38 protein-coding genes and 2 pseudogenes (1 of these 40 running past the window's edge) are annotated in these 57,671 nt (G+C 72.0%); 8 read left to right on the top strand and 32 right to left on the bottom strand.

Translation table 11 applies throughout. The features are described from left to right. Window positions 1-1,021: polyketide synthase dehydratase domain-containing protein (locus PV721_RS05650; RefSeq protein WP_319721707.1), on the bottom strand; the 1,021-nt coding region annotated here is incomplete at its 3' end. 57 nt (window positions 1,022-1,078) lie between these two features. Then, entirely contained in the window at window positions 1,079-7,153 is a 6,075-nt protein-coding gene (locus tag PV721_RS05655) for a beta-ketoacyl synthase N-terminal-like domain-containing protein (protein WP_319721708.1), read from the bottom strand. Between the two features lie 436 nt (window positions 7,154-7,589). Between PV721_RS05655 and PV721_RS05660 the strand changes: the two genes are divergently transcribed. The 8 genes and pseudogenes from PV721_RS05660 (at window position 7,590) to PV721_RS05695 (ending at window position 13,529) form a co-directional block, all read left to right on the top strand. Then, a complete protein-coding gene (locus PV721_RS05660) occupies window positions 7,590-8,258 on the top strand; it encodes a 4'-phosphopantetheinyl transferase family protein (protein WP_319721709.1) in 669 nt (222 codons plus the stop codon). Between the two features lie 201 nt (window positions 8,259-8,459). Continuing rightward, window positions 8,460-9,239: a HipA family kinase gene (locus PV721_RS05665; protein ID WP_319721710.1), complete on the top strand. Its 780-nt coding sequence runs from the start codon at window positions 8,460-8,462 to the stop codon at window positions 9,237-9,239. Continuing rightward, window positions 9,236-9,631, top strand: a complete 396-nt coding sequence (locus PV721_RS05670; protein ID WP_319721711.1) for a DUF3037 domain-containing protein — start codon at window positions 9,236-9,238, stop codon at window positions 9,629-9,631. The genes PV721_RS05665 and PV721_RS05670 overlap by 4 nt, the downstream gene beginning before the upstream one ends. A 48-nt stretch (window positions 9,632-9,679) precedes the next feature. Continuing rightward, window positions 9,680-9,949, top strand: a pseudogene (locus PV721_RS05675) (crotonyl-CoA carboxylase/reductase); the annotation flags it as partial. A 136-nt stretch (window positions 9,950-10,085) separates the two neighbouring features. Next, complete coding sequence (locus tag PV721_RS05680; RefSeq protein ID WP_319721712.1) at window positions 10,086-10,835, top strand: TetR/AcrR family transcriptional regulator; 750 nt, start codon at window positions 10,086-10,088, stop codon at window positions 10,833-10,835. Further along, a complete protein-coding gene (gene facT, locus PV721_RS05685) occupies window positions 10,832-12,508 on the top strand; it encodes a factumycin efflux MFS transporter FacT (RefSeq protein ID WP_319721713.1) in 1,677 nt (558 codons plus the stop codon). The genes PV721_RS05680 and facT overlap by 4 nt, the downstream gene beginning before the upstream one ends. 58 nt (window positions 12,509-12,566) lie before the next feature. Continuing rightward, window positions 12,567-12,902: a DUF6204 family protein gene (locus PV721_RS05690; protein WP_073920094.1), complete on the top strand. Its 336-nt coding sequence runs from the start codon at window positions 12,567-12,569 to the stop codon at window positions 12,900-12,902. Window positions 12,903-12,974: 72 nt separating this feature from the next. After that, the gene (locus tag PV721_RS05695; protein WP_319721714.1) at window positions 12,975-13,529 is read left to right on the top strand and encodes a DUF2087 domain-containing protein; all 555 of its coding nucleotides are present in this window, start codon (window positions 12,975-12,977) and stop codon (window positions 13,527-13,529) included. A 63-nt stretch (window positions 13,530-13,592) separates the two neighbouring features. Here the strand turns inward: PV721_RS05695 and PV721_RS05700 are convergent, their stop codons facing one another. The 30 genes and pseudogenes from PV721_RS05700 to PV721_RS05845 all read right to left on the bottom strand — a co-directional run. Beyond that, window positions 13,593-14,942 carry an acyltransferase domain-containing protein gene (locus PV721_RS05700; protein ID WP_319721715.1) on the bottom strand — a complete coding sequence of 450 codons (1,350 nt, stop codon included), beginning with the start codon at window positions 14,940-14,942 and terminating at the stop codon, window positions 13,593-13,595. A gap of 35 nt (window positions 14,943-14,977) precedes the next feature. Further along, on the bottom strand, window positions 14,978-15,937 hold the full coding sequence (locus PV721_RS05705; protein WP_319721716.1) for a class I SAM-dependent methyltransferase: 960 nt from the start codon (window positions 15,935-15,937) through the stop codon (window positions 14,978-14,980). Between the two features lie 28 nt (window positions 15,938-15,965). Beyond that, entirely contained in the window at window positions 15,966-16,382 is a 417-nt protein-coding gene (panD, locus tag PV721_RS05710) for an aspartate 1-decarboxylase (protein ID WP_319721749.1), read from the bottom strand. Window positions 16,383-16,396: 14 nt separating this feature from the next. After that, complete coding sequence (locus tag PV721_RS05715) at window positions 16,397-17,602, bottom strand: cytochrome P450 (protein WP_319721717.1); 1,206 nt, start codon at window positions 17,600-17,602, stop codon at window positions 16,397-16,399. Continuing rightward, window positions 17,599-18,861 (bottom strand): cytochrome P450, encoded by a 1,263-nt coding sequence (locus tag PV721_RS05720; RefSeq protein WP_319721718.1) that lies wholly within the window; start codon window positions 18,859-18,861, stop codon window positions 17,599-17,601. The genes PV721_RS05715 and PV721_RS05720 overlap by 4 nt, the downstream gene beginning before the upstream one ends. Before the next feature lie 79 nt (window positions 18,862-18,940). Continuing rightward, the gene (fabD, locus tag PV721_RS05725) at window positions 18,941-22,279 is read right to left on the bottom strand and encodes an ACP S-malonyltransferase (RefSeq protein ID WP_319721719.1); all 3,339 of its coding nucleotides are present in this window, start codon (window positions 22,277-22,279) and stop codon (window positions 18,941-18,943) included. Next, window positions 22,279-23,280, bottom strand: coding sequence for a methyltransferase (locus PV721_RS05730; RefSeq protein ID WP_319721720.1), 1,002 nt, complete (start codon window positions 23,278-23,280; stop codon window positions 22,279-22,281). Before PV721_RS05730 ends, fabD begins: the two co-directional genes overlap by 1 nt. A 22-nt stretch (window positions 23,281-23,302) precedes the next feature. Next, window positions 23,303-26,428, bottom strand: a complete 3,126-nt coding sequence (locus tag PV721_RS05735; protein WP_319721721.1) for an amino acid adenylation domain-containing protein — start codon at window positions 26,426-26,428, stop codon at window positions 23,303-23,305. Beyond that, entirely contained in the window at window positions 26,425-27,291 is an 867-nt protein-coding gene (locus tag PV721_RS05740; protein ID WP_319721722.1) for a hypothetical protein, read from the bottom strand. The genes PV721_RS05735 and PV721_RS05740 overlap by 4 nt, the downstream gene beginning before the upstream one ends. 441 nt (window positions 27,292-27,732) lie before the next feature. Further along, window positions 27,733-28,042 (bottom strand): annotated as a pseudogene (locus PV721_RS05745) (flavoprotein); the annotation flags it as partial. A gap of 185 nt (window positions 28,043-28,227) precedes the next feature. Continuing rightward, window positions 28,228-28,605 carry a hypothetical protein gene (locus PV721_RS05750; protein WP_319721750.1) on the bottom strand — a complete coding sequence of 126 codons (378 nt, stop codon included), beginning with the start codon at window positions 28,603-28,605 and terminating at the stop codon, window positions 28,228-28,230. Window positions 28,606-28,960: 355 nt separating this feature from the next. Then, window positions 28,961-29,749, bottom strand: a complete 789-nt coding sequence (locus PV721_RS05755; RefSeq protein WP_319721723.1) for a sulfite exporter TauE/SafE family protein — start codon at window positions 29,747-29,749, stop codon at window positions 28,961-28,963. Between the two features lie 3 nt (window positions 29,750-29,752). Continuing rightward, a complete protein-coding gene (locus tag PV721_RS05760) occupies window positions 29,753-30,145 on the bottom strand; it encodes a TOBE domain-containing protein (protein ID WP_319721724.1) in 393 nt (130 codons plus the stop codon). A gap of 168 nt (window positions 30,146-30,313) precedes the next feature. Further along, window positions 30,314-31,951, bottom strand: coding sequence for a flavin monoamine oxidase family protein (locus PV721_RS05765; RefSeq protein ID WP_319721725.1), 1,638 nt, complete (start codon window positions 31,949-31,951; stop codon window positions 30,314-30,316). A 20-nt stretch (window positions 31,952-31,971) separates the two neighbouring features. Next, on the bottom strand, window positions 31,972-33,489 hold the full coding sequence (locus PV721_RS05770) for an APC family permease (protein ID WP_319721726.1): 1,518 nt from the start codon (window positions 33,487-33,489) through the stop codon (window positions 31,972-31,974). A gap of 226 nt (window positions 33,490-33,715) precedes the next feature. Continuing rightward, on the bottom strand, window positions 33,716-34,471 hold the full coding sequence (locus PV721_RS05775; RefSeq protein ID WP_319721727.1) for a thioesterase II family protein: 756 nt from the start codon (window positions 34,469-34,471) through the stop codon (window positions 33,716-33,718). Between the two features lie 231 nt (window positions 34,472-34,702). Further along, the gene (locus tag PV721_RS05780) at window positions 34,703-35,161 is read right to left on the bottom strand and encodes a hypothetical protein (RefSeq protein ID WP_319721728.1); all 459 of its coding nucleotides are present in this window, start codon (window positions 35,159-35,161) and stop codon (window positions 34,703-34,705) included. Then, window positions 35,161-35,940: a thioesterase II family protein gene (locus PV721_RS05785; protein ID WP_319721729.1), complete on the bottom strand. Its 780-nt coding sequence runs from the start codon at window positions 35,938-35,940 to the stop codon at window positions 35,161-35,163. The genes PV721_RS05780 and PV721_RS05785 overlap by 1 nt, the downstream gene beginning before the upstream one ends. A 12-nt stretch (window positions 35,941-35,952) precedes the next feature. Next, entirely contained in the window at window positions 35,953-36,219 is a 267-nt protein-coding gene (locus PV721_RS05790) for a phosphopantetheine-binding protein (protein WP_319721730.1), read from the bottom strand. Then, on the bottom strand, window positions 36,213-36,980 hold the full coding sequence (locus tag PV721_RS05795; protein ID WP_319721731.1) for an SDR family NAD(P)-dependent oxidoreductase: 768 nt from the start codon (window positions 36,978-36,980) through the stop codon (window positions 36,213-36,215). The genes PV721_RS05790 and PV721_RS05795 overlap by 7 nt, the downstream gene beginning before the upstream one ends. Continuing rightward, complete coding sequence (locus tag PV721_RS05800; RefSeq protein WP_319721732.1) at window positions 36,977-38,320, bottom strand: class I adenylate-forming enzyme family protein; 1,344 nt, start codon at window positions 38,318-38,320, stop codon at window positions 36,977-36,979. The genes PV721_RS05795 and PV721_RS05800 overlap by 4 nt, the downstream gene beginning before the upstream one ends. Before the next feature lie 196 nt (window positions 38,321-38,516). After that, window positions 38,517-39,833 carry an MFS transporter gene (locus PV721_RS05805; protein WP_319721733.1) on the bottom strand — a complete coding sequence of 439 codons (1,317 nt, stop codon included), beginning with the start codon at window positions 39,831-39,833 and terminating at the stop codon, window positions 38,517-38,519. A gap of 56 nt (window positions 39,834-39,889) precedes the next feature. Continuing rightward, on the bottom strand, window positions 39,890-41,470 hold the full coding sequence (locus tag PV721_RS05810) for a GNAT family N-acetyltransferase (protein ID WP_319721734.1): 1,581 nt from the start codon (window positions 41,468-41,470) through the stop codon (window positions 39,890-39,892). Further along, on the bottom strand, window positions 41,467-46,116 hold the full coding sequence (locus PV721_RS05815; RefSeq protein ID WP_416371032.1) for a condensation domain-containing protein: 4,650 nt from the start codon (window positions 46,114-46,116) through the stop codon (window positions 41,467-41,469). The genes PV721_RS05810 and PV721_RS05815 overlap by 4 nt, the downstream gene beginning before the upstream one ends. After that, on the bottom strand, window positions 45,999-50,423 hold the full coding sequence (locus PV721_RS05820) for an amino acid adenylation domain-containing protein (protein WP_319721736.1): 4,425 nt from the start codon (window positions 50,421-50,423) through the stop codon (window positions 45,999-46,001). The genes PV721_RS05815 and PV721_RS05820 overlap by 118 nt, the downstream gene beginning before the upstream one ends. Beyond that, window positions 50,420-51,277: a hypothetical protein gene (locus tag PV721_RS05825; protein WP_319721737.1), complete on the bottom strand. Its 858-nt coding sequence runs from the start codon at window positions 51,275-51,277 to the stop codon at window positions 50,420-50,422. Before PV721_RS05825 ends, PV721_RS05820 begins: the two co-directional genes overlap by 4 nt. After that, window positions 51,277-52,524, bottom strand: coding sequence for a tryptophan 2,3-dioxygenase (locus PV721_RS05830; protein ID WP_319721738.1), 1,248 nt, complete (start codon window positions 52,522-52,524; stop codon window positions 51,277-51,279). The genes PV721_RS05825 and PV721_RS05830 overlap by 1 nt, the downstream gene beginning before the upstream one ends. A 226-nt stretch (window positions 52,525-52,750) precedes the next feature. Beyond that, entirely contained in the window at window positions 52,751-53,470 is a 720-nt protein-coding gene (locus tag PV721_RS05835) for a 4'-phosphopantetheinyl transferase family protein (protein ID WP_319721739.1), read from the bottom strand. Further along, a complete protein-coding gene (locus PV721_RS05840) occupies window positions 53,467-55,878 on the bottom strand; it encodes an amino acid adenylation domain-containing protein (RefSeq protein WP_319721740.1) in 2,412 nt (803 codons plus the stop codon). The genes PV721_RS05835 and PV721_RS05840 overlap by 4 nt, the downstream gene beginning before the upstream one ends. Continuing rightward, window positions 55,875-57,671: the 3' portion of an AMP-binding protein gene (locus PV721_RS05845; RefSeq protein ID WP_319721741.1), read on the bottom strand. The gene runs 1,482 nt beyond the window's last position; 1,797 of the gene's 3,279 nt are visible here — the last part of the coding sequence; its start codon lies off the right edge, out of view; it ends in the stop codon at window positions 55,875-55,877. Before PV721_RS05845 ends, PV721_RS05840 begins: the two co-directional genes overlap by 4 nt.

The following is a 57,671-nucleotide window of genomic DNA, read 5'->3' on the forward strand; positions in this document are numbered from 1 at the left end:
CGCGGTCGCCCTCCACCGCCAGTGCGGGGTCGCCGACCGCCCGGCGGACCAGCTCGACCACCTCGGCGCGGATGTCCACCGGTCCGCCGTCGGCGCGGACCGGGTCCGCGGGGCCTTCGGGTTGCGCGGCTACGGCGAGGGCCGCGGCCCGCGGGGCCGGTTCCGTCCGCTCGGCGGCGAGCCGGGTGATCGCCGCGGCGGAGCGGACGCGCTTGAAGGTCAGGTCCGTGAACCGGGCGGCCAACGCGCCCGACCCGTCGCGCAGTTCGATGTCGGCCTTCACCACGTCGTCCCCGGCACCCGCCCCGGCCGGGTGCATGCGCAGGTCGACGGTGCAGGCGTCCCCGAGGGTGCGGGCGGCACGGAAGGAGCCGATGTGCAGGGGTATGAGGGGGCGGCCGTCCGCGTCCGCCCCGTCGAAGGCGAGCGCGTACGACTGCATGGTCGAGCCGTCGAGCAGGGCGGGGTGCAGCAGGAAGTCACCCACCGTGCTCCGCGCCTCCTCGCCGAGCGCGATCTCGGCGCGCACCCGGTCCGCCGTGGCCCGCAGGGTTCCCGCGCAGCGCATGAACGCCCGGTGCTCGATGCCTGCCGACCGTCCGGTGGCGTACACCTCGCCGACGTCGCGCGGGGTGCCGGACGGCTGGAGTCCGGGGGCGCCGGTGAGCGGGGGCAGGCCGGTGCGCAGGGTGGCCCGGAGGTGGGTGGTCACGTGGTCGTCGACGGGCAGTCCGTCGCGGATCCGGCGGCTGGTCGCCGTCACCCGGAAGACGGCGCCGTCGGGTGCGAGGTCGACGGTCAGCTCGCGGTCGAACGAGTCCGTGGTGACCACCGGCTCGACGAACAGCACGTCGCTCAACTCGGTGCGGTCCAGGGGGACGTCGCGGGCGGCGAGCAGCCGGTAGACGATGTCGAGGAAGGTGACGCCCGGCAGGGTTCGCACCCCGTGCACCCGGTGGTCGTCGACGATCGGGTTGTCCCGCTTCAGGTGCAGGGCACAGCGAACGGACCTTCGGTCCACGTGTTCTCTCCTGGTGGTCGGCGATGCGGGGGCGTGTTCGGGCCCGGCCGCGCCGGGTTACGGGAAGGTCAGGTCGAGCCGGGCCGAGCGGACCGGCGCGGGGGCCGGTCCGGGCGCGGCGGGCCGGCGCCAGAATCTGCTGCGCCGGTAGGCGGGCTTGGGCAGGGCCGGCCTCCCGGGTTCCCCGGGGGTTCCGGGGCCCAGCAGGACGTGGGCGTTGGTGCCTCCGAAGCCGAAGGCGCTGACGCCCACCCGGCTCCCGGGCGGCAGGTCCGCGACCCGGGTGACGGGGAAGAAGGGCGAGTCGGCGAACGCGAAGCGCGGGTTCGGCCGGTCGCAGTGCAGCGTGGGCACGAGCCGGCCGTGCCGCAGGATCTGCACCGCCTTGATGAATCCGGCGACGCCCGCGGCGCTGAGCAGGTGCCCCATCGAGCTCTTGACGCTGCCGATGCCGCAGTAGCCGCGGTCCTCGGTGTACGTCCGGTGCACGGCGGTCAGGGCCTGGAGCTCGATCGGGTCGCCGATCATCGTGCCGGTGCCGTGGGCCTCGACGTAGCCGACGGTGCGGGCGTCGGCCCCGGCGCGCGTCAGCACGTCGGAGACCAGCGCGCGTTGGGCGCGGCCGCTCGGCGTGGTGTGCCCCATGGTCCGGCCGTCGTTGTTGACGCCCGAGGACTCGATCACGGCCAGCACCCGGTCCCCGTCGCGCAGGGCGTCGTCGAGGCGCTTGAGCAGCACCATCCCGGCGCCCTCCCCCGGCACGAGGCCGTCGGCGGACTCGTCGAAGGTACGGCAGCGGCCGGTCGGCGACAGCGCCTTGCCGGCGCTGAGCATGAGGTAGGGCTCCTCGTCGAACAGCAGGTCCACGCCTCCGGCCAGGGCCATCGACGACTCCCCCGACGCCAGGCTCCGGGCGGCCAGGTGGATGGTCACCAGCGACGAGGAACACGCGCTGTCGACCACGAGGTTGGGCCCCGTCAGGTCCAGGAAGTGCGAGATGTGGGCGGCGACGAAGTTCTGGTTGACGCCGGCGATGTAGGGCCGCTCGGGGGGCTGCAGGTGCGCGCGGTGGTTGCCCGTGCGCGTGCCGACGAAGACGCCGACCGCCCCTCCCCGTACCTCGTCCTCGCGGTACCCGGCATCCCGCAGGCACTCCACGGACACCTCCAGCGCCTTGCGCGCCAGCGGGTCCAGGTGGCGTGCCGCCTCGGCGTCGAATCCGAAGAACTCCGGGTCGAACAGGGCGGCATCGTCCAGGAATCCGCCCCATTTGCTCTGGCTGCGTCCCGGTCCGCCGTCCGGGCTGTAGAGGGAGGCCACGTCCCAGCGGTCGGCCGGCACCTCGGTGACGAGGTCGCGGCCCGCCAGCAGCGCCTCCCAGAGCTGTGCCGGGTCGGCTGCCCCCGGGAGCCGGCAGCCCATGCCGATCACGGCGATGGGCGTCGGCCGCCCGTCCGGGGACGGGGTCGGGAGCTGTGCCTGCACCCGGGGTTCGCCCTGGGCCGGGGACGGCTGCATGTGCGCCACGGGGGCGGACGGGCCGGCGGGCTCGGGTACGAGGTCGGCAGGGGGTGCGCCGAGCGCGGCGGCGAGGCCGCCGAGCGTCGGGTGCTCCTGGAGGAGGCTCGGATCCACCGGGTGGCCGAGGATCTCCTCCAGGTCGCGCACCAGTTCGGCCATCAGCAGCGAGTCCACGCCGATGTCGCCGAGCAGGGTGTCGGCGTCCAGCAGGCCGGGGTCGACCTTGGTGGTGCGGGCCACGACGGCGTACACCCAGTCCGGCGCCGCCGCCGTGGCGGACCCGCCGTACGGCGCGGTCGCGGCCGGCGCGGCCACGGCCGGTACGGTCGCTGCCGGTACGGTCGCTGCCGGTGCGGTCGCTGCCGGTGTGCTTTCGGCCTGTGCGGTTTCGGCCGACACCGCCGGGCGGGGCTCCGCGGCGCGCCGCGGTGCCAGGAACAGCTCGTCTGCGGCCACGGCGGCGCGCTCCACCCGGCAGGGCAGGGTCACGGGGTCGCCGGGCACCCGCAGGGCGAGGTCGAGCAGTTCCAGGGCGTCGTCGGCGGCGAGGTCGGGGATGCCGAGCGCGCCGCTCGCACTCGTACGCTCCTGCCCCATGCCCACGCCCCGCCACAGGGGCCAGCGCAGGGAGCGCACCACGCACCCGGAGGCACCGCTGTCGTGGGCGGCGGCGAAGTCGTCGAGCACGCCGTTCGCCGCCGCGTAGTCCAGGTGGCCCGCGGCGAGGGGCGGCAACGCTCCGGCCACGGAGGAGAACAGCACCATGAGCCGGGGCGGTGTGGCTCCGAAGGCCGCCCACAGCACCTGCAGCCCGTCGGTCTTGGGCCGCAGCACCCGGGAGATCTCCTCGGGCGTACGGGACAGGAAGGACGTGGGCGGGTCCATCACGCCCGCGCAGTGGAAGACGGCGTCGATCCCGCCGGCCTGCTTCCTGACCCGGCCGATCAGCCGGCGCAGGGAGGCGACGTCCTCCAGGGCGTCGGTCCGTACGGTCAGCGTCACCCCTCGCTCGACGAGGGCGAGCAGCGCGGTGAGGCGGGCGCGCAGCGCCGGGTCGGTGGCGGGCGCGGCGACGAGGGCGGCCCACTGGTTGCGGACCGGGACCCGGGAACGGCCGACGAGCACGATGTGGCGGGCTCCCCGGTCGGCCAGGTGGGCCGCGAGGCGCAGGCCGATGCCGCCGAGGCCGCCGGTGATGAGCACCGCGCTGCGGTCGATGCCCGCGAGCAGGTCCTCGGCGGCCCGCGCCGGGGCGAAGGCGGCCACGGGCCGGCGGCGGCGCGTGCCCTCGTACCGGATCTCCGTCTCCCGGTCGACGGCAGCAATCTCGGCCCGGACGGCGGCGGCGAGTTCGGCGGCGCCGCCGTCGACGCGGACGGTGCGGCCGTGGAGGGCCTGGAACTCGCCGGACAGGGAGCGGTAGAAGCCCGCGAGCGCGGAGCGTTCGGCGCCGCTGACGTGGACGCAGCGCAGCCCGACCCGGGGGTTCGAGGTGAGCGTCCGCTGCAGCAGGGCGATGCGCTCGGTGACGAGGGTGCCGGGGGCGGACCAGTCGACGAGGTCGACGATCCCGCCGAGGCCGGCCAGATCGGGTACGGGGTCCCCGGGGACGTGCGCGACGGCGCGTTCCCCGAGCACCGTACGGGCCAGTTCCGGGTCGGTGGTGACCACGAGCAGCCGGCCGGTGTCGCCGGTGTCCGGCGCGGGTGCGTCCGCCCACTCTGTGGTGAGGAGTTCCGCGCCCGCGACGGGTGCCACCCAGTGCTGGTCGCGGCCGAAGGGGTAGGTCGGCAGCGACGCGGGCGGTGCGTCCGGGGCGGTCCGGTCCGGTACCGCCCCTTCGGACTGCCCGTTCACGGGCGCGTCCGGCGGGGTGTCGAGTACCGAGGCGAGCCGCTCGGCGAGTTCGCCGAGGTCCGACGCCTCGACGGCGACGCGGTACGGCAGTGCCGCGCGCCCGGTGCGCAGGGTCCGCGCGATCGACGCGAGCGGCGGGGCGTCCGGTGAGCGGACCGCGTGCAGCAGACGGGCCACGGCCTCCCGCAGGGCCTGCGGGGTCCGGGCGGAGACCGGCACGACCACCGGAGCGGCCGTGGCGGGGGCCGCCGCCGCGCGGGGGCCTTCCTCCAGGACCACGTGTGCGTTGGTGCCGCCCATCCCGAAGGAGCTGACCCCGGCCCGCAGCGGGCCGCCGCCCACGGGCGACTCCCATGCGCTGCGCTCGCGTTGGAGCCGCAGCGGCGTACCGTCGATCTTGATCATCCGGTTCGGGCGGTTCAGGTTGCGCGCGGCCGGCAGCGTACGGTGCCTCATGGCCAGGATGACCTTGACCATGCCGGCGATTCCGGCGGCCGCCTCCAGGTGGCCGATGCTCGTCTTGACCGAGCCGACCGCACAGTGCGGCTCGGCGGGCCGGGCGTGGCCCCACTGGGCGTAGAGCCGCTCGAACGCGGCGACCATGCCGGAGACTTCGATCGGGTCCCCCAGGCGCGTGCCGGTGCCGTGCGCCTCGATGTAGCCGACGGTGCGCGGGTCGACGCCCGCCTCGTTGTAGGCGGCGACGAGCAGGTCGGCCTGCGCCTCCGGGTTGGGGGCGGTGAAGGACTGGGCCTGACCGCCGTGATTGACGGCCACGCCGCGGATCACCGCGTGCACGCGGTCGCCGTCGGCCAGCGCCCGGTCCAGCGGCTTGAGCAGCAGGGCGGCGACGCCCTCGCCCCGGACGTATCCGTCCGCGTCCTCGTCGAAGGTGTGGCAGCGGCCGCGCGGGCTCAGTACGCCGGTGCGCTGGTAGGCGTGCTGGCGGGCCGGGTCGCACAGGACGTTGACGCCGCCCGCGAACGCCTGGTCGCATTCACCGGCGCGCAGCGCGGCGACGGCCTGTGCGACGGCGACCAGGGACGAGGAGCAGAGGGTGTCCACGGCGACGCTGGGCCCGCGCAGGCCGAGGGCGTACGAGACGCGGTTGGCCACCAGGGAGGGGGAGACCGCGACGCTCAGGTGCGGCTCGTCCCGGCCGGCGTGCCGGGCGATCAGCGCGGCGTAGTCGGAGTGGCACACGCCCGCGTAGACGCCGGTGCGGCTGCCGGTGAGCGAGGACGGATCGCATCCGGCGTCCTCGGCCGTCGCCCACACGGTCTCCAGCAGAAGCCGCTGCTGAGGGTCCATCAGGGCGGCTTCACGGGGGCTGATGGAGAAGAACTCGTGGTCGAAGCCCCGTATGTCGTCGAGCAGGGCCGCCTTGCCGATCAGGCCGGGATGGTCGGCCGCGTTCCAGCGGTCGGCGGGAACGTCGCGGACGGCGTCCTCGTCGCGGCCCAGGAGGTCCCACAGTTCGGGCACGCTCGGCGCGCCGGGGAACCGGCCGGCCATGCCGATCACGGCGATCGGCATGGCGGCGCGATCCGCGGCCGGCGGTTCGGCCGCCGGCGCTGCCGACGGTAAGGCCGCGGCCGGAGCCGGGCGTTCGCCGCGCAGGACGCGAGCCATGGCGGTGACCGTGAACGCCTGGAAGAGGGTGCTGGGGTCGATCTCGCAGCCGATCTCGTCCTCGGCCCGTACGGCGGCCTCCGACAGGGCCAGGCTGTCCAGTCCGCGCGGGCGCAGGTCGTCGTCGGCGGTCAGCGAGCCGGCGGGCTCCCCGAGCACGGTCTCCAGCAGGGCCAGGAGCCGGCTTTCGAGGTCGTCGGGCAGGGAAGCGTGCGGCGGCTCGGAGGAAGCGGCGGGAGAAGGAGGGGCGGAGCCGACCACGACCGGGGCCGCGCCGTCGGCCGGGAGGGCCGCGAAGGCCTCGGGCCGGACGAGCCGCTTGACGGTCTCCAGGCGGGCGAGCGTCCGGCCGTCGCGCTCGCGCAGGAGGGAGGAGGTGAGGACCACCCGGTCCTCCGACTCCCGCCGGCACCCGTCCAGGCGGTAGCGCACGGCGTCGGACAGGCCGCAGTTGCCGAGGTAGACGATGTCCCGGCTGAGGGTGACGGCGTCGACGGCCCACTCGCCGCCGGGCACCACCGACCGTACGTACTTGCGCTCGCCGCGGTCGTTGATGTGCGGGTACGAGGCGAAGTAGAGCAGTCCCGCGGCGTTCACGTCCGCGAAGGGGTTCAGTTCGTACGTGTCGGTGTAGAGGCCGGTGGCGCCGTCGGGCTCCAGCAGGGTCAGGGCTCGGAACTCGTCCTGGAAACCCCGGTGTTCCGTGCTCGCGTCCGCCACGGGACCGAGGCCTTCGATGCGCGGGGTGCCGGGGACGAGCCAGTTGCCGGGGCCCCGGCGGACGAAGGAGGTGAGGAGCCGGACGTCGACCGACGTGGTGGGCGTGGCGAAGCGGATGTCGCTGACGAAGGCATGCTCGTCGAGTCGGGCGAGGGTGCCGGTCAGTTCTCCCTCGTCGTGCTCGGTGAAGAAGCGGAGGGAGTCGGCCGCGGTGAGCCGGGCGCGGGTGAAGGCGGGCAGCAGCCGTTCGCCGTCGGCGTCGGCGAGTTCGGCGACCGGGAGGCCGAAGTGCTCGCCGATCAGAGACCAGTGGAGGTCACCGGCTTCGCGTAACAGCCAGTTCTCGGAGAGGCCCCCGACGGAGAGTGCGGGAAGGCCGAGGACGATCCGGCGGGTCAGCATATGGGCACCCGTCCGGCCGCCGTACGCTCGGCGGCCGCTGCGGGCCGGCGTGCGCCCCGACCCGGATGCGGCCACGACTGATGACGGCGCTGAATCATCCACATCCCCCGATGCATTTGCCTGAAGACCCTGTCTAGCACACCGGCCGCCGAAGTAGTTGACCATTGAAACTACCCTCGGCCAGACCCCCGGATCCGTCACCGGAATTCGGAGGCCGACGAGAATGCATCGTGGATGATCATGCCTGGTTACGCAAGTTGAGGGGGCGCTCGTGTCAGGAATTCCAGAGCCGGATCTCGGCATCCACCATCCGGTACGGAAACCCGTGCCGACCTGGCCGGACAGCACGGACCCCGGGCCCTGCACGGGGTCGGGGCCAGGGCCGTACCCCGTCGCCGCCGCGGCCGGCCTACTCGTCGGTACGCTGCCGGACGTCGTGATCGTGGAGCTGTTCGCCGATCCGCCGGACATCCACCTCTACCCGGAGGAAGCGGACAGGGTGAAGCGCGCGGTCGACAAGCGCCGACGAGAATTCGCCACCGTCCGACTGTGCGCCCGCAGGGCCCTGGCCCGGCTGGGAATGCCGCCCGGGCCGATCCTTCCCGGCCCCGCAGGGGCGCCGGCCTGGCCCGAGGGCGTGGCGGGAAGCATGACCCACTGCCCGGGTTACCGGGCGGCCGCGGTAGCCAGGACCAGGGAGGTCGCCGCGGTCGGGATCGACGCGGAACCGAACTCCGCGCTGCCCAGGGGCGTCGAGAGGATGGTGGCCTCGCCCGAGGAGCGGCGCACGCTGGACCGCCTCACCCTGTCCCACCCCGCCGTGGCCTGGGACCGGCTGCTGTTCAGCGCGAAGGAGAGCACGTACAAGACCTGCTTCCCGCTGATGGGCCAGCTGCTGGACTTCAGCGACTGCACCATCACGCCGGATCCGGAGCGCGGCACCTTCAGCAGCTCGCTGCACGTCCCGGGCCCGGTGGTCGGCGGGCGCCGGGTGGACACCTTCACCGGGCAGTGGCGAACCGCCGTCCGGGAGGGCGTCGAGTACGTGGCGACGGGGATCGTCGTACCGGCCGCTCCCGCACCCGCAGCGTCCGGTAACCGGTGACTGCAAGCCGGATTCCGGCCACGTTCGATGGGTGGCCGAAATTCACGGGATACAGCGCATTCCCTCCGGGGGCTCCGCAGCAAATCAGCCAATTACCCCGCCGAGTCCCCGCGTGGCCGTCCCGCACAGACCCGCCGGAGCAATGGCCGGAACTCGATCAGAGCCTTGGAGGGCCCATCTTGCGCCAGTAGGGTGATCGACATGCTGCAAGAAGTAAAAGGAACGCAATATTTGACGGCCCTGCGCGAGGGCGGTTCGCTTCCCGGTATCGTCGAGGCCGACAATGACGGCACTTATGTCGTCAAGTTCCGGGGAGCCGGCCAGGGAAGCGCGGCCCTCGTCGCCGAGATCGTGGTCGGCGAGCTCGGCCGGCACCTCGGCATCCGGGTCCCCGACCTGGTCCTCCTCGACGTGGACGCCGAACTGGCCCGCCGCGAGCCGGACCAGGAGGTGCAACAGCTCCTCCAGGCCAGCACCGGCCCCAATCTGGCCATGGACTTCCTGCCCGGCTCGGTCGGCTACGACGGCATCGCCTGGCGGGCGCCGGCGGAGGAGGCCGCCCGCATCTACTGGCTGGACGCCCTGACGGCCAACGTGGACCGCACCTGGTCCAACCCCAACCTCCTCATCTGGCACCGCCAGTTGTGGGCGATCGACCACGGTGCGGCGCTGATCTTCCAGCACTCGTGGCCGTCGGTGGACGGCTGGGCGAACCGGGACTACGGACTGGGCTCGCACGTCCTGTCCGAGCGGGTTTCCACGCTGGCGCCCCCGGTCCTCGACGCCCTGGACGCCGAGCTGGCCGCCCTCGTGACGCCGGAGGCGCTGGAGCGGATCCTCGGACTCGTGCCCGACGATTTCCTGGTCGCCATGAACTCGGCGAACGGCGCGGACCCGCAAACCCTGCGCGAACGCTACTGCGAATACCTGCTGGCCCGTCTCGCGGGTGAGCGCACCTGGTGGCCGGAGGCGGCGGCATGAGCACTCGCGTCTCTCCTTCCCTCGGTTTCGACTACGCGCTGCTGCAGGCCGTTCCCCGCGTGGACCGCGGCGAGCGGATCAACGTCGGCGCGCTGCTCTACTGCAAGCAGGCCGACTTCCTCGCGGCCGAGATCCACATCGACGCCGCACGCCTGCGCGCCCTGGATCCCGACGTCGACCTGACCGGTGTCACCGACGCCCTCGAAGCGATCCGCGCCATCTGCGCGGGCGACCCGAAGGCCGGCCAGGCCGGCGCCGGCACGCTGCGCTCGCGTTTCGGCTGGCTGACGGCCCCGCGCAGCGCGGTCGTCCAGACCGGACCGGTGCACGGCGGCCTCACGGCCGACCCGACGGCCGAACTGGCCCGGCTGATGAACCGTCTGGTGCGCTGAGCCGCCGTCCTCCCGCACCACCGCCCGTCCCCGTACCGAGGACACCACATGCAGGACATCATCGATGCCGTCGTGAGCGGGGAAGGGGTGCGGGAGGACTTCGCCGCGCTCGCCCTCCCCGACGCGTACCGGGCCGTCACCCTGCACAAGGACGAGACGGACCTCTTCGCGGGACTCGCCACCCGCGACAAGGACCCGCGCAAGTCGGTGCACCTGGACGAGGTTGCGGTGCCCGAACTAGGTCCGGGTGAGGCCCTGGTGGCCGTCATGGCCTCCTCGGTGAACTACAACACCGTCATCAACCGCTTCCGGGAGCCGGCACCGGCGTCCGACTGACCCTGCGGCTCGGCCACGGGCTGCCACCACGCCTTCGGGCACCGGTGGCAGCCCGTTCGCATGTGCGCCCCGCGGCGCGGGCCGCCCTTCCTGAATGCGTTTCAGATACAGCTCCGTATTGGGATACAGTCTCGTATCTGGGAAGCGCGTCAAGGAGGCGATCACCATCACCAAGCGACTCACCCGGCAGCAGAGCCGGCAGGTCACCCGCGAGCAGATCCTTCAATCGGCGGCCGCACTGTTCGCCGGCCAAGGGGTCAGCGGAACCTCGGTGGAGCAGATCGTCGAGGCCGCCGGCTACACCCGCGGCGCCTTCTACGGCAACTTCGAGGGCAAGCACGAGCTCGTCCTCGCCCTGCTCGAACAGCGGACCCAGCACGAGCTGGAAGAGATCCAGGAGATGAGCCGCGCAGCGGCCACCTTCGAGGAGATGCTCGACCACCTCCGCTCCTGGCACCGCCGGCGCGACGAGAACCTCGCGAGCTGGCTCGCCCTGCGCACCGAACTCTGGCTCTACGGACTGCGCGACCCGGAGCTGCTGCCCGTACTGGCGGACCGCGAGCGCCGCTCCCGGGAAGTGATCGCCCAGTCGCTGGAGCAGGGCTTCGCCGCGCGCGGCGTGACCACGCCGGCTCCCGTGGAACTGCTGGCCCTGATCGTGCACGCGCTGAACGACGGACTGTCCATCCAGCGCGTGCTCTCCCCCGCCGACAGCGGCATGGACTCCGTCGTGGACGTGGTGGAGCTCCTGATGAAGTCCTGGACCGCACTCGCCCGCAGCACCGCAACCGCTGCCGAACCGACCGCGGCACCCGCCGCGGAACCCACCGCCGAACCCCCGATCGAGAACCTGGAGAAGAACCCATGAACAAGGCAGGGCAGGCAGAAAAGCCGGCGAACGCCGGCCCACCTGCCACCCCCGACGCGCCCGAGCCCGACCCGAAGCGGTGGCTCGCGCTGACCGTCCTGCTGGTCGCCACCTTCATGGACCTGCTCGACGCCAACATCATCACCGTGGCGATCCCGAGCATCCAACGCGACCTCGGCGCCTCGACCGTCGCCATCCAGGCGATGACGGCCGGATACACCCTGAGCTTCGCGGTCCTGCTGATCACCGGCGGCCGGCTCGGTGACATCTTCGGCCGCAAGCGGATGTTCCTCATCGGCGTCAGCGGCTTCGTCCTCGCGTCCGCCATGTGCGCCGCCGCGCCCAGCACCGAATTACTCGTCGTCGCCCGCGCGCTCCAGGGGCTCACCGCCGCGATCATGGTGCCCCAGGTACTCGCGCTCATCCACGTCTCCTTCGCCCCCCAGGAGATCGGCCGCGTCGTCAGCCTCTACGCGAGCATGGTCGGCCTGGCCATCGTCTCCGGTCCCCTCATCGGCGGCGCCCTGATCAGCTGGAGCCCGCTGGACCTCGGCTGGCGCAGCATCTTCGTGGTGAACCTGCCCGTCGGCGTGGTGGCCCTGATCGGCGCCGCGAAGTGGATGCGGGAATCGAGCTCCCCCCATGCGAAGCGCCTGGACATCGTCGGCATGCTGCTGGTGATCCTCGGGCTGCTGCTGCTCATGGTGCCGCTGACCCTCGGCCGCGAGCTCGACTGGCCGCTCTGGAGCGTCGTCTCGCTTGTCGCCGCCGCCCCCGTCCTCGTGCTGTTCGTGGTCTACGAGCGCCACAAGACCCGCAAGGACGGCTCGCCCCTCGTGACGCTGTCCCTGTTCAAGGTCCGCGCGTTCGGCGCCGGCATCGGCGTGCAGCTCCTCTTCAGCGCCATTCCCGCCGGCTTCTTCCTCAGCTGGACCCTCTACCTCCAGGCCGGCCTGGGCTGGTCGGCCCTGCACACGGGTCTGACAGCGATCCCGTTCTCCCTGTGCGTGCCGGTCGTCGGCGGTCTCGCCGTCCGCAAGTTCTCCCCGCTCTACGGCCGATACTGCCTGCTCGCGGGGGCCGTCCTGATGTTCGCGGGCATCGTCTCCTACGCCTGGGCGGCCGACCACTTCGGTACGGACATCACCTCCTGGCACGCGATCCCGTCCATGCTCCTGATCGGCTCCGGCATGGGTCTGCTCATGCCCCCGCTGACGGCGCTCGTCCTCAGGGAGGTCCAGCCGCAGGAGGCCGGCGCCGCCTCCGGCATCATCAACGCCACCGGCCAGCTCGGCGCCGCGCTCGGCGTGGCGGTCATCGGCAGCCTCTTCTTCGCGGCGCTCGCGGGCAACGCCGGGCCGCAGGCCGAACGGGTCGCCCCCACCGTGCAGTCGGTTTCGCCCCAGCAGGCCTCGGACCTCCAGGACTGTGCGACCGAGGCACTCGGCCAGGACGACCTGGCCAAGGTTCCGGCCACGTGCTCCAACCTGGTGCAGGGCGCCGACGGCGGCACCCGGGATACGATCAACGGCGCGCTCGGCGAGATCCGCGCGAAGACGTTCGTGTCCACCTACAGCGAGACGCTGTACTGGGCGGCCGGTGGCCTCGTCCCGGTCACCGCCCTCGTGCTGCTCCTGCCGCACCACCGGGTCCGGCGGGAGGAAATGGCCTAGTGCGCCGCGCCTCTGACGACCAGTCGAACCCGAGAACCACATCTGGAGACCTCTCATCATGAGCAGCAGTACGACCTACCAGGTCCTCACCCGGGGCAAGTTCGCGCCCCTCGACGAGGAGCAGCGCGCGTCGCTGCTCGCCCAGGTCGACGACCACGGCGTGCTCAGCGCCCGGTTCACCGAAGAGGGCACGGTGCACTACGAGCGCGGACTGCACGGGTTCACCTTCCGTGTGCTGATCCCGGCGACCGACGACGACACCGAGGAGCTCGTCCTGTCGCAGGCCGAGGAGCTCGCCGTGGCGGCCGTCGCCAAGCTCGGCGCCGGATGCCTCGACCTCAAGTCGGTGTCCACCGACCTGGCCAGCATCAAGATCAAGCGGAAGGGGCGCTGACCCGAAGGTCCCGGCCGGCGCGGCGCCCGGGCGCCGCGCCGGCTCGCACCGGCGGGAACGCGGAACACTCTGATGACACCTGACGAATTCACCCTCGTGCTGTCCGACCCGACCCTGCGCCGCGTCTTCTCCGCGGTCGCGCTCGGCTCGTCCACCTCGTCCGAGATCCTCACGGCCGCGGGGCTCGACACCCCGGTGGCGGCCAAGGCCATCGGGCAGCTGACCCGGACGGGCCTGCTCGTGCCCGAGGGGCGCGGCCGGCTCGTCGTCAACGAAGGCGCCCTGGAAGAGGCGGCGCGGACCGCCGCCCGCCGCCGGGAGGAGGAGGCCGCCGCCGAGCAGCCCGACGCCCGGCTGCGCGGCTTCGTACGCGACCGGGTGCTGGTGGGTCTGCCCGAGGAGGCCGACCACGAGGCGCGGCGCACGGTGCTGCGGCACGTGGGGGAGGCCACCTTCACCCCGGGCGACGAGTACGACGAGCGCACGGTGACGGAACGTCTGGAGCCGTGGTGCGAGAGCGGCGTCCTCGACGCCGTGTCCCTGCGCCGGGCCCTCGTCGACCTCGGGGTGCTGCGCCGGGAGTCGGGGCTGTACGGCCTCACCGCCGCTCCGGTCGGCGCCGCCTGACACCGATGGCCCCCGTCCGGCAGGACGGGGGCCATCGGCCTTAGCCCGTCTTCCGGGCGTCCTCTAGGCGGGCCCGGCCGGGCCCGCCGCCACGGGTACCGGCCGGGGCCGGCGAACCGCGTCCAGTACGGCGGCCTGGTACGGGGTGAGGGAGCTCGCCCGCTCGTGCGGGAACAGCGCGGCCCAGTCGGGCTCCCGCCCGCAGGCGTACAGGGTCCCGAGCGAGGCGAGCATGGAGCGGGCCTCGGCCCGCCGCCTGCCGGACGGCACCAACCACCCCTGCCGTTCCCCGTGTTCGAGGGTCTGGCGCACCGGGCTCAGCAGTACCGGATGGGCGCTGACCTCGAGGAACACCTCGTGTCCCGCGGCGCCCAGATGTTCCACCGCGGCTGCGAACCGTACCGGTTCCCGCAGGTTGCGCATCCAGTACGCGGCCCCGAGCCCGGCGCCCCGCACCGGCTCGGCCGTCACGGTCGAGTACATCGGCAGGCGGGTGGGGGCCGGCTCCAGGGTGCGCAGGGCGGCGTGCAGGTCCTCGCGCAGCTCGTCCACGTAGTGGCTGTGCGAGGCAACCGTCCCCTTGATCACCCGGCAGTAGACGTCCCGCGCCTCCAGCTCGCCGACGAGCGCGGCGAGGGAGTCCGAGTCCCCCGCCAGGACGGTGGAGCGGGGGCTGTTCTCCCCCGCCACGCTGATCCCGCCGCCGCTCGCCTCGGCCACCGCGCGCGCCTCGGCGGGTGAGAGTTCCGTCGTGGCCAGTGCTCCCTTGCCGGAGATCCGGCGCAGCAGCGCGCTCCGCCGGCAGGCGACCATCAGGGCCTCCCGCAGGGTCAGTCCGCCGGCCGTGTGGGCGGCCGCGATCTCCCCCATGCTGTGCCCGACGACCGCGTCGGGCGTGATACCCCAGCTGCGCCAGAGCGCCGTCAGGGCGATCTGCAAGGAGACCATCGTGGGCTGGAGGACGTCCAGTTCGTCCAGCCGCGCCTCCTCGGCCGGCAGCTTCAGCTGCTCGACGATTGAGAAGTCGGCGAACTCGCGCACGAGCCGGTCGCAGTGGTGCATGGCCTCGCGGAACACCGGCTGCTGCCGGAGGAGTTCGCGGCCCATTCCGTACCACTGGGCGCCCTGCCCGGCGAAGACGAACACCAGCCCGGGGCGCCGGGCCGTGACCTCTGCCGGCACCCGCTCCGCCTCGCCCGCGCAGGCCTCTTCGAGCTGGGTGCGCAGGTCCTCGTACGAGTCGACGGCGAAGGCGATCCGGTGGGCGCCGGCCGTGCCCGTCGCCGCTTCGTGGCAGTACCGGGCGAGTGAGGGCAGTCCGCGTCCGGCACGGATCCTGTCGATGTGGGCGTACAGCTGGACCCGGAGCAGGTCCTCCGTGCCGGCGGCGACGGCGAACAGCCGTGGACTCATTCTTCCCCCTTTCGGTTGCGGCCCGGGCGGACGGGTCATCGGCGGACGGCGATCCGGTGGCGGTAGCTCTCCATCGGCAGGCCGCTCATCCACGGCACGATGCCCAGCTTGCTGAGCGCCTTGATGGCGGGCGGCGGCTGGTAGCCGGCGAACATGCCGCCGAACATGAGGATCTGGCTGTGCGCGGCGATCTGGCGCACCAGCGGGTTCATGCGCTGCTTGCCGAGGGTGGTGCGGAAGTGGCTGCCGGGTGCCATCCGGCGGCGGACGGCGGCGCGGACCCGGTCCGAGATGTCGTGGTCGGCCGTCCATTCCAGGCCCTCGGTCTCCTCCGCCGTGCGCCGCATGATCTCCGTGCGCTGTCGGGTGTAGACGTCGATGTGGCTGAGGAAGCCGCCGGGGCGCAGCACGCGTGCGGCCTCGGCGAGGAACTTGCCGAGGTCGGGGTAGGTGTGCGAGCTCTCGATGTTGACGAGCACGTCCACGGAGCCGTCCTCGAAGGGCAGGTCCTCCGCGTCGCCGTGGACGAAGGTGAGCGCGTCACCCCGGGACAGGGTGGCGGTGGCCCGTGCGACGGCCTTCGGTGAGAGGTCCAGGCCGGTCATGCGGGCGCCGGGGGCGATGCGGGAGAGGAGGTTGAGGCCCTCCCCCATGCCGCAGCCGACTTCCAGGACGTGGCGTCCGGCGTAGTCGTCGAGGTCGATGGGGAGCTCGCGCAGGGCGAGGAAGTAGAGCTGCTCGCTGAAGCCGTCGGTCCAGGGCTCGCCGAAACCGGGCACGCGGGCGCGGATCTCCTCGACGAGGGCGGGGTCGTGCATGCCCCAGTTCCACAGGGCCCCGTGGCCGGAGAGCGTGGCGGCCATGTCGTAGATGGTGGCGCTGGCGGACTTCATGCCGGCGGCGTTCTCGCCGCGGCGGGCCGTGCCGGACTCGTCGAGGTTGATGTCCGCGAGACCGCTGGTGAAGGCGGTCATGACGTCAGGGGTGGCACTCATGTGGGTCTCCGGTGAGCAGGGTGGGTGGTCAGGCGGTGACGGTGTCGCCGCGCACCAGGCCGAATCCGTCGGGTACGTCGGCGGGGTCGGTGCCGGTCGTGACGGGTCGGTTGTCGGCGTCGACGAACACGACGCTCGGTTCGTACGAGCGGGCGTGCTCCTCGCTCATGGAGGCGTAGGAGATGATGATGACGAGGTCGCCGGGGTCGATGAGGTGGGCCGCGGCGCCGTTGATGCCGATGACCCCGCTGTCGGCCTCGCCCTCGATGACGTAGGTGCTGAGGCGGGCCCCGTTGTCGATGTCGACGATGTCGACCTTTTCGCCGGGCAGCAGGTTCGCGGCGGCCATCAGGGTGGAGTCGATGGTGACGGAGCCCACGTAGTGCAGGTCCGCCTGGGTCACCGTCGCACGGTGGATCTTGGACTTGAACATCTCTCGGTACAGCACGTTCTCTCCGTTCACCAGGTCACCGGTAGCTCTTGGACGCCGTAGATGATCATGTCCGGGCGGGTGCGGACCTCGGCGGCGGGGACGCCGAGGCGCAGCCCGGGGAAGCGTCCGAACAGGGCCTCTAAGGCGACCCGCAGTTCCAGTCGGGCGAGTTGCTGGCCCACGCACTGGTGGACGCCGTGCCCGAACGCGAGGTGCGGTACGGGCTCGCGGGTCACGTCGAGGGCGTCCGGCCGGGCGCAGAGCACCGGGTCGCGGTTGGCGGCCGCGAAGGAGAGCGAGACGGCGTCCCCGGCCGCCATCCGGTGTCCTTCGAACTCCAGGGCCTCGCCCGCCGCGCGGATGCCGCCCGCGTGGACGACCGTGAGGTAGCGCAGCAGTTCCTCGACCGCCCTCTCGGCCAGGGAGGCGTCGGCGGCCAGCGCGGCCGACTGTTCGGGGTGCTCCAGCAGCGCGAAGGTGCCCAGGGCGATCATGTTCGCGCTGGTGTCGTATCCGGCGGTCAGCAGCACGCTGCCGACCGTGACGAGTTCCTCGTCGGTGAGCCGGCCCTCGGTGACGAGGGTGGCGAGCAGGTCGTCCGCCGGTTCGGCGCGCTTCGCCTCGACCAGCCCGCGCAGCAGGCCGGTGATGGTGTGCCAGCCGTCGATGGCCTCCTCGGCGCTGGAGTGCACCGCGAAGAGGGCTTTGACCGCCCGGGCGAACGCCGGGCGTTCCGACACGGGCACGCCCAGCAGCTCGCAGATGGCCGACGCGGCCATGGGCTCCGCGAACCCCGTCACCAGGTCGACCGGGCCCTCGCCCTTGTCTTCGGCCATGGCGTCCAGGTGGCCCCCGGCGAGTTCCGTCAGCCGGGGTTCGAGGCTGCGGGTGCGGCGCGCCGAGAACCAGGCGGCCACCGCCCGGCGGTAGCGGGTGTGCTCCGGCGGGTCCGTCGCCGTGAACATGCCCGGGGCCGGCTCGGTGCGGTCCGTCGCCATGGGCAGCGGGATCGGCGAGCGCAGCGCTTCGCCCCGGGAGCTCATCCGGGGGTCGGCCAGCAGTCTGCGGACCTGGGGGTAGCCGGTGACCAGCCAGCCCACGTGCCCGTCCGGGAACTCCATGCGGGCGACCGGGTGGTCGGCGCGGAGCACGCCCAGTTCGGGTGCGGGGTCGAAGGGGCACCGGCCCCGGGTCATCGGCAGACCCGGGACCGTGGGAAGGCCGTCGGTCATCGCACCTCGTTCTCCGGGGACAGTCGGACGGGGAGACGCTGCATCGAGAGCAGGTAGCGCGGCTCGATCTCCTGCGGGTCGACGGCCAGCGACAGGTCCGGGAACCGCTTGAACAGTGCGGTCAGGGCGACCTCCCCCTCGATCAGGGCGAGGCTGGCGCCCAGGCAGTAGTGCGCGCCCCGGCCGAAGCCCAGGTGCGGGTTCTGCTCGCGGGTGACGTCGAGGCGTCCGGGCTCCTCGAAGACCTCGGGGTCCCGGTTCGCGGCGGCCAGCACCACCTGGATGGCCTCTCCGGGCTGCACCTTCACTCCGCCGATCTCGACGGGCTGGGTGGCGAAGCGGCGGAAGGTGTGCTTCACCGGCGCGGTGTGGCGTACGAGTTCGGCGACGGCCCGGCTGCCGAGGGAGGGGTCGTTCTTCAGCAGTTCCAGCTGATCGGGGTGCTGGAGGAGGGTGAAGACCCCGAGCGCGACGAGGTTGCGGACGGTCTCGTGGCCGGCCTGGACGAGGACCATCGCCAGGGCGGTCAGCTCGTCGTCGGTCAGCCGGTCGCTGTCCTCCTCGTGGACCTGCACGAGTTCGGAGATCAGGTCGTCGCGCGGCTCGGCCTGGCGGGCGGCGATCAGTTCCCGGGTCACCCGGGCCATGCCCCGTACGGCCGGGGCGAACTGTTCGGGGTTCGGGCGCAGGACCTGGGCGAGGGTCTCGCTCCACTCGCGCCACTGCTCGCGGTACTGCTCGTCGACGCCGAGGAGTTCGCAGATGACGATGATGGCCAGCGGGTGCGCGTAGTCCGCGATCAGATCGGGCTCGGACTTGCCGGCGAGGCCGTCCAGCAGGCGCTCCGCCACGCGTTCGACGGCCGGGGTCAGGGCCAGCATCCGCCGGGCGGACAGGGCCCGGGTGACGAGGCGGCGGACCCGCATGTGGTCATCGCCGTCCATGGTCAGCAGGGTGGAGTCGAACATGTCGACGATGTCCTCGGGGATGCCCCGGCTGAGCATGCTCTCGCGGTGGGAGTCACCCGGCGGGCGGCTGCGCAGGGTCGGTTCCCCGAGCACCGTCTTGACGTCGTGGTGTCCGGTGACCACCCAGACGTCGCTGCCGTCGGCGAACTTGCCGCGGCAGACGGGCCGGGGGCCGCCGAGCCAGCGCTCCCCCGCCTTCGGGTCGGTGATGAACTGGGGGTCGGACAGATCGAACTCGCTCGCCAGGTCGTCCGATTCGGTGCTGAGTTCCGGGGTGGGGGTCTCGGTCATGCGGTGTGCCTCGCTCATTACTGGGGATGTCGGTCGTGCGGGTGGTGCGGTGTACGTGGTCGCGCCGCCCCTTCGAGGGTCAGGAGCTGCGGCTGCGGAGCCCGCCGCCCACGACCTCGGCGGCCTCGGCCATCAGGCGCTCGGCGAGCACGTCGGCGTGCCGGTCCCGCCAGGCGTGCAGCGATGTGCCGGCCAGCCACCGGTTGCAGGCGCCGAGGGCCGGTCCGCAGGGGATCTGGTAGTCGGCGACGCGGCCCGGCGTGCCCTCGATCGCCCAGGTGGCCGCCTGGGCGCAGTACCAGCGGAAGACGAGCGCCATGCGCCGCTTGGGGTCGGGGGCGGACTCGGCGGAGTGGCCGAGACGGGCGAGGATCTCCTCGAAGGAGGCCCCCAGGTAGTCGCGCTCCACCTTCGCGCGCACCGCGGGGGGTACCGCTTCCCACGCGTCGTGGTTGCGCCACAGGTCGTGGAGCTTTCCCGCGCGGGCGTGGAACAGCACGCCCTTGCGCAACACCCGGGCCCGGCCGCCCAGTTCGAAGAGGTCTCCGTAGGGCGCGAAGGCGGTGTCGTGGACGTCGGCCTCTTGGAGGAGGTCCTTGGCCGCCGCGCTGGTCCCGCTCTCGGCGGTGCACGCGTTGATGGAGCCGGTGAGGACGAAGTCGGCGCCCAGGACGAAGGAGGCCGCGGCCGACTCGGGGGCTCCGATGCCGCCCCCGGCCCCGACGCGCACGGCCCCGGCCACTGCGCCGAGCTCGGCGCGCAGTCCGCGCAGGGCGGGCAGCAGCGCCCACAGGGTCGCCATGTCGGAGTGGTCCCCGGCGTCCCCCACCGCGCAGACGTCGTCGGCCAGCGCGACGCGCGCGCCCGCCTCGGCCTCTTCGGCGGTGAGCAGCCCCTCCGCGACCAGCCGGCTCACCAGCGCGGCGGGCGGCGGCTCCAGGAACAGGCGGGCGGCGTCCGGCCGGGTCACCTTCGCCAGGATCTTGCGGGGCACGTGCACGGTGCCGTCCGCCAGCACCCGGGCACCGGTCAGCCGGTGCCGTACGAGGGCGGGCGTCGCCTCGACGTGGGTGGAGGCCTCCACGAACCGGACGTCGTCCCGGATCAGTACGTCGACCAGTTCGGACTCGGCCCGCGGGTCGAAGGGGTCGTGCGTGACGTTGACCCCGAACGGCGCGCCGGCCGGCACGCGCGCGCGGATCGCGGCGACCGCGGAGGCCACGTCGCGGGCCGGGAGCCCCGAGGCGCCGTAGTAGGACAGGAGTCCGGCCCCGGCCATCCGGGCGACCAGGTCGACGGAGCCGACGCCCTGCCGCATCCCTCCGGCGGCGTAGGCGAGGCGGACGCCGTAGTCCCGCCGGAAGTCCTCCGACCCGAGCGACCCGGCGGAGGCCGTCGCGGGGCGTACGGGCGCCACCGGCGCGGGCTCGGTGCGCACGGCCTCGGTACGGACCGGCTGGATACGGACCGGCTCGGTACGGACCCGCTCGGACGGCCGGGGCGCGGCGGACCCCGCCGGCCCGGCAGCGGGGAGGGGGGTCGCCTCGTTCCGGATCCGGTCGATGAGCTTGGTCAGCACCTGCCCCGGCCCCAGCTCGCGCACCCGGAAGTCGCCCTGGCCCATCAGGAGCCGGACGCTGTCGGTCCAGCGCACCGGCGAGGCGATCTGCCGGCGCAGGGTGGCGGCCACCTCTCCCGCCGCGTAGGGCAGTCCGTCGACGTTGGCGATCACCGGGATCTTCGGCGGCGCGAAGGCGGTGGCGTCCAGCAGCCGGCCGAACTCCTCGGCGGCGGCGGCCATGTACCGGCTGTGGAAGGGCGCGCTGACGTTCAGCGGCGCGCACCGCGCACCGGCCGCCTTCAGCGCGGGCAGCGCCCGGTTGACCGAGTCCGCGGGACCGGCGATCACGGTCTGGGTGGGCGCGTTGTAGTTGGCGATGTCGACGTCGGAAAGGCCCTCGTCGCGCAGGACCCGCTCCACGAGCGCGGCGTCGACGTACGAGACGGCGGCCATCGTGCCGCCCGTGACCTGACCCATGAGCCTGCCGCGCTCGGCGACGAGGCGCAGGCCCGTCTCGAAGTCGTACACCCCGGCGGCGAACAGGGCGGAGAACTCGCCCAGGCTGTGCCCGAGGACGTAGTCGGGCAGGCGCCCTCCCTCGCCCACGGCCGCCAGCCAGGTCAGGGAGTTGACCACGTAGAGCGCCGGCTGGGTGTAGCGGGTGTTGCGCAGGTTGCGGCCCGGGTCCTCCAGGCACAGCTCCCGGAGGGAGTAGCCGAGGACGGCGTCGGCGCGGGCGACGAGGTGGGGGAAGCGGTCGAACACCTCCCGGCCCATGCCCTTGGCCTGCGCGCCCTGCCCGGGGAAGACGTGGACGTCGAGCGTCGGTGCGGCGGCGGGCCGGTGCGCGGCGGTCGCTGCGGGAGCGCTCACGGGGTTCACCTCGATTCTTGCGGGGGTGGCGGCGAGGCGGGGACGCGCGTCGAGGACGGCCCGGTACAGCACCTCGTCGCGGGCGTACGGGGACAGCAGGGGAAGCACGCGGGAACCGCTGCCCTCCGGCAGCGCGGCCCGCACCAGGTTGGCCATGGACCCGGACGGCCCCAGGTCGAGGAAGAGCAGGTCGTCCCGTTCCAGGAGCGGGCCCAGTGCCCGGGTCAGGTCGAAGGGTTCGCGGAGCACCCGCCACAGGTGTGCGGGGTCGGGTATCCGCACGGTGGTGCCGGTGGTGCCGGAGATCAGCGGGATCGTGGCCGGCTTCATGGTCAGATCGCCGATCAGGTCCTTGAACACGCCCTCGACCGGGTCGATCAGGGGCGAGTGGAAGGGGAACAGGACGGGCAGCCGCTGGCAGAGCGTGCCGGTGGCGTGGAGGTGCCGTTCGATCCGGTCCAGGACCCCGGCGGTGCCGGCCAGGACGAAGTTCTCCGGTGAGTTCACGGCGGCGACGTGCGCCCCCGCGAGGGCCGGGTCCCGGTCGGCGAGTCCCGCGTCGGCCAGGACCGCGAGCATTCCGCCCCGCGGGCACTCGGCCTCGAAGACGTCGACCTGACGCAGCAGGGAGCGCAGGCACTCGTCCGGGTCGACGGCGCCCGCGACGGCCGCCGCCGCGACCTCCCCGAGGCTGGCACCGAGCACCGCCCCGGGTTCGAACCCGTGGGTGCGGAGCATCCGGGCCAGCGCGTACTCGACCATGAAGATGGCCGGCTGGGTGAGGGAGAACTGCGTCATCGGGTGCTCGGGGCCGCGGCCGGCGCCGTGGATCGCCTCGATCACCGAATCGCCGCGCACCTCGCGGACCGTCGCGTCCAGGGAGTCGAGGGCTTCACGGAAGGCGGCGTCGGCCCCGTAGAGCCACTTGCCCATGCCGTGGTACTGGGAGCCCTGCCCCGCGAACAGGAAGACCGGCGTGAGCATCAGGAGACACGCAGGGAGGATTCGAACACCTTGTGCTGTGTGGGCAGTTGCCCGACCGACTCCACGACGAAGCCGGCTTCCTCGAGGGCGCGCCGCATGGCGGGCTCGTCCAGTCCGGTGGTGCCCTCGTCGCAGGCCACGGCCTGGAACATCGCCCGCCAGCCGTCGATGTCGTTCTCCACGAGCGGCTCCACGACGAGCAGCCGGGCGTCCGCGGGGCTGTCGGCCATGGCGGTGGCGACGGTGCGCAGGATCCGGACGCAGTTCTCGTACGTCCAGTCGTGCAGCACGTTCTTCAGCAGGTAGCGGTCGGCTCCGGCGGGGAGCCCGACGAAAAAGTCGCTCGGGGCGAAGTCGATGCGGTCGAGCACGTCCTCCTTCGCGACCCGCTCCAGGGCCGTGCGGCCCCTGGCGCAGACGCTGGCCCGGTCGGCGACGGTGCCGCGCAGGTCCGGGTGGGCGGCCAGCAGTCCGGGGAGGAGTCCGCCGCTCCCGCCGCCCACGTCGACGACGGTCTTCACGGCGCTGAAGTCGTGCAGGCCGAGCAGGCACTGGGCCACCGGCGTCGCCAGGTCGACCATGCCCTTGTCGAACAGGTCCGCCGTCTCGGGGTGGGTCTCCAGGTAGCCGTAGAGGGACTCCCCGAACACCTCCTGGAAGCCGGACTTGCCCGTCTTGACGGTGTGCATCAGACCGGCGAAGGCGTCGTCGTACAGCTCGGCGGCGAGGATGGCGAAGTGGCGCTGGGTGAAGGGGTGGTCCGCGCGCAGCGGCGCGTAGGCCTCGGTCAGCCGGAACTTCTCCCCGTCGCGCTCCAGCACTCCCGGCACGGTGAGCATCTGGAGGAGGCGGTGGAGGATCTCGGGGTCGGTCTCGGTGCGCTCGGCGAGTTCGGCCGAGGTCATCGAACCGCCGTCGAGGACGTCGGCTATCTCCAGTCGGGCGGCGACCGCGAGGGCCCGGGCGAACCAGCCGCTGACGGCGAGCTTGAGGATTTCCATGAGAACGTCTCTTTCGGTTCCGTCAGGCGAGCCGGCGCAGCCGGTCGGCCAGGGCGGCGGGGGTGGGGGTCTCGAACACGTCGGTCAGCGCGAGCCGGACACCGGTGATGTCCTTGATCCGCTGGGCGAGGGCGACGGCAAGCAGCGAGTGCCCGCCGTTGGCGAAGAAGTGCGCGCCGGCGTCGAGGTCGCTGCGGTCCAGCAGTTCGGCGAACAGGCCGACGACGGTGGCCGTCAGGTCGTCCTGGGCTCCGGCACCGCCTTCGCCGCCGTGGCCGCCGACGGCCGGGCCGGAGTGCCGGGCCGCGTGTTCGGCGAGGGCCAGGTGGTCGACCTTGTCGCTGCCGGTACGGGGGAAGGCGTCCACGGCGATGAACCGGTGCGGAACGACCGAGCGCGGGAGCTGCCCGTGCGCGTGGTCCCACAGTTCGTCCACGGCCTCGGGGCGGCCCGGGACCCGGACGAAGGCGGCCAGGTAACCGTCCGCCCCGGGATCGCCGACGACCACCACGGCCGCCGCCTCGACGTCGGGGTGGGCGAGCAGGACCGCCTCGATCTCGGCGGGTTCGATCCGGTTGCCGCGCAGCTTGACCTGCCGGTCCATGCGGCCGAACAGGTCGATCCTGCCGTCGGTCCGCCAGCGGGCCACGTCTCCCGAGCGGTGGAAGCGCCCGTACTGGGCGTTCTCCCCGAAGCGTTCCGCGGTCAGGTCGGGCCGCTCGTGGTAGCCGGAGGCGACGCCGACGCCCGCGACGCACAGCTCTCCGCGGAGGCCGACCGGGAGCGGCCTGCCGTGCGGGTCGGCGATGAAGACACGGGTGTTGGCGACGGGCGAGCCGACGTCCACCCGTCCGCCGTGGCCGGCCGGGACGCGGCCGGCGGTCGCCCAGATCGTGCTCTCGGTGGGCCCGTAGACGTTCCACAGTTCGGCGCCGGCGTCGAGCAGCCGGGTGGCCAGTTCGGCGGGCAGCGGTTCGCCGCCGGTGAGGAGGACGCGTCCGGCCGTCACCTCCGCGGCCTCGCGGGCGACGAGCCGCCACGTCGTGGGGGTCGCCTGCAGCAGGCCGATGTCGTGGGCGGTGACGGCCTCCGCCAGCAGGGCGCCGTCCGTGCGCGCCTCGTCCGGGAGCACCACCGTGTGGCCGCCGTGGAGCAGCGGCATCATCAGTTCGAGCGAGGAGGTGTCGAAGCTGTAGGTGCTGAGCCAGCCGGTGGGGCGCGTGGAGCCGGCCACGCCGAAGCGTTCGGCGTAGTCGACGATGTGGTTGACGAGGCTGCCGTGCCGGATCGGGATGCCCTTGGGCTTGCCGGTCGAGCCGGAGGTGTGGATCACGTACGCGAGGGCGTCGGGGTCGGCCTTCGCCGCCGCCTCGTCCACCGGCACCTGGGGCACCTGGTCCCAGTCCGTGGCGGGCACGGCGGCGTGGCCCTCCGGGGCTTCGATCCCGGGGCCGACGATGACCACGCGGGCCTGCGTGTCGTCGAGCTGGTAGGTCAGGCGCTCCACGGGGTGGTTCGGGTCGAGCGGCAGGTAGGCCGCGCCCGCGAGCCAGGTCCCGAACACCGAGGCGGCCAGCGCGGCGCCGCGCGGCAGCAGGAGCGCGACGACGTCGCCGGGGCGTACGCCGGCCTCGGCCAGCCGGGCGGCCGTGTCGACGGCCGCGGACCACAGGGCGCCGTACGTGGCCGTGCGGTCGCCCTCCCGTACGGCCGCGGCCGTGGGGTCGGCGGCGGCGCGGCGGGCGAAGCCGGTGAGCACCGACGGCAGGCCGATCGCGCGGTCCGTGGCGTTGGCGGCGTCGATGACCTCGTGGTCGCGGGCCGACCAGGACGGCAGGGAGGCGATCGGGGTGTCCGCCCCGGTACCCAGCGCGACCAGCAGGGCGTCGTAGCGCTGGACCATGAGTTCGACGTCCGACCGGTCCAGCACACCGGTGTAGAACGCGGCGCGGACCGTGGCGGTCTCCTGGTTGGCCGAGACGAAGAACTCGAGGTCGAACTGGCTGAAACCGTTCTCCACGACAAGGAGTTCGGCCTCGGCACCGGCGAGGGTGAAGGTGCGCTGGTCCTCGGCGAAGGGGACGTAGTTGAAGACGTGCTTGAACAGCGCGTTGCGCCAGCCGGAGCCGTCGCGTTCGACCATGTCGAGCACGTCGTCGGTCGGTACGTCCTTGTGCGCCATCGCCTCCATGAACGTCCGCCGGGTCAGGGCCGTGAGGTCCCGGAAGGTGGCGTCACGGTCGAGCAGCAGGCGCAGGACGACGAGGTTGCTGTGGTAGCCGACCGCGTCCACCGCCTCGCGGGGGCGGGTGTTGACCGGCGAGCCGATGGTGAGGTCGGGCCCGGCGCCGTGCGCGGCGAGGAGGACCGCGTAGGCGGTGAGGAGGACGACGGACTCCGGTGCCCGCAGCTCGCGCTGGAGGCGGCGTACGACGTCGTGGGCCTCGGCCGACAGGACGTGGGTGACCTCGTCGCCCCGGAGGGTGGTGACGGGCTCGTCGCGCTGTTCGCAGAGGAGTTCCAGGCCCGAGGAGCGGAAGCCGGCCATGCGCTCCTGCCAGTAGCCGCGGCTCTCGGGGGACGGTGCGGGCTCGCGCAGGGCGGGCACCTCGGCGGGGGCGGGGTGGCCGCCCTCCAGTACCGCCTCGTAGAGGGTGACGAACTCGGCGCGCAGGATGGCCGTCGACTGCACGTCGGACACGGCGTGGTGGACGGCCAGGCACAGCACGTCGGCGTCCGGCCCGTGCAGCAGCAGGGCGCGTACGAGGGAGCTGCCGTCCGGGGTGAACGGGCGGGCCACGAAGGCCGTCAGGACGGCCTGTTCCTCCTCCGCGGCGCCGTGGTGCTCCGCCTCCTCCAGCCCGACGGCCAGGGACGGCACGACGGCCTTGGTCAGCTCGGCGCCCTCGCGGTGGTAGACCGTGCGCAGCACCTCGAAGCGCTCCGTGAGGAGCCGCAGGGCGTGCGCGGTGGCGGCGGCGTCGAGGCGGCCCCGTACGCGCAGGGCGAGCGACAGGTTGTTGGCGCCGCTGCCGGGGACCAGCTCGTCGAGGAGCCAGAGGGTGGTCTCCTTGCGGCTCGCCGGTACGCGCCCGGCCGCGGGACCGGAGCCGTCCCGGGCAGGGCCGGCCGTGGTTTCGGTGCTCACGCGTGCTCCCCCGGGCGGGCCGAGAGGGCTCCGGCCACGGCTTCGGCGATGGCGGGGGTGCGCAGCAGGTCCCGGTGCTCGACCTCGAAGCGCCGCTCGTCGGCGACCTCGATGGGGGCGACGCCGGGGGTGGTGCGCATCCGGTTCAGTCCGCTGGTCACGCTGGCGGAGGTGACGACCGTGGCCCCCTTCCAGCCGGGGCGCGGGTCGAGACCGGCGGCGGTGGCGAGGTAGGACATGAACGAGCCCACCAGCTGCACCAGTTCGCCGGCGTAGTCCTCGTCGAGTCCGGCCCGCCGCAGTGCCGTGGTGCCGATCGGGCGGAAGGCCGCGTACAGGCCGGCGGCGAAGGTGGCCGGGGCGATGTCGGGCTGCCCGGCGAGCCGCTCGGCGGCGCCGGACAGTTCGGCTATCTCCTCCGGGGTCAGCACGGTGGTCATGTTGCCGACGACCCGGCCGAACTGGAGGTGCACGGTGGGCACGTCGACCAGTTCCGGGTCGAACAGCACGACACGGGGTGCGGTCGCCTGCCGTGCGCCGATCTTCTCGGCGAGCACGCCGGCGAAGACGGAGCCCGCGCAGTAGCCGAGCACGGCGCGGACCGTGCGACCGGAGGCGGCCACCTCGGAGAGCCAGGGCTCCAGGTAGCTGTCGTCCAGTGCGTCGGTCTCGGGGTCGCGGACCGGGGCGACGGTCTGCCACAGGTCGCAGTCCAGCTTCAGACCGGGCGCCAGATCGGCGAATCCGCCCTCGTTCCTCCCCGTCACCGGGAAATCGGCCGCGAGCACGATATCGGTGTCGGTGTCGGTGTCGGCGTCGGATCCTGCGTCCGAAACGATATTCCACACGGTGGGGCTGGGCATATCAAGATCCCCCGAAAGTAAAAGTTTCATCGATTTGTTTTCTCGACCATCTCCGGCCAGACCAGGCCAGATCCTAGGGTCGCCGATCGACGCTGTCCACAAAGAGTCGATCATGAACTGCCCGCGATCCGACCGGAGAAACTCCGAACCGCGAGGGAATCACGCCAAGGGATTTCAGACACGAGGGAAGGAGTTTCCGCCAACCGACATCACCCGCCGGGCCCATTTCCAGGAAATTTCATAGGGCACGCACCTCCACGAGCCCGCGGAACCCGGTTTCGAGGCTGACGGGAACCGCTCGAGGGGAACTTCCAGGATGTCCTGATTTGTCGTGTGACAGCCACCATATGAGACAGCTTCCGACGGCAATGGCCGACTCCGGATCCCCTGGCGCGCAGGGGCACCGGCCACGGCGGGCGGTGCACCAGCAGAAAGCTCTCGCGAAACACAAGGAGCGATCAGATCGAGGGAGTCTTCCCAGCGGAAGCGGTCCGCTCCCCCGCCCGCCTTGGGGCGGTGCGGCTCACAGCTGCCCACCAGGGCGCCGATTTCGCGGAATTCGGCGAGGCTTCTCCGGCAGGCGTGGACGGGCGGCCACGGCGGAGTTCACGTAGGGCAGGACGGTGGTGGGGGTGTCCATTCCGTAGGCCTAGCAGCGGATGGCCGGCGCGAGGCTGTCGGCGGAACCCGCGGCCCGCTTGTTGACCGTGCCGAAGGTCGCGGGGGCGGCCGCGATGAGCGTCTCGATCGGACTGAGGCTCCGTCATGCGGCTCCCCTTCAGCGCCAGTAGTCCGCGAGCATCCCCGCCGGCCGGCCCGGTTCCCGGACTTCACCCCTCGGCCGGGGAACAGGCGTGACCAAGCGGGCCCGGCCGCCGGGAGGGCAGGCGGCACGGGCGCCGGGAGGGCAGGCGGCACGGGCGCCGGGCACCGGGGTCAGTCCTCGGAGGGCGGGCCGGGGGCGAGGAGTTCGCCCTTCACGTGTTCGTAGTCGGCCAGGGCCTGAGGGTCGCCGTGGTGGTAATCGGTCCAGAAGCCGGGGCGCTGCCAGCGGGCGTCCGCGAGGCGGGTGCGGCCGTCGACGATGCTCAGGGTCCAGCCGGGCGGTATCCGGGTGTCCACCGTCTCGAAGTTGCCGGGGTCCCAGAACAGTCCGGGGTCGGGTGTCTCGGGGCCGAGCACGCGGATCTGGCAATCGATGTCGTAGGCGACCATCTCCAGAACCGCGTAGACGCCGCCCACGCGGATCCCGTCGTACTCCGCGACCGGGCAGTCGCCGTCGGGATGAATGATCTCCAGGCATCTGACTCTCATGGAGAGAAGTCTGCCTGGCCGACACCCGGTTTCGAGCGCGGTCACGTCGGTCAGCAGCTGTCGGAGCGGGCCGGGGCGTCGATGGTGAGCGTGACCGGGGCTGCGCAGCAGCCTCCGCCGGTCGCCTCGGCGGCCTCGGGCCGGTCGAAGAGACCTGCGCCGCCGCAGACTCGCCGGGCCGACGACCTCGCCCCAGGTGGAGAACAGTCGTACGTGCGACCACTCGCGGACCGCGGATCCGTTCGGCGGGGCCCGTCTCCAGGACGAGGCCCGCATGTTGGACGCATGACCACGAAGGGGTTGCCGCTGCTGCAACCGGAAACCGTGGCACCGTGCTGCCCGCCACTGGTGCGGATCAGCTGAACGTCTCCACCGCGTACAGGACCCCGACGCCTGCGGCCAGCGTGCCGAGCAACAACCGCAGCGCCCTTTCCGGAAGGTGGGGCTGAAGACGGGCGCCGAGGTAGCCACCGATCAGTCCGCCCAGGCCACACGCCAGACCGAGGAACCAGTGGGGCGCGATGTTGCCCGAGTCGGCGAGCGACAGCAGCGCGTAGGTGGCCGCTCCGACCACGGAGGTGGCGAAGGTGGAGGCCAAGGCCGCCGGGGCGACCTTGGCTACCGGAATCCCGCGCCCGACGAGGACGGGGCCGAGGAGCGAGCCGCCGCCGATGCCGTAGATCCCTCCGACCACCCCCACAGCGAGGGCCAGGCCGGTGACCGTGCGCGCCGACGGCCCTCCACCGTACGGTTTCGGTTCCGGGGGCGGCAGGAGCGTCCGGGCGATCAGCCACACGCCCAGCGGCAGCAGGAACACGGCCACCAGGGCCTTGAAGACGGTCGGGCCCGGGATGGCGAACACCCGGATGACCGCGCCGACGACGACCCCCGGCAGGGTACCGAGCACCAGCTGCCGGACCAGCGGACCGTGGAGCGCGCCGGTGCGGAGGTAGCGCAGGAGCGCGCCCGGGCCGGCGACGACGTTGTAGAGGAGATTGGTCGGCGTCACCGCCGGGCTCGGTACGGCGAACACGCTCAGCTGCACCGGCAGGAGGAAGACCGCTCCCGAGACGCCGACCGGCGCGGTGACGACGGCGATCAGCAGCCCTGCGGCCAGCCCGGCCAGTCCTGTCCCCCACTCCACGGGTCAGGTGCGTTCGATGTGCACGCTCGTCGCCTTGACCCGTGCTGTGGCGCGCATCCCGATCTCGATCCCGAGTTCTTCGACGGCCTCGCGAGTCAGCAGGGACACCACCCGGTGGGGGCCGGCCTGGATCTCGACCTGGGCGGAGACGTCGCCGACCTTGATGGCGGTGACGATGCCGGGGAAGGCGTTCCGGGCCGACGTGTGCGGAGCGTCTTCGTCCTCCGCACCCTCCTGCGCGAACTCGGCACAGAAAGCGGCGAGGTCGGGCCCGTCGACGATGCGCCGCTTGCCCTCACGGCGGGTGGGGAACCGGTCGGCGTCCGCCCAACGCCGGGCGGTGTCGATGCTCACGCCCAGCAGGTCGGCGGCCTGGCCGATCGTGTAGGACTCCATGCGACACACCCTAGAGGAGCAGGTCAGTTGCCTCGCGGCCCAGGTGGCGGGGGCGTCCCGCTGTCCGTCGTGCCGCGCACGCACCGGGCGCCCTCACGAGGCTGAGCGCCGGTACGCGCTGCGGCGCCGGCTCTGTGCGTGACCATCGCGGCGCCCCGATCACCGCCGTCAGATCAGGGCGGCGATCACCTCACGTGCTGCGCGTTCGCCCTCGGTGGCGCCGCCTTCCATGAAGCCCTGGAAGTCGTAGCTGCAGTGTTCGCCGCCGATGTGGAGGTTCCCCTGCGCGGTGCCCTCGTACCGGGCATAGCGGTGCAGGTAGCCGGTGGGCCAGTACGAGTAGGCACCGAGGGAGTACGGGTTGCGGTGCCATGCCGACAGCTGTGCCCGTCCGCTCCAGGCGGCCCTGGTGCCGGGAAAGAACGCGTCGATACCGGTGAGCATGCGGGTGGCGAGGGTCCGTACGTAAGGGTCGGTCTCGGTGGCGAAGGGGGTCGCGGGCGTGAGTGCACCGGCCAGCGTGCCGCCCCCGTACTGGAGCAGGATGCCCCCGTTTCCGGGCTGGACCTTGGTGGTGTCCCAGGTCTGCTGGATGTCGGAGTCGGTGAAGCAGTCGCCGGCGGAGACGCCCGGCCAAGGGCCGGTGCCGCGCCAGGGCCGGCTGGTGAACTGCATGTTGAGTTTGGTGCAGTGGCCCATCCGGGCATCGCGCAGCAGGTTCTTCATGAGCGGGTCGAGCCCGGCTGCCGTGAGGTCGATGCGCTGGAGCACGGGCAGTGGTACGCACAGGACGGTCTGGTCGGCGGTGACGGTGCGGATAGTGCCCGAGTCGTCGAAGGTGAGGGTGTGGGTCCCGTCGGAGTTGGCTCTGACGGCGATGAGTTCGCGCCCCATCAGCAGGGAGCCCGCGGGCAGGGCCTGTGCGATCGCGAGGGGAAGCTGGTCGTTGCCGCCGGTGATGTGGTAGCGCTCGTTGGACAGGCCCCAGACGTTGAAGTGGCCGGGGTTGGGCTGGTAGCCCATGAGGAGGACCAGGGCGAGGGCGGACTGGTCGACGGTGTCGGCACCGTACTCGACGTTGTAGGCGACGTCGATGAACCGGCCGAGGCGTGAGGTGTGGCCGCCGGGGACCCGGGTCTCGATCCACTGGTGGATGGACATGTTGTCCAGGGCGGTGCCGGTGGGGGTCGTGGTGTTCCAGGTGACCTCGCCCGCTTCCTGCAGATCCCGGCGCAGCGCCTGGTAGACGGCCTTGAAGTCCTCGTCGGCCTGGGTGCGGGGGTAGTAGGCGCCGTCGAACCACAGGACTTCTTCGGCGCCGTTGGGCCCGCCGCCGAGGAAGTCCTCGGTGGGCAGGTCGAAGCGGCGACACAGTTCGAGGATCTTCTTGTGGCTGGTGTCGATCAGCTCGCCGCCGATCTCGGAGGTCTGGCCGTACGCCCAGTGGGTGCGCTGGGTCCACATGCGGCCGCCGACCCGTGCGGGGTTGGCCTCGTAGACGGTGCAGGGGATGCCTGCGTCCTGGAGGGTGAGGGCGGCGGTCAGGCCCGCGATGCCCGCGCCGACGACGGCGACCCGGGGGTTGCCCGTCGGCGGCTTCTTGCCGTCCTGCACGGTCTCGGCGCGGGCGGGGAGGGTGGTGGCGGCGCCTGCGAGGGCGGCGCCGAGGCCGAGGGCCGCGGCGCGCTCCAGCAGGGCGCGTCGGCTCAGGCCGCGTACGTCGGCGGCGGGGAGGGCCAGTCGGCGGGCGGCTGCGTGTTCGGCGGCGAGTTGCCTGAGTGCGTGCATGACGGAGGTTCGGGCCATGGTGGGTGGCTCCTCGGGTGTCAGACGTTCGCGGCGGAGGGGGAAGGGCGCTCGGCGCTGGGGTCGGTGCGTTCGGTGGCGTCCTCCAGGACGATCCGGCCGATCACCTCGTAGCGCTCGGGCGCCCTGAGCTTGAGGTAGGCGCCGAGTCCCAGCCCGCCGAGGAAGACGGCGGCGACGATCCAGGGGATGAGGGTGAACGCGAGGGAATCGGCGGCGAGTCCGGCCGCGGTCTTCATGTTGAGGACCAGCAGGACGACGACGGCACTCATCGCGATCCCTCCGAGCAGTGGGGCGGTGAAGGTCTTGAACCAGTGCCGGTCCTCGGGGTGGTTCTTGCGGAAGTAGCCGATCACGGCGAAGGAGCAGAGGGTCTGGACGATGAGGATCGCCATCGTGCCGAGGATCGCGAGCAGGGTGTAGAGGTGGATGTACGGGTCCTGGCCGGTGAGCCAGAAGCCGCCGACGACGGCGACGGCGATGGCGCTCTGCACGAGGGAGGCGGTGTGGGGGGAGCCGTGCCGGGCGTGGGTGCGGCCGAGCGCCGGGTGGAGGAAGCCTTCGCGGCCGATCGCGTAGAGGTAGCGGGCGGCGCACTGGTGGAAGGCCATGCCGCAGGCGAACGAGCCGGTCAGGAGCAGCCACTGGAAGGAGTCGACGGCCCAGGAGCCGATGAACTGCCGGGTGGGTGCGAAGAAGAGGTCCAGGGGGTTGGCCGACGTGGACAGCTCGACGGACTGGGAGAGGCCGTTGCCCGCGATCGTCATCCAGGAGACGAAGATGTAGAAGAGGCCGACGCCGACGACCGAGATCAGGGTGGCCTTCGGGATCACCCGCTTGGGGTCGCGGGACTCCTCGCCGTACATGGCGGTCGATTCGAAGCCGACCCAGGACCAGAAGGCGAAGAAGAGGCCGAGCCCGGCGGAGGTGCCGGTGAAGGCGTTCTTCGGGTTCACCGGTTCCAGCGGGATGCCGTCCGGGCCGCCGCCCGCGAGCAGCACGGCGATGGCGACGGCGAGGAGGACGGCCATCTCGCCGACCAGCATCACGCCGAGTGCCTTGGCGGTGAGGTTGATGTCGAAGTGTGCGAGGACGGCGGTGACGCACAGCATCACGGCCGCGTAGAGGATCCAGGGGAGGTCGGCTCCGAACTGGTCGTGCACCGTCGTCTTGGCGAAGTACGAGAAGACGCCGACGATCGAGGCCTCGAAGACGATGTAGGCCAGGACGGCGAGCATTCCCGCGGCCATGCCGGCGATCCGGCCCAGGCCGTGGGAGATGTATCCGTAGAAGGCGCCGGCCGCGGTGATCCGCTTGGCCATGGCCACGTATCCGACGGCGAAGACCGTCAGGACGAGGGTGGCGAAGAGATAGCCGGCCGGGGCCCCGATACCGTTGCCGAACCCGACTGCGATCGGCAGGTTCCCGGTCATCGCGGTGATCGGCGCGGCGGTCGCGACCGCCATGAACACCACCCCGACGAGACCGACCGAGTTCGCCTTGAGCCGCTGGACTTCACCGCTGGGACCGTGGGACATGGCCGTCCTCTCGACGCGTGCGGCGGGTAGCCGCTGGGAAGGCGGCCACTCTCTTACCGCAGGACCCACACCACAATCGACAGAAGGACTGGCAATTGACGTACAGGAACGACGGGTTGTCGGTGCGCCAGACGGGAAGACCGAATGCGTGACCGCCCCGTGATGTGCACGGAACCCGGCAGCGGCTAGGTCGTCGCAGACGGGGGCGGTGACGCCGGCCGCCCCGTCAGCCCACGGTGGCCAGTTGATCCGAGAGCTCGCGCACCACCGCGTCGTGCTGTTCGACCAGGTAGAAGTGGCCGCCGGGCAGGACCCGCAGCTGGAATCCGCAGGGCGCGACATCGCCCCAGGCATTCATCTCCCCCGCCGAGGTGGACGGGTCCGCGTCGCCGATCCAGGCGTGGACGGGGCAGGCGACCGGGGTGGCGGGGCGCAGACCGTAGGTGTCCGCGATGGTGAGGTCCGCCCGGAGCACCGGCAGGACGAACTCCTGGACGTCCGGGTCGTCCAGGAGGGCGGAGTCGGTACCGCCGAGCCTGCGCAGTTCGGCGATCAGCGCCGCGTCCTCCTCCCGGTAGCGCTCACGGGGAAGCAGCCGGTGCGGGGCCTCGCGGCTGGACACGTGGAGGGCGGCGGGCACAACGGCGTGCCGCTCCTCCAGACGCTGCACCACCTCGTAGGCCAGCGAAGCCCCCATGCTGTGGCCGAAGAGCGTCAGCGGTACGTCCGCGAACGGCAGCAGCGCCGCGGTGACCTGGTCGGCGAGCACCTCCATGGTGTCGATGAAGGGATCGGCCAGCCGCCCGGGCCGACCCGGGTACTGGGCCACCAGGACTTCCGTGTCGCTGCCGAACGAGCGACCCCAGGGGTGGAAGAAGCTCGCGGAGCCGCCCGCGTGCGGCAGAACCACCAGGCGGCGCCGGGGCGTTGCCGTCGTGGAGTACCTGCGGAACCACCTGGCGCTGTCCGTACCGATGGTCATGCTCGTGTGCACCTCGTCGTGGGGCTTGTCGGCTGTTCATGTTCACGCGCTCTGCTGCGCAAGGCGGCCGCGGGGACGTGGCGTTCCCGGTGATCGGGACCCGGGCGGCCGCCCCGACACGGCGCGGCCGTCGGGCCCGGCATGCCGGGGCCGGCCGCGGCCCGAGCGGCGGCCCCGCCGGCCGGCCCGCGCGGTGGAGCGGCGGGGCCCCTGGCTCCTCCGCGGGACCGCCTACGTGTCGTCCAGGCCGGCCAGGGTCGCCCGGACCGAGATGGGGAGGTCCAGGGCTATGACGAGGAAGCACTCCTTGTGCGCGATCACGGAGAGGTCCTGGAACTGGGCGAGGGGCACGTCCGCCACTCCGCGGACGGTCAGGGAGCCCGAGGTGAGGGAGTGGCGGCCGGGTTCGACGAGTTCCAGGTGGAGCGTGGCTTCGACATCGAGTTCGCGCGCGAGGTGGCCGCGCTCTTCGAGCTTGTGGGTGAGGCACTGCGCGTAGTCCATGGCCAGCGCGGCCGCCACGAGCTCCTCCGGGGTGCTCTCCCCGGCAGGCTCGGAGGTCCGGCTGTTCCATCGCATCTGCAGGGAGGCGCCCACCGAATCGAGGGAGACCGAACCCTCCCCGGCATCCTGCGGCCGGTCACCGAACAACGGGCCCCGCCATACGGCGCGGGCAGATCTGGTCGCCATCAACGCGTTCCCATCATGTCGGTTCGTGCGGCTGCTTCGGTGATCGCGCCGATGATCCGGGCGCAGACCTCGGGCGCGCGGTCGAAGACGTAGAAGTGGTCCCCGGGCCAGGTGCGGAAATCCGTGGTGCCGGCGTGGTCGGACCAGGCCCGCATCTCCTCGGCGCTGACCAGCGGATCGGAGTCCCCCCTCATGACGGAGAGCGGGGAGGTCAAGGGCGCGTGGCCCCCGTACCGGTATCCGTGGTTCACGATGAGGTCGTTGCGGAGCGCGGCGATCATGCGGTCCGCCAGGACGGAGTTGCTCCACAGCGCCTCGGGGGTGTTGCCCAGCCAGCGCATGTAGTCGACGTACTGGTCGCGCGTCCAGTCCTCGGGCCGGCCGTTCGCCGGTTCGTGCACGACGAGTTGGGGCGCCGGGCTCCCCGACACACCGACCCACAGCGGCTGGTGCCCCCGCTTCGCGAGTTCGTGGACGAGCTCGAAGGCGATCAGCGCTCCGAGGCAGTGGCCGAAGACCGCATAGGGTCCGGACAGTTCTCCGGCCAGGTCCTCGGCGAACGAGTCCACCGCGCTCTCGATGCTCGGGCAGACGGGCTGCTTGGGCGCGGTCGCCCGCGCCGGCAGCTCCGGGACCAGGATCCGCCAGCTCTCGGGGAGGTGGGGCAGAAGGGGTACGAAGCTCCCCGCCGATCCTCCCGCGTGATGCAGGAGGACCAAGGTCAGTTCAGCGGGTTCCACGGCGACGGTCGACCGGCCGCGGAGAACGCAGATGCTCAAGGTCTCGCCGCCTCACCCTCGTGCGGACTCTGCGCCGAGCGCAGTGTCGTAGGCGTCGACCAGGTCGCCGACCGTGCGCATCTCGACGATCGAGGTCTCTCCCTGGAAGGGGTCCACCCCGAGCTCCATCTCCATGCCGATGAGCAACTCGGCGAACATGAGCGAGGTGAGGCCGAGACCGACCAGGTCGCTCGTCAGGGAGATCGTGGGGATTTCCCCGCCCGCGTTCTGCAGCAGGCGAAGGATTTCCGCTTCGATCGACTCTTGTGCGTTCAGCATGTGAGACCTCCGTCAATGACCAGGGATTGCCCGGTAACGAATTCCGCCCGGGGAGAGCTGAGGTAGAGAACGGCATCGGCGATGTCGTCCGCCGCGGCGAGCCTGCCGAGGGGGGTCCGGCGCTCGATGCGTCCGCGGTACGCGGCGGGCATCTCCGCGGTCATCGCGCTGTCGAAGTAGCCGGGCACCACCGAGTTGACGCGGATTCCGTTGCCGCCGAGTTCACGGGCGAGGCTCCGGGTGAACCCGTCGAGGCCCGCCTTGGCCGCCGCGTAGACGGAGACGCCCCGGTAGCCGCGGATGGCGTTGATGGACGAGATGTTGACGATGTTCCCGCCGCCCTGACGGGTCATCAGTCGCGCGCAGGCCTGCGTGAGCATGATGGGCGCGACCAGGTTGGCGGTGATCTGTGCCTCGATAGCCTTCGGCGGCATGGTGAAGAGCAGTTCCTCGCGCACCAGGCCGGCGTTGTTGACGAGCAGGTCCAGCCTGCCGAACACGCGGTGGACGTTGCGGACGAAGGTCCGCGCCGTCGTGGGCTCGCCCAGGTCGACGGCCTCCCAGTAGAAGGAGTCCGGATGGGCCGCGCTCGATTCGGCGATGAACTCGGAGGCGGAGCGGCTGAACGTGGCGACACGCCAGCCGTCGGCGAGCAGGCGTTCGACCAGGACGCGTCCCAGCCCTCGGCTGCCGCCGCTGACGACGGCCACCCGCCCCTCGCCGACGCCCTTCTCCACTGCTGTGCTGAGATTGTCTGTCATGCGGGAGTACGCACCTTCTTGAACCGGTCGGAGTGCTGGTCGGCGTCGGAGACTTCCACGACGAGCGGCACTTTGTACGCTTCCAGCCGTCGGCCGCAGTACTCGCGGACCTGGCGGGCGACTTCGCGCGCGTCCGCGGGACTGACCAGTTTCACGGTGGCCTTCACCACCATTCCCGTCACGTGGCTGGGCCTGCCGGAGACCGTGGCCTCGGCGATGTTCGGGATTTCGAGCAGGACGCTCTCGACCTCGCTCGGGTAGACCTTCTCGCCGGCCACATTGATCAGTTCGGTGACGCGGCCGAGGATCCGTACGTAGTCGCCGTCGGTCTCCACGGCGTCTTGGGTGTTGAAGTAGCCGTCACCGTCGAACGGGGCGGGCGCGTTGAGGTAGCCGAGCATGGCCGTGTCGGAGCGCACCCAGAGGATGCCGTCGACGATCCGGTAGTCGAACCCCGCGCCGCCGAGCTTGACCCAGAGACTCCCGTCGCCCTTCGACTTGGTCGCCATGATGCCGAGCTCCGAGAGACCGTACGTCTGTTTGAACCGCACCGACGGCAGCGCCTGGTTGAGCAGCTCGAGCGTGCGCTGGGGCATGGGCTCGGTGCCGTAGGTGATCAGTTCCAGCGACGACAGGTCGTGCTGTTCGTGGGCGTGCGAGATGAGCAGCATGTTGAGGAACGTCGGCGTGGTGGGCAGGACCTCGACGCCGAAGGCGGCGATCGCAGAGCACACGGTGTCGGGCCTGCGGTCGGGGACCGTGACCAGGGTGCCGCCGTGGTGCAACGTGTGCAGCAGGGTGTTGATCCCGCCGATGTGGTCGATGCTGAGGAAGCCGAGGGTGCGCCGGGCCCGCGACGGCTGGCCGTACTGCGCGAGCATCGTGCCCAGGTCGAGCACGATCGCCTTGCTGCGCCCCGTGGTTCCCGAGCTGAACAGGACCAGGCCCGGCGTCCCGGCGTCCCGGAGGCGTCCGTGGAGTGCGTGCGTCGCCCGCAGGCCGGTCCGCTCGATGGCACGTCCCGCCCCGCCGGCCACCGTGATGGCCACTTCCACCTCGGCGGTCTCGTGGTATTCGGCGCGCTTGGCACCCGAGGACCGGGGCAGCGGGACGACGATCCCGCCCCGGTCGGCCAGTGCGACGAACGCGGCGCACACGTCGACATCACAGGCGCCCTCCAGGGCGACCACGTGGCCGGCGCCGACGTCGTGCTCGTCGAGGTAGGCCTGCCAGTCCCGAACGCGGTCCGCCAGCGCCGCGTACGTGTACCGGACTCCATCGACGACGAGGGCGTCACCGTCCCCGAAGGCACGGAATCGATCGATCAGTGAAGTCGTCACGGTTTCCTCGTTGTGTTCGTCATCAACTGTTGCCTTCTTCCAAAAGGGCATGGGCCGGCGAACCGTCGGCATCGCGTCGCGGGCGAGGACGAAGGGGTCGTCATCCAGGGCGGTTCGGGGGGCCCGGCACGGGGCGCCGGGCCGCCGGGCAGAAAGGCACGGTGCCGTCCGGCCCGGGGCCCCGGAGCCCCGGAGATCAGGCCGTCGCGGCAGCCAGTTCGCCGTCCGACTCGGCCTCGTCCGTGGTTGCGGCCTTCGCCGCGGGGCTGTCCTGCTCGTCCGGCAGGCTCCGGCGGAGCTTGAGGCCGGCCAGCGGGACGAGCAGGCTCCCGACCGCCAGCACCACGATCAGCGCTCTGCCGTGATCGACCTCGAGGAGAGCGGTCGTGAGCAGCGGGCCCAGGATCATCCCCCCGGAGATGACGAAGGAGAACAGGGCGTTGGTGCGCCCGCGGACCTCGTCGGTGACCAGTCCGTTGATGAGGGTGGCGACGATCGGGATCACGATGACCTCGGCGACCGAGAAGATCGCGACACCCGCGATGAGCGTCACCAGTGCGGCGGTCCCGGAGGTCAGGCCGGCGAAGAAGACGCACACCCAGCTGGCCGCCGAAAGGACGCCCGACGCCGAGATCAGCGTGCTCCTGCGCACGCCCTCCAGGCGCGGCATGAGCAGGAACTGGGCGAGGACGATCACCACGACGTTCGCGATGAAGGCCACCGAGATCCCGCGGGGCGTGACCGCGTCGTTGACCGTGACGTAGCCGGGGAGCGCCGACTGGAACTGGCTGAGGGAGACGGTCGCGCACAGCAGCATGCAGAACAGGGCCAGCGTGAGCGCGGGGATGCGAAGAACGGAGCGGTAGGACGGCGCGGGCGCGTCGGCGTCCGCCTCGGCCTTGTGGTGCTGCTTCTCCGCGGTCTTCGGCAGGAGGACCAGGAAGGCCACCGCGGTGATGACGAAGGAGAGCCCGTCGCCCAAGTAGAGCAGCTGGTAGCTGCGCAGGGTGCCCGAGGCCACGAGGCCGCCGACCAGGACTCCGAGTCCGACGAAGGCGTTGAAGAGCGTGAATTCGAGGCCGAAGGTCAGCGTGCGCTGCTCCTTCGGGACCACCGTGGCGAACATCGTCTTGGTGACCGTGCCCACGCCACCCATGCCGAGGCCGTACAGGGCCGAGACGGCCAGTGCGATCCACGGCCGGTCGGCGATGGCGTAGAGCCCGGTTCCGACACCGGCGATGATCATGACGATCGGCATCACGAGCCGGTAGCTGAGCTTGTCCAGCAGGTGGCCCCAGACCAGCCCGGATCCGAACGAGCAGAGGCCGGTGACGGCGATCGCGGCGGGGCCGATCCGGATGTCCAGGCCGCGGATGTCTCCGAAATACACCAGCAGGAAGGGCATGACCAGCCCCGCGCCGAAGGAGTTCACCGCGTTGGCGACCAGCAGCGCCTGGGCGCGGCGTGGCAGCAGCCCGATCACGCGGAGCGGATTTTGCTTGGTTGAAGACATGGGACGCATCTTTCGATTCGACGGGAGCTGCCGGTGCCCGGCGCCGGCAGCGTGGTTCAGGACTGGGCGGTGGCGGTGTCGATGCTGAGCCGCCAGATCGTCCTGCCGTCCTTGCGGTCGAAGCCGAACCGGGGAAGGGCCTCCGCGAGTTCGACCTGGCCCTTCTCCTCCACGATGGCGGTCACCGTGATGCGTTCGCGGTCCGCCCAGCGGGCCGCCGAGGCCAGCAGCGCGTCCGGCACGCCGTCGCCGGCGCACTCGGTGAGCGCCTGGGCGTCCACCAGGTTCACGGCGCCGTCCTGGACCGAGTCCGACGCGAGCCAGCCGACGGGGCGCCCGTCCTTGCGGCAGGCGAGCAGCAGGCCGTCGCCGTCTTTGAGGACGATCTGGCGAACCGTCTCCGGCTCCAGCCTCAGCTTCACGCCTCCGGGCAGCACGACCTGGGAGAAGGTCACCACCGCGAGGGCGACGAGCTCCTCGACGGCCGCGGCGTCGCTCCTGTCCACGTGCTCGACGGTCAGGTGGGCGGGAGCTTCGGCGGTCGGGGCGTCGGGCGTCCGCTTCCTCACGCCGTGCAGGCCGATCACCTCGAAGCCGTGCTTGCGCACCCAGGCGCCGGAGATCCCGTCCTCGTCGGCGGTGGCGGCGACCAGGCCGGTCTTGCCCTCGTCGCGGGCGAAGACACGGGCCTCGGCGAGCAGGCGCGAGGCAAGGCCGCGGCGTGCGGCCTCCGGGCGCACCACGATGTCCAGGAAGTGGTTGTCCTGGTCGTCGACGCCCTTCAGGCCGCCGCACTGGACGAACGCCAGCGTGTGGCCGTCCTCGCGGATCGCCCGGATCATCGGGTCGGTCCCGGGCGCGAAAGCCAGCTCGTGGCGCCGGCCGCTCGACAGGCGCGCCTCGATCACCCCGGCGATCAGGGCGCGGCCCTCGTCGTCGAGGTCGAGAGGCTCGGAAACGGGCGCGAGGTCCGCCGGGCCGAGGACGAAGCGCTCGATGTCCTCGTCACGGGAGACGTGCTGGAAGCCCGTCCGGGTCAGCACGCCCTGGGAGGGCGTGTTGGCGGCCATCGTGCGACCTACCACCTGGTCGACCCCCGGCTGCGAGAAGGCCCAGCGGACGAGCTCGGTCAGGGCCTCGGTCGCGTAGCCCGCGCCGCGGCAGGACTCCGCGAGGCCGAATCCGACTTCGACGGCACCGCCGCTCGGCGGCGCGTGGAAGCCCATCTCGCCGATGACCAGGCCGTCCGATGCGCGGACGAGCTGGTACATGCCGAACCCGGGCCTCATCTGGTCGGCGGTCCGGCGCCCGAAGCCCCCGGCGGCGAACTTGCTGCCGGGCAGCGGGTAGCCGGCTATCCAGTCGTCGGAGGTGGCGTTCTCGTCGAGCAGCACGGCCACCTGGGCGGGCGTCAGCTCCCGGAGGGTGAGGCGCTCCGTCGTGAGCGAGTTGGTCTGCGGTTCGAGGACCTCGCGCACCGACAGCGGCGTCAGGTCCGTCCACTCGCCCTCGATGTGGCTGAGGCACTCCTCCTTGCCGCCCTGGAAGCCGGTCGGCTTCCAGCCGTCGGGCAGCTCTCGCCCGACCGGCCAGGTCGAGTACTGGCCCTCGTCGTTGGTGACGACGTCATAGATCACTGTGCTGCTCCAAACGCATTCGGGTTGTCGAGGTGAGTGGCGAAGTCCCAGAGCCGCGACTTCGGGAAGAAACCTGTTTCGATGCCGTGGCCCAGAAGGGTGCGCAGCAGGGCCGCGTCGGGCTCGGGGCAGCGCAGATCACCCAGGGCGTCCGCCGTGGCCTGCGCGTCGTACTCGACCATGGTCGGCACGGGCTTGACGAACTGGGCCAGGAACGCATAGGCGTTGGCGTCGATGGCGTCGGCTCCCGGCCGTCCCAGCCACTCCCCCACCGCCTCCGGGGCTGCGGGGATCACGGCATAGCCGAGGTCGCGGAGGATCGCCACGAGGTCGGGCGAGGGGAGCCTCACCGGGTTGCAGATGTGGAAGGTACGGCCCGAGTGGGCCGGGTTCCGGGAGAGCTCCAGGATGGCGTCGGCCGCGAAATCGACGGGGGTCAGGTCCATGCCCCACCCCGGTGCCGAGGGGACGAGGCCACAGCTGAGGATCACCCGCAGGATCTGGTACATCATGTTCGCGCTCGGATCGGGAAGGAAGGTGCCGGTCCGGGTGTTGCCGACCAGCGTGCCCACGCGGTGCACCGTCGCGTCCAGCCCGTCGGCGATCGCCTTCCTGACGACGAGTTCGGCCTCGTACTTCGACCGGGCGTAGGGGCTGTCGAAGGCCTCGCCCCGGTCGAAGTCATCCTCCCGCAGGGTCACCAGGGGTCCGTCGCCGGGCGCGGGACCGACGGCGGCCAGCGTGGACATGTGGGCCATGCGCCAGCCGCGGGCCAGGGCCAGGTGGGCGAGCATGGCGGTCGGGACGATGTTGTTCGTGGAGTAGTGGTCATCGCGGCCGTAGTGGCGCACCTCGGCCGCCGCGTGGATGACCTCCCGGACGCCTTCGGTGGCAGCCGCCAGCTCTTCGGGGCTGATCGTGCCGAGGTCGCCCTCGATGATCCGTACTCGGCCCGGCAGTTCGGAAAGAACGTCCGGCACGTAGTACTCGACCACCTTCGCCAGCCGGACCATCGCCGGGACGTCCCCGCTCCGCCGCACCACGCACGCCACCGGACGGCCGGGCTCGCGCAGCAGCGCGGCCAGCACGTGCGCGCCCAGGAATCCCGTCGCACCGGTGAGGAGGACCTCACCGCCGTCGGCCGGCGTCGCCGTCGTGTGCCGGACCGGGCGCGCCACGGGCGCCGCCTCGACGTGCCCGGCCGTCTCCCGGACGGGGGCCACGGGCACCTCCGCGTCCAGTTCCGCCAGACGGGCGGCGAACTGCTCCACGGTCGGGTACGCGAAGAAGTCCTGGATGGTGGTGTCGGGGTAACGCTCCTGGATCTCGACCAGGCAGGCCAACACCTGCAGGGAGTGACCGCCGATCTCGAAGAAGTCGTCCTCGGCGCCCTTGACCTCGGCCTGCAGCGTTTCGGACCACAGGTCCGCGACATAGCGTTCGAGGTCGCTGAACGGCCGGTCGCCGCCTCTCGTCATGCTCACGCCTTCCGTCGTGCCGGCCTTCGCCGCGGACGTCTCGGATTCGGGCAGGGACGGCCGGATGCCGGGATCGGCCACCACGGCTTCCAGCAGCCGCGTGTAGTCGGCGCCCCACTGCCGGATCGTCACCTCGTCGAAGAGCGCCGGATCGTATTCCAGGTCCAGGTGCAGACCGCCGTCGGCAGTCGGGGTGACGTACAGGGTCAGGTCGAACTTGGCGCCGATGCCGGGCAGTTCCACCGGGCGGCTGGGCATGCCGTCGAAAGCGGGCAGGGGGAAGTCCACCGGCATCGCGAACATCACCGAGAACAGCGGGGTGCGGCCGGGGTGCCGCTTCGGATTCAGCTCGGCGACCAGTCTGTCGAACGGGAACGCCGAGTGCCGGATCCCGTCCAGTACCACCGCGCTCACGGTCTTCGCCAGGGAGGCGAACGAGTCGTCGTGGCCGAGCACCACCCTGAGCACCAGGGTGTTCAGCATCAGTCCGAAGGCCCGCTGCGACGCCTCCGTGGACCGGCTGGTGACCGGTGTCGCGATCGTCATGTCGTCGGCGCCGCTGTGGTGGCGCAGCAGGACCGCGTAGGCGGCCAGCATGGTGCTGAAGGGGGTGGCGTTCAGCTCGGCGGACAGGGCCCGGATCCGTGACGCCAGTTCGGGGTCCAGGTCGCAGCCCCAGATCGCGCCGGCGCCCGCCCGCACGTCGGGCCGGGGACGGTCGGTGGGAAGGGGCACCAGGTCCGGCGCACCCTCGAGCTGTTCCCGCCAGTAGGCGCTGCTCTGCGTCGTGTCGTTCTGCTCGGCCCGCTCCAGTTCGGCGAGGACGTCGTGGAACTGGTGCGCGTTGGCCCGGGCGGGCGTGTGGTCCCCCGCCCGTCGGCGGTGGTAGTCCGCCGCCAGGTCCTCGACCATGATGCCCATGGACGTCGCGTCGGTCACCGCGTGGTGCACCGTGATCACCATCAGGCTCCGCGCCGGGCCGAGGACCAGCGTGGCGCGCACGGGCGGCTCGGCGAAGCAGCGCAGGGGAGGTTCGCCCAGCTCGCGCACCCATTCCCGTACGTCGTCGTCCCCGGTCAGCGGGCGGAGCGTTCCCCGCTCAGATCCGAGGGCCGTGTCGAGGACGGAGAGCTCCACCCCCGGCTCGCCGAGGATCTCGGTCTCGAACTGTCCGCCCTTCTGGTGGAACACGGTGCGCAGACCGGAGTGACGGCGCTGGGCGTCGGTGAAGGCCCCGCCCATCGCGGCCGGATCCACCCGGCCGGCGATGTCCACCGCGAGCGTGACGTTGTGCTGGTTGGAATCGTCCTGCATCAGGTCCACGAACAGCATCCGCTGCTGGGCCAGGGACGGCGGGTACGAGGCCACCACCGTCGAGGCCACCACCGTCGAGGCCACCACCGTCGAGGCGGCGGCCGGAGGCGGGGGCGTGGAGGAGGGCTGTCCCGCGTGGTCGGGCAGCAACGCGAGCATTGCCGCGAAGGTCCCGGCGTCCAGCAGGTCTCCCAGTCCGGGTGCGGTGCCCAGTTCCGCTTCGAGCCGCTGCCGGAGCCGCAGCAGGGCCAGCGAGTCTCCGCCGGCCTCGACGAACGAGGCGCACTCGTCGGGGGTGACGGCCAGCAGGTCGGTCCAGATGCCTTCGAGCACGTCACGCGCAACGGGCCGGGGAGAGGTCGGCGCGACGGCCCGAGCCGGGCTCGTGCTCGTGCTCGGCTTCGGTGCCGGTCGCTCCGAGTGGACCCGCCGGTCGAATCCGTAGCCCGGCAGGTGGATCCTGCGCCCGGACGCGCCGCCGGTGAGGTCGGCGGGGACGCCCAGGCACCATGCCTGCGCCGCGGCTCCCGCCACGGCGACGGCCGCGTCGCGCTCACGGTCGAGCGTCGCAACCAGGGCCGGCGGGTCGGCCAGCTGCCCGGCGAGCTGGAGGAGCGTGGGGTGCGCGCCGATCTCCACGAGGACGGTCGGCGTTCCCGCGGTGCACGCCTGGGACAGGGCATTCCAGAACTCCACCGGCTGGAGCAGGTGCTCCCGCCAGTGCGCGGCGTCGGGCGCCGCGTCCATCGGGCCGGCGGCGCAGCTGATCCACGCGGCGGAGGTGGGCCCCGACCAGGTGATCGCGTCCGCTGCCCGGTGGAAGTCGTCCGCCATCGGGGCGAGGAGCGGGGAGTGGAACGCGTGCGAGACCGGCAGCCGGCGCGTCCGCACGCCCTCGCCGCCCAGCAGCTCCTCGATCCTCTCCAGGGACCGCCGGTCACCGCTCAGCACCAGGTCCCGGGGGCTGTTGACCGCGGCGATGGCGACCAGGGGTTCGTCAGCCGCCAGAGCGGCCACCCTTGCGGTGTCCCAGGCGGAACCGGGGCGGCACCGGACCGACAGCATGGTGCCGGGCTCCGTCTTCTCGACCATCAGCCTGCCGCGCTCGGCGACCAGCACGAGGGCGTCCTCCTCGGACACCCCTCCCGCGACGGCCGCGGCGGCGAACTCGCCCACGCTGTGCCCCAGGACCGCATCGGGACGGATGCCGTACCGAGCGAGCACGCGCACCAGACCGAACTGGACGGCGAGCAGCGCGGGGGCCGCGACGTCGGTGCGGCCGAGCTGAGCCGCCCTGCCCGCGTCGAACAGGCAGTCCAGGAGCGGATACGGCATCACACCGTCCAGCAGCGCGTGAGCCCGGTCGATCCACGCGCGGAACTCGGGGTAGGCGGCGTACGCGCCCGCGGCCATGCCGGTGTACTGGCCTCCCTGACCGGTGAAGGCGAAGACCGTACGGCACTCGCCTTCGGCGGCCACGCCCGTCCGGACGCCGGCCGAGGGGGCCTTCGGGTTCCGGAGCAGGGCCGCGGCGGATTCCGTGTCGTCGGCGATCACGGCGAGCCGGTGCTCGAACCTCTCCCGACCGTGGACGAGCGTGTGCGCCGCGTCCCCCAGGCCGGTCCCCCACCGGTCTTCCAGAAAGTCCGCGAGACCGGTCGAGGTGTGCGACAAGGCCGTTGCGCCCCGCGCGGAGAGGGGAAGGATGAAGGGCGGTGCAACCCTGTTCTGAACAGTCACTGATGGGTCCCCCCAGTCGGCTCGGTGAATTCCTCCACGAGCACGCAGGCATTGGTGCCGCCGATTCCGAACGAACTCACTCCGGCGAGCCGCGGTGTGTCCCCGGCCGGCCATTCCTCGTTCGCGGTCAGCAGGCGAAGGCTCCCGTTCTGCGTGAGTTCCTCGATCGGCCGGCCGGAATTGACCGTGCCCGGAAGGACCTTCTCCCCCAGCGCGTAGACCGCGGTGAGCAGGCCGGCGATACCGGCCGCCGTGTTGCAGTGGCCGATCGCGGACTTGACCGAGCTGACGGGCAGCGGAGCGGCCCGCTCCCCGACGACCTCGCCCAGCGCCGTCGCCTCCACCGCGTCTCCCAGCCGGGTGCCCGTGCCGTGGGTCTCGACGAATCCGAGGTGGCCGGCATCGCGGCCCGCGAACCGCAGCGCGTTCCGGAACACGCCCACCTGGCCGTCCGTTCCGGGCGCGGTGTAACCGGCCTTCCGGTTGCCGTCGTTGTTGATCGCCGAGCCGACGATCGTGGCGTGGATCGGATCCCCGTCACGGAGCGCGTCGGAGAGCCTCTTGAGCAGGACGACGCCGGCGCCGTCCCCGCCCACCGTTCCGGTGGCCCGGACGTCGAAGGGCCGGCACACGCCGTCGGTGGCGTAGATCATGCCCGGCTCGTAGACGTACCCGCCGTCCGCCGGGTCGGCGATCGACACCCCTCCTGCGAAGGCGTAGTCGCTGGCGCCGGACCGCAGGCTCGCGCAGGCCAGGTGAACGGCCACCAGGGAGGTCGAGCAGGCCGTGTCGACCATGACGCTCTCGCCCTCGAAATCGTGGCGGTAGGAGTACCGGGTGGCGGCGAAGGAGGGCCGGGAGGAGAAGGCCTGGGAGAGCCCTTCCGCGAGGGAGCCCTCGCCGAGCGGTTCCTGTGCCTCGGTCTCCGCGCAGCCCGCGTAGATGCTGGTGCGTCCCCGCAGCTGGTCCAACGTGACCGCGGCGTTCTCCATGGCCGCCCACAGGCATTCGTGGAGCAGCGCGTGCTGCGGGTCGGTCGCTCGCGCCTCGACCGGAGACAGCCGGAACAGCTCGGCGTCGAACGCGCGTGCCGTGTCGAGCAGGCCCCAGCGATCGATGCGCAGCCGGCCGTCGCCGAGCGCGACCGCCGGCGTGCCCGCGCCCGCGACGCAGTCGCGCGCGTCCCGCAGGTTGTCCCAGAAGGCGTACACGTCCGGCGCGAGGGCGAAGCGTCCGGCGACGCCGATGATGGCGATCGGCTCTTCGGCGGCGGCGGGTCCTGCGGCCGGGGCGGCATGGGCCCGTCCGTCCGGGCTCCCCAGCCGCGCCGCCTGGGCGCGGACGGTGGTGAACCTGAGCAGTTCGGCGACGCTCAGCTCCAGACCGGCGTGCCTCTTCAGCATGGCCTGCAGGCGCACCAGCAGCAGCGAATGGCCGCCGGCCTCGAAGAAGTTGACGTCGTCGTCCGGCGGGACCTCGCCGAGCACCTCGCACCACGCGGCGCGCACCGCGTCGAGGCCGCGCTGTGCGACCACCGTGCGGACGCCGGCCGGGCGTGCCCCGGACCGGCGGTGCGGAGCGGGCAGCCGGCGCCAGTCGACCTTGCCGTTGGCGTTGAGCGGGAGTTCGTCCAGTTCCGCCCAGGCGGTCGGCACGGCGAAGTCCGGGAGGACCGATCCCATCCGGGATCGCACGTCCTGCCAGGTGCCGCCCGACTGCATGACCAGGTAGGCCGCGATCTCCTTCTCGTCCCGGGGATTGCGCCAGGTCGTGACGTGGCAGGCGCGGACCGCGGGATCGGCGAGCAGAGCCGACCGGATCTCTCCGAGCTCGATGCGCTGACTGCGGATCTTGACCTGCTCGTCCATGCGCCCGACGAACTCGATCTCACCGCCGGGCAGGCGGCGGACCCGGTCGCCCGTTCGGTAGAGCCGGCGGCCCGGCCGGCCGCTGAACGGATCCGGCACGAAGGCCTCGGCCGTACGGCGCGGGTCGCCGAGATAGCCCCGGGCGAGGCCGACGCCGCCCAGCAGCAACTCGCCGGGGCATCCCACGGGAGCGAGGTCGAAGGTCCCCTCGTGGACGACGTACGCCTCCGTTCCCGGGACGCAGCGGCCGATCGAGAGCGTGCGGCTCCCGTCCTCCACCGCGTCGACCTTGGTGAACATGGACGTGAAGGAGTTCTCGGTCGGGCCGTAGCCGTGCAGCAGCACGCCGGGACCGCACCACTTCACGGCGCGCGCCACCTGCGGGACGGCGGCCGTGTCACCGCCGAAGACCATCACCCGGAGGTGTTGGAAGAGGTCGGGAGCCTCGGTGACGAGGTTGTGGAACAGGGGGGTGGTGACCATGAGCATGGTGACGCCGTGTTCCGCGATGGCGTCGCGCAGCTCGGCGGGTGAGAGCGCCAGCTCCCGGTCGAGGATCACGAGGCGTGCGCCGTGGGTCAGCGCACCCCAGATCTCGTAGGTCGCGCCGTCGAAGTTCAACGGGGACAAGTGGGCGATCCTGTCGTCCGGTTCGAGCCGGACGTAGCCGTCGCCCTGCATCAGCCGGGAGACGCCCAGGTGCGACAGCATCACGCCCTTGGGCCGTCCGGTCGATCCGGAGGTGTAGAGCACGTTGAGGAGCATGTCGGGGTGGAGCCCGACGGCGGGCGGGACGGCCGGCAGGCCGGAGGCTGCGGCTCTCACGTCGGCGACGGAATGCGCCGGGTGGCCGAGGCGCGAGAGGCGCTCCACGCCCTCGGGCGAGGTGAGGACCCGGCGGACGCCGGAGTCCCGGAGGATCGAGTGGAGCTTCTCGTCGGGGTACCCGGGCTCCAGCGGAAGGTACGCCTTGCCCGCCAGGGCGATGCCGAGGAACGCGACGACGGCGTCGATGCCCTCGGAGAGCAGGACCGCCACGAGTTCCTCGGACTCCTGGCCGGAACACGAGGCGTGGTGATCGTCCTGAAGGAGCCATCGGGCGACCTGAGCCGAGGCCGCGACCAGCTCACCGTAGGTCAGCGACTCCGTGCCGTGGATCACCGCGATGCGGTCCGGATCGGACGTCGCGGCGTCGACGACCATCTCCGGCGGCGTCCTGGTCGGGTGGGGGGCCCGGGCCCCGGCGCCGCCCGCGGTGGCGGCGACGGCGTCGGATTCCAGCAGGAGGGCGCCCATGCCCGTCGAGGGACTCGCCGCGGCGGCGAGGAGGAGGCCGAGGAGCTGGTCGAGCATCGCCCGGGCGGTCGACTGCCGGTAGATGCCGGCGTCGTAGTCCAGCGTCAGCGTGAGGCCGCCGTTGTCTTCGGCCACCATCAGGGCGACGTCGTGTTTCACGGCGCCCAGCCGCACATCGACCCGTGTGACGGTCGTACCGGAACACAGGCGTCTGACGTCGGGCTTGGTGCGGTGCGTGAATGTGGCCCGGAAGGTGGGGTACCGCTGTCCCCTCGCCGCGAGCTCCGCACGGAGGGTGCCGGTGTCCACGCCCGAATGCTCGAAGGACTCGATCACCTGGCCGCGGACGGCCATCAGGTGGTCGATCCACGGGGTCTCCGGGGCGAAGGACGATCTCACCGGGAGTACGCGTGCGACGAGGCCGACCGTGTCGTCACCGCCCGAACCGAACCTTCCGCTGAACGGGATGCCCAGGAGGCCTTCGGACTGGCCGCTCCACTGGTGGAGGACCGCGGTCCACGCCGCGAGGACCCCGATCGCCGGGGAGACGAGGGCGGACTCGAAGTGCGCCCTGAGGGCCGACACCGACTCGCCGGTGATCGAGGCCTCTTCGCATCCCGCGGACGAGGGCCGCACGCCCCGGACCAGGTCGGGCAGGGGCTCCAGCATCTCGGACGAATCGTGGAGGAGGCCGAGCCAGTAGGCGAGGTCCTCCGCCGGCTGCCCGCTCGGCTCCTCGCCGTCCTGCCGGCTCTCCTCCTCGGCCCCGCCCGACCGCGGCTCGATCGCCTGCTCGTAGAACGAGCAGAGGTCGTCCACGAGGAGATCGACCGAAGCGGCGTCGAGAACGATGTGGTGGCCCGTCATGACCAGCACGGCTCCACCGGGCTCCAGCAGGAGATCGGACCGCAGGAGGCCGGGCGTCGTCATGTCGAGGGGCCGGAGTCCCACCTGCTCGGCCCAGGCCGTCCTGCGCACGTCGTCGAGGTCCTCACCGGATCGGACGACCCTGAGGGAGGGCTCGACGCGCGCGGCGACGATCTGCTCCACCGCGCCGTCGTCGTCCGTCCGGAACGACGAACGCAGTGCCGGATGACGCTCGTACAGTCGCACGAGCGCCGCTCGTACGGCCGTTTCGTCGACCCGGCCCCGGAACGTCAGGCAGATGGGAACGTTGTAGCGGGGGGATTCCGGTTCCTGGCTGGCGGCCAGCCAGAGGTCGAGCTGCTCGGCTCCGGCGGTGACGACGTTGCTCATATCTGCGTGGTCCGGTCCGGGGTCGCCTGCCGGTAGGCGTCGTCGACGCTCTTCCACAGGAGCGGGAAGACGGACCGCTCGGACAGCCGCTCGAGCTCGTTCACGGGTTCACCGCGCAGACTGGTCGGGCCTTCTGCGGCGGCGGCCGCGGCCGCAGGAGTCGACTCGGCACGCGCCGCCGGGTGACCGCCCAGGTGCTGACGGACCAGACGCAGGTGAAGCTGGTTCCACTCCATGAGCTTGCAGTCGAGCGCGTGGAGTCCGGTCTGTACCGTCGAAAGCCCGCTCAGCCACGCGGCGGGTGCGGTGCCGCCCTCCCGCGCGAACTCCTCGATCAGGTCCTTGGAGGTCACGTCGTTCCGCTGCATGGCGGCTTCGAACGACTTCCACACCGCCCGGCAGACCCGGCGCAGGTTGCGTCCGCCCGGCGAGTCCAGGCCGCTCGTGTTGGCCGGAAGGTGGTCGCGCATGCGCAGGAAGCTGGCCTGGGGCAGGTGGTCCATCAGAATCCGGACGCACTGGACGGGCAGCTCCGCCAGTCCGTTCGTCCGGGCGATGAGCCGAGCGGCCAGCCCGAAGTCGTCGTTGTCGAGGGCCCCGGCCACGCGCCCCAGCTCGTGGTGCATCGAGCACCACACGTACTCGTTGACCAGGTGGACGATCTGGAACATCCGGTGATCGGAGTTGATCAGTTCGGCCTCGGGGACCAGCGCGGCCATCGCGAGGGTGATCCGGGTGTCCATCTCGTAGTTGCTGCCGCGGTCGTACTCGAAACGCAGGAGCGGGTTGGGCTCGCTGGGGTTGAGAACCGCCTTGGCCTCGCCGGGCCGGCCTTCTTCGATGCGTCGTGCCATTAGTACGTAGTCTCCTCAGCTCGGCGGAACAGCTTGTTGTCGATGACGGATCTCAAATAGGGGGTGCCCTCGGTGTAGCCCGTGCCGCTGACCGAACCGATCATGCGGACGGCCAACCGGTAGTGGGTCCGCTTCCAGCGCTGGTGGACGGCTTCGATCTGCGCCATCGCCCGGGTCAGGCGGGCTTCGACCTCTGCGTCGTGAGCACCGCTGGCGATCAGGGCGTCCGCGGCTCCGCGCACGGTGGTCATGCTCTGCAGGACGCGGCCGCGCACCTCGGGGACGGACTGGAAGGCTGGGGACTCCACGCGCGCCCGCGGGGGCGTACCGCACAGGGCTTCGAACGTCTTGTAGTTGACCGACTGGATGGCGCTGGCGCCCTCGGTGAACTTCCTGAAGAACTCGAACGACTCGCGCTGCATCGTGGCGAGCAGGGAGAAGAGCGGAAGCCCGTGACTCAGCACGCGGGCGATCGATGAAAGCAGCAGAAGAGCCTCTTCCGCTTCCCGGGCTTCGAGCCTGAGAATTGCCTCGGATGCCAGTCTCGCCAGGTGCTCGAATATCGACTCGAAGGACTGGAGCACTCGGATGAAGAGATATTCATCGTGAATGATGTAGACCGGCAGAAGGGTCTGCTCCAGCCTGGGAGTCATCCCGGGCGGCGCTCCTTCGAGTACGTCGACGAGCTGATCGTATCGCTCCCGGAGGGAGGATACCTTCGGCGTGATGGGTTTGGCGCTCAGCCGGTCCATTTCGGTTGCGACACGGAGCCCGTGTCGCAGCCTTTTTTCCACGGCTTCCCGGGCGGGCCGCATGCACGGCAGCTGGGAGCGATGTCCGAGGGCCGCCCCGCATTCGAATGCCAGAGCATCGTAGAGAAGGAACGCGATGCGGGTGGCGACCTCGTCCTCGAAATCTGGAAGTGGCCCTGCGTTCTGCGGCCGCAGCAGGTCAAGGGCCGTGTAGGTCGTGTAGTCGTAGGTCCCGTCGTGCTTGTCCAGCACCACGGACAGGAATCGACGCAGGTGTTCGCGGCTTGCGTCGTCGCCGACGATCTCGGATTGGCCGGCGCGAACCCGGACGAGCTCCTCGACGACGGGCGTCGCGAGAAAGTGCTTGCCGACGGATCTGATGTAGCGCACGACCCTGGAGGAGGGAAATTCGCCGGCCACCGGCGACTGCCGCCAAGAATCAAGCTCCATCAGCAAGAGTCCGGGGAGGCCGAGTTCTCCTTCGTCGAAATGCATAAAGAATCCCCCGTGCATGGTCTTGCAGCGACAAGAGTGTCAGGTGAGTTCCTGGGAAAATCCCCGGTGGGCGACGCGGGAGATGACACGCTCGTGAGCGGGGCATCGCACCATCAGTGCGGGGTTCCTTGATCAGTTCAACCTAACTATGTTGACCGAGATCGGCTCTGTCAACCTTTTTCTGAATTAATTCAGGAGCGGCAGGAATAAATTCCGATGCCGTTTCCTACGGCAGCGCAACGTGCAAGCCGATGGTCGGTGGACGTGGCGAATGCACGGCCAGGGCAGCCGCGTGCTCGTCGTCCACGGGCAGGTCGACGAGCCGCCACCCGGGGATCGGCGCCCCGGTGTCGTCCTGGGCGAGGTCTCGGCCCAGGCCGGTGCCGATGCCCTTGAGATACGCCTCCTTGCGCGCCCACACGCGGGCGAACGCGGCTCCTCGCTCGGCGAGCGGCACGGCCTCGACCGCGGCACGCTCCGCCGGGTGCAGGGCGCGGACCACGTCCGTGACCGTCGTGCCGCCCGGGATGCCTTCCACATCGACGCCGACCGTCAGCTCTGCGACGGCGACCAGCACCCGCTGCCCGCAGTGGGAGAGGGAGAACCGCGTCCGCGCGGAGGGCGCGGCCAGCACGGGCCGCCCGTGCGGCCCCGCGCAGACCGGGCAGGGATCGCGCCCGAACCGCACCTCGTACGGCTCGACGTCGAGCCGCGCCGCCAGGATCCGCCGCAGGGCGACATGCGCGAAGCCGTAGCGGACACGATCCTCGGAGCGCCGGAACGCCTTCATGCGCCGGCGTTCCTCCGCGTCGAGCACGGACAGGTCGAAGGCGTCGAGTTCCCGGGCCGCCGGCACACGCATCGACCAGATGCGGACCTGCTCGTCATGGTCACCGCCGTCGACGGGCCCGGGACCCTTCGCCCGGGTCAGGACCGGCCCGGTCACCGGGACCCGCCGGTGGTGTTCCCCGGACCGGCGTCCGCGAGAAGCCGATCCCTGGCGATCTTGCCGGTGGGGCCGACGGGGAAGGAGGGGACGTCGGTGAGACGGCTGGGCAGCATGTACGCGGGAAGGAGGCCGCCGAGAGCCGCCAGAACCTCGTCCGGTGTCACGGCCGGAGCACCGTCGGCCGCCGTCCGCTCCGGGATGTAGAACGCTGCCAACTCCCGCCCGTGCGCGGTCTCCGGGGCGAGGACGACAGCGGACTTGACCCCCGGACATCGGGTCAGCGCCGCTTGTACCTCGCCCAGTTCGATGCGGTATCCCCGGACCTTCACCTGGTCGTCGAGACGGCCGAGGAATTCGAGGTTCCCGTCCGGCAGCCAACGGGCCCGGTCGCCGGTGCGGTACATCCTGGCCTCGGCCCCGTCCGGGGCTCCCCCGGGAACGAACGGGTCCGGCAGGAAGCGCGCGGCCGTGAGCCGGGGAGCGCCTGCGTAGCCCAGGGCCACACAGGTGCCGGCGATGTAGAGGTCGCCGGGAACCCCGATCGGGCAGGGCTCCATCCCGGCATCGAGCACGTAGTACCGGGCGTTCTGCATGGGACGGCCGTACGGGACGCTCGGCCAGGCGGGGTCCACCTCCTCGACCGCGAAACGGTTCGACCAGACGGCGCACTCGGTCGCGCCGCCCAGCGCCACCACCTGCGCTCCGGGAAACGCGCTGCGGATCTCGTCCGGCAGGGTCACCGGGATCCAGTCACCGCTGAGCATGACGAGCCGCAGGTCGCCGCGTCCCTCCGGGTCACGGCATTCCAGGAACGGCATCACATGGGCCATCGCCGCGGGAGCGGAGTCCCAGATGGTGATCGGCTCCTGTTCGAGGAGGTCCACCAGGGCGTCCGGTTCCGTCAGTGCTCCGTCCGGAACCACCCGGACCGAGCCGCCCGCGGCCAGCACGCCGAACATGTCGTACACCGACAGGTCGAAGCAGAACGAGGTGACGAACAGCAGCCGGTCCGTGTCACCCACGTCGTGGACGCGGTTGATCCAGTCGATGAGGTTGACCACGGCCCGGTGGTCGACCATGACGCCCTTGGGCGCTCCCGTCGATCCGGAAGTGAAGATGACGTACGCGATGTCCTGCGGAGCGGGCTCGCTCGGTGCCGGCACGGTCGGGCGCCGGTCGACGTGCCATCCGGTCCAGGAACGCAGCGCGCGCAGTCCGTTGTCCTCGGGGATCCGGGCCGGGACGGTGATCACCACGTCGTAGCGCGCGGCCAGGTCGGCGGGCCACTGCGCCCCGTCACGGTCGAGCACCCGGACCACGGCCCCGGGGACGGCTCTGCCCACGGCCGCGAAGAACGACCGGGGCACGCTGAGACCGGCGTGCCCGCCCAGCTCGGGGTCGACGAGATCGGCGAGCACGACGGAACCGCCCGCGGCCAGCCTCGGCACCACGTCCGACAGGACGCGCACCAGGTAGTCCATGTCGGGGAAGAACTGGACGGTGCTCGCGAGCACCACGAGGTCCACCGGCTGGTCGAGGGCGGTCGCGGCCTCGTGGGCGAACAGCGTGGCGCCGGCGAGCGGGAAGCCCGCCCGGGCGGCCCGGTCCTGTACGGCCGCCACGGCGGAGGCGGCCGGGTCGACGGCGGTGTACCGCGCGGCGTGCGGCGCGAGGGCTTGCGTGATCAGCCCCGAACCGCAGCCGATCTCCAGGACCGCCCCTCCGGTGGGCAGCGCCTCCCGGGCCAGTCGTACGACATGGTCCCGGTAGGCCGCCACGTCGTCCGGGGTGTAGACGTCGCCGGAGGTGCCGATGTTGAAGCCGGCGGCCTGCAGGGGGTCCGGCAGCTCCGCCACGTAGTTCCAGAGGTCGCCGACCGCCTCCTCGTCGAACGAGTCCGCCCAGGTGTCCTCGGTCGTGAGGTCGTGCACCACGACGTGCCGCAGGGTGGGAACGTCCCAGCGGATCACTCCGACGGTGGGGAGCTGGTCGCGCGAGGTGAGCAGGGCGCTGACGCCGAGACCGGCGAGGAGCGACCGGATCCGGGACTGCGGCCACCGGATGTCCAGCGGCACGTAGGTGGCACCCGCTTTGAGCACGGCGAGGAGGCTGACCACGGCCTCCGCCGACCGGGTGGACAGCAGGCCGACGTGGGAGCCCCTGCCGATGCCCAGACTGCGCAGGTGGTTGGCCAACCGCTCGGCCCGCTGGTCGAGTTCGGCGTGCGTCAGGGTGCGGGTACCGGCGAGGAGGGCCGGGCGGTCGGGCACCCGGCGCGCCGCCTCGCGGAGGAGGGCGGGGAGGGTGGCCTCCCGGTCGAAGGGGCGAACGGTGTCGTTCCAGGCGGCCGGGGGCAGGTCCCGCTGCCCCACGGGGCTGGGCGCGGCTTCTTCGAGGGGGTTCATTCGGTGATGTCGCTTTCTGCGGGACAGGGAGGCGTGAACGGGGCGTCCAGTGCGCCGAGCAGCGCGTCGAGCCGCTCCCGCAGCGCTCGGGCCGTGGCGGCGGGGAAGGCCGCGGCGCGGAACTGCACCGTGCCCGCGACCGCGGCGTCGGTGGCGTGGGCCGGCCAGAGTTCCCAGGTGAGCTCGAAGCCGCCGTCGCCGGGCGGAGTCGGCGCGGGGCGCGAGAGCGCGGGCGGCAGGGTCAGGACGGCGTCGGCATCCGTCTGGTAGGCCAGGCAGACCTGTACGAGCGGCATCCGGTGACCGCGGTCCCCGCCGACCGCCGCGACGATGTCGTTGAACGGCAGCTCGTCGCGCAGGGCCCGCAGGAAGCGTTCCTGGAGCATCGGCACGAGCGAGAGCGGGTCCGTTCCCGGCTCGGTGTCGACGCGCACGGGGAGGGTGTTCACGCAGAACCCCACCGTGCGGTCGAGCCTGGGGTCCGACCTGCCCGCGACCGGTACGGCCACGCAGAACCGGCGCGCGCCGGTGATGTCGGACACCGCCTGCGCGAACACCGCCAGCAGCACGACGGCCGGGGTCGCGGCCACCGAGCGGGCGATGTCGCGTACTGCGGCGACGGGCCCGGCCGCGACGGGCGCCTCGATGACGCCCACGTCCTCGCCGGGGGCTGCCGTGCCCCCGGTGGCTGTGCCCGTCGCGGGCGGCGCGGTCCGCGGCACGTCCTGGACGCCGGCGAGTTCCTCGCGCCACGCCCGGTCGCGCCGCTCCCGTTCGGCGGGGTCGGCCACGGCCGCCTCCGCCCTGTGCCAGGACGCGTACCCGACGGCCTCCGCCGGCAGGACGGGGGCGGACCCGCGGGAGCGTGCCTCGTAGGCGGAGCGCAGGTCCTCGACGATGACCGGGAGGGACCAGCTGTCGACCGCGATGTGGTGCACGGCCAGCACGGCGGTGGCTCGTCCCGGCGCGTCCGGGTCGTGCAGCACGGTGAGCCGCAGCACGGGGCCCGTGGTGAGGTCCACCGGGGCGGCGGCGACCGCTCGGGCCCGCGCCGGCACGTCCGCCGCGGCGATCCGGACCTCGTCCAGCGGCGGAACGCCACCGGGCGGCAGGATCCGCTGGAACGGAACGCCGTCGTCGTCGTCGAAGTAGACCGTCCGGAGCGTCGGATGGCAGTCGATCACATCGCCCAGGGCGGCGCGCAGCGCCGGGAGGTCCAGCGGTCCTTCGATCGCGGTCGTGCGGTGGACCAGGTTCTGCGGGCATCCCGGGGCGAGCTGCTCGGTGAGCCAGATCCGGATCTGGCCCGCGGACAGCGGCGACTCCGCGGTCCCGTTCCCTTCCTCCTCGCTCGGCGCGGCATCGGCTGCCCGGGGCAGCCCGCTGATGCGCGCCGCGAGTTCCGAGACCCGCGGGGCCGACAGCACGTCGGCCGCCGTGACCCGGCGGCCCGTGCCGAGCGTGAGCCGGTGCGCGATCCGGACGGCGGCCAGGGAATCGCCGCCGGAGTGGATCAGGTGCGTGTCCGCCCATGCCCGCGGTGCGCCCAGGACGGCGGCGAACACGGCTGCCACCGCCTCCTCTTCCGGGCCCCGCGCGGGCGTCGAACCGCTCAGCGCGGTGGCCTGGCGGGCGGCGCGGCGTTCCAGCTCCGGGTAGTCGGTCTTGCCCGAGTTGTTGCGCGGGTACGCGTCGAGCCGGCCGATCCACCGCGGCGCCAGGGGCCCGGGCAGCAGCGAGGTCAGCCTCTCCCGCAGCGCCGCGACGTCCAGCCCCTCGGCGCCGGTGACCCA

It is taken from the genome of Streptomyces sp. MB09-01, from assembly GCF_033794505.1.
In the GTDB taxonomy this organism is placed as follows: domain Bacteria; phylum Actinomycetota; class Actinomycetes; order Streptomycetales; family Streptomycetaceae; genus Streptomyces.

What these genes read in the sequence shown, in the direction of transcription:
- PV721_RS05815 (WP_416371032.1), bottom strand. Translation starts at nt 46,116, where the DNA reads ATGGCCGGCCGGGGACACACCGCGGCTCGCCGGAGTGAGTTCGTTCGG.
- PV721_RS05740 (WP_319721722.1), bottom strand. Translation starts at nt 27,291, where the DNA reads ATGCCCAGCCCCACCGTGTGGAATATCGTTTCGGACGCAGGATCCGAC.
- PV721_RS05840 (WP_319721740.1), bottom strand. Translation starts at nt 55,878, where the DNA reads ATGAACCCCCTCGAAGAAGCCGCGCCCAGCCCCGTGGGGCAGCGGGAC.
- PV721_RS05700 (WP_319721715.1), bottom strand. Translation starts at nt 14,942, where the DNA reads ATGAGTCCACGGCTGTTCGCCGTCGCCGCCGGCACGGAGGACCTGCTC.
- PV721_RS05795 (WP_319721731.1), bottom strand. Translation starts at nt 36,980, where the DNA reads ATGACAGACAATCTCAGCACAGCAGTGGAGAAGGGCGTCGGCGAGGGG.
- PV721_RS05820 (WP_319721736.1), bottom strand. Translation starts at nt 50,423, where the DNA reads ATGAGCAACGTCGTCACCGCCGGAGCCGAGCAGCTCGACCTCTGGCTG.
- PV721_RS05765 (WP_319721725.1), bottom strand. Translation starts at nt 31,951, where the DNA reads ATGGCCCGAACCTCCGTCATGCACGCACTCAGGCAACTCGCCGCCGAA.
- PV721_RS05665 (WP_319721710.1), top strand. Translation starts at nt 8,460, where the DNA reads ATGCTGCAAGAAGTAAAAGGAACGCAATATTTGACGGCCCTGCGCGAG.
- PV721_RS05775 (WP_319721727.1), bottom strand. Translation starts at nt 34,471, where the DNA reads ATGACCATCGGTACGGACAGCGCCAGGTGGTTCCGCAGGTACTCCACG.
- PV721_RS05780 (WP_319721728.1), bottom strand. Translation starts at nt 35,161, where the DNA reads ATGGCGACCAGATCTGCCCGCGCCGTATGGCGGGGCCCGTTGTTCGGT.
- PV721_RS05705 (WP_319721716.1), bottom strand. Translation starts at nt 15,937, where the DNA reads ATGAGTGCCACCCCTGACGTCATGACCGCCTTCACCAGCGGTCTCGCG.
- fabD (WP_319721719.1), bottom strand. Translation starts at nt 22,279, where the DNA reads ATGCTCACGCCGGTCTTCCTGTTCGCGGGGCAGGGCTCCCAGTACCAC.
- PV721_RS05760 (WP_319721724.1), bottom strand. Translation starts at nt 30,145, where the DNA reads ATGGAGTCCTACACGATCGGCCAGGCCGCCGACCTGCTGGGCGTGAGC.
- PV721_RS05715 (WP_319721717.1), bottom strand. Translation starts at nt 17,602, where the DNA reads ATGACCGACGGCCTTCCCACGGTCCCGGGTCTGCCGATGACCCGGGGC.
- PV721_RS05695 (WP_319721714.1), top strand. Translation starts at nt 12,975, where the DNA reads ATGACACCTGACGAATTCACCCTCGTGCTGTCCGACCCGACCCTGCGC.
- PV721_RS05830 (WP_319721738.1), bottom strand. Translation starts at nt 52,524, where the DNA reads ATGCATTTCGACGAAGGAGAACTCGGCCTCCCCGGACTCTTGCTGATG.
- PV721_RS05690 (WP_073920094.1), top strand. Translation starts at nt 12,567, where the DNA reads ATGAGCAGCAGTACGACCTACCAGGTCCTCACCCGGGGCAAGTTCGCG.
- PV721_RS05720 (WP_319721718.1), bottom strand. Translation starts at nt 18,861, where the DNA reads ATGACCGAGACCCCCACCCCGGAACTCAGCACCGAATCGGACGACCTG.
- facT (WP_319721713.1), top strand. Translation starts at nt 10,832, where the DNA reads ATGAACAAGGCAGGGCAGGCAGAAAAGCCGGCGAACGCCGGCCCACCT.
- PV721_RS05770 (WP_319721726.1), bottom strand. Translation starts at nt 33,489, where the DNA reads ATGTCCCACGGTCCCAGCGGTGAAGTCCAGCGGCTCAAGGCGAACTCG.
- PV721_RS05670 (WP_319721711.1), top strand. Translation starts at nt 9,236, where the DNA reads ATGAGCACTCGCGTCTCTCCTTCCCTCGGTTTCGACTACGCGCTGCTG.
- PV721_RS05730 (WP_319721720.1), bottom strand. Translation starts at nt 23,280, where the DNA reads ATGGAAATCCTCAAGCTCGCCGTCAGCGGCTGGTTCGCCCGGGCCCTC.
- PV721_RS05655 (WP_319721708.1), bottom strand. Translation starts at nt 7,153, where the DNA reads ATGCTGACCCGCCGGATCGTCCTCGGCCTTCCCGCACTCTCCGTCGGG.
- PV721_RS05805 (WP_319721733.1), bottom strand. Translation starts at nt 39,833, where the DNA reads ATGTCTTCAACCAAGCAAAATCCGCTCCGCGTGATCGGGCTGCTGCCA.
- PV721_RS05790 (WP_319721730.1), bottom strand. Translation starts at nt 36,219, where the DNA reads ATGCTGAACGCACAAGAGTCGATCGAAGCGGAAATCCTTCGCCTGCTG.
- PV721_RS05750 (WP_319721750.1), bottom strand. Translation starts at nt 28,605, where the DNA reads ATGAGAGTCAGATGCCTGGAGATCATTCATCCCGACGGCGACTGCCCG.
- PV721_RS05825 (WP_319721737.1), bottom strand. Translation starts at nt 51,277, where the DNA reads ATGGCACGACGCATCGAAGAAGGCCGGCCCGGCGAGGCCAAGGCGGTT.